This is a genomic window from Streptomyces sp. NPDC001832, assembly GCF_040297265.1.
Classification (GTDB): Bacteria; Actinomycetota; Actinomycetes; order Streptomycetales; family Streptomycetaceae; genus Streptomyces.
Window position 1 is genome coordinate 115,013 of the sequence record NZ_JBEOYU010000006.1, and the last position, 56,637, is coordinate 171,649.

Genomic DNA, 56,637 nt, shown 5'->3' on the forward strand with positions numbered 1-56,637 from the left:
GCGAGCGCATCGTCACCATCGAGGACTCCGCCGAGCTCCAGCTCCAGCAGAGCCATGTCATCCGGCTGGAGTCCCGTCCGGCGAACGTCGAGGGGAAGGGCCAGATCACCATCCGTGACCTGGTCCGCAACTCCCTGCGTATGCGCCCCGACCGCATCGTCGTCGGTGAGGTCCGTGGCGGCGAATCGCTTGACATGCTCCAGGCGATGTCGACCGGTCACGACGGCTCGCTGGCCACCGTCCACGCCAACAACGCCGAGGACGCGCTCATGCGTCTGCAGACCCTGGCCTCGATGTCCGAGATCAAGATCCCGTTCGAGGCACTGCACGACCAGATCAACAGCGCCGTCGACGTCATCGTCCAGCTCACCCGGCACGCCGACGGTTCCCGCAAGATCACCGAGATCGCCGTCCTCGACTCGCACGGCCGCGACCCGTACCGCATCGTGACCGTCGCCCGGTTCGATGCCCAGCCGATGGACGCCGAAGGGCGGATCAACGGCGAGTTCACGTACCTCCCGATCCCGCGCAAGATCGCCGATCGCCTCTACATGGCCAGCCAGCCCATCCCGCAGGCCTTCGGGGTCGCCGATTCCGCCGAACAGCTCGCCACCCGAGAGGCCAACTAGGTACCGTGCCATGACGAATCTCCCTCTTCTCACGATCGGCGTGACGCTGCTCGCCGGCGTCACAGGCGTCGCGGGCCTGCACGCCTACTCCGGCGGCAAGGCCGACCGGGACGCCCTGGTGGGCCGCCTCTCGCACACCGGTCACATCCCGGAGACCGGGCGCCACCGCCGGTTCCGCGGCCTCGACACCAGACTGCGCAAGACCGGCCTGGGCCGAAAGCTCGAACTGAAGCTGGCCGCCACCGGCCTCGACATCACCCCGGGCGAGTTCTTCGTCTACTCGCTCGCCGCCATGGCCGGCCTCTGGATGATCGCCTCGTCGATGCTCGCCAGCTTCTTCGGGCCCATTGCCGCACTCATCGGCCTCTGGGGCACCAACGCCTTCCTCAACTGGCAGCGGACCAAACGCACCGAACACTTCATCAACCAGCTCCCCGAACTCGCCCGCATCCTCGCCAACGCCACCCAGGCCGGCCTCGCGCTGCGTACGTCCATCGGAATGGCGGCCGACGAGATGGAGAACCCGGCCGGCGAGGAACTGGCCAGGGTCTCCCGCCGCCTCGCCGTCGGTGAATCCCTCGAAGACGCGATGAGTGAGCTCACCGACCGGCTGCCCTCCCGCGAACTCGTCGTCCTGGTGACCACCCTCGTCCTGTCCAACCGGGCCGGCGGTACGGTCGTCAGCTCCCTGCGCAACCTCACCGAGACGCTGGAGGAGCGCAAGGAGACCCGGCGTGAGGTCAAGACCCAGCTGTCCCAGGTGACGGTCACCGCCTACGCCGTCCCGATATTCGGCCTGGGCGCCATGCTCCTGATGAACGCGGTGATGCCCGGCGCACTCGACCGCATGACCGGCGCCTTCATCGGCCAGGTCGCGGTGGTCATCTCCATCGCCCTGTACGCGATCGGATTCATCGTGATCCGCCGCATGTCCCGGATCGACGTCTGATGGGCGGGGCGCACATGGGCCTGCTGCTCGCCGGCGTCATGGGTCTCGCGGTGTACGGAGTCTTCGCCGGTATCCGCATGTACCGGCGCGACGCGAAACTCCCCGGCGACCTCGCGATCGCCCTGGAGGTCGGCTCCACCCGCACCAGCGCAGTCGGCTCCGGCATCGACCGTCTCGGCATGCGCTGGGCTCCCGCGGTCCTGCGGATGATGGGCCCCAAGGCCGTCAACAAGAAGCGCCGCCAGATCGACCTGGCGGGCAACCCGGGCGGTCTGACCATCGACCGCTACGCCGCCCGCCGCGCCGTCTACGGCGGGCTCGGCGCGCTCGGCGCCTTCACGATGCTCATGCGCGGCCAGATCTTCTTCGCGCTGTTGCTGATCGCCTTCGGCCTCTTCTGGGTCGAGGTCGGCATCTGGTCGGCGGTCCGCATCCGCCGCGATCACATCGACCGGACACTCCCCGACTTCCTCGACGTCCTCGCCGTCGTCGTCTCGGCGGGCCTCGGCTTCCGCCAGGCGCTGGGCCGCGTCGCCGAGAAGTACGAAGGCCCCTGGGCCGACGAACTCCGCATCACCCTGCGTCAGATGGACATGGGCGTCAGCCGCCGCGAGGCATTCGAGCAACTGCGCAAGCGCAATGACTCGGAGCAGGTCGCGATGTTCGTGACCACACTCCAGCAGGGCGAGGAACTCGGTGCGCCGATCGTCGAGACGTTGATCCAGATCGCCAACGACATGCGGCGCACCGACGCCCAGAACGCCCGCCGGAAGGCCGCCAGGGCCGTCCCCAAGGCGACCTTCGCGGTTACCACGTTCCTGCTTCCCGGAACGCTGGTGCTGCTGACGGTCGGTTTCGTCTACGGAGCCAACATCGACTTCGGCTTCATCGCGGGCGGATGACGTGACCGAGGCGGACGGTGGGCAGGCGGGCGAAGGGAGGTGACAGGGGCATGTCGTTCCAAATCGGCGGTATTCAGTCCGGACTGAATGCTGAGGTGCGTCAGGCGATCGCCGATCCCGGTTCACGCCCGGCGTTCGCGATCCAGCTGAACGCGCTCCAGGCGATGTGCCGCCAGGTCTTCGGCTTCCGGCTCGCGATGATCGCCATAGCCACACCGTTCGCGATCGGCCACACCGCGAAGGGACTGGCCTCCTGGCTGATCGGCTCGGCCATCCTCGTCACCTTCATGGGCAGTTATCTCCTGTTCCGTGACTGGGAACGCTTCGGCCCCGTACTCCTGCGCCACCCCTGGCTGCTCGGCATAGACGCCTTCTTCGGCGCCCTGCTGCTGATCACCGCCGGCCCCGAGTCCACCCTCGCGTACGTCACCGTGTGCACCCCGCTGCTGGCGGGGCTCGTCTCCGGCTGGCGAGGTGCGGCGGTGTTCGCCGCACTTCAGATCGTCATCGTCCTCGGTGTGTACAGCACCGACCCGAAACTGCAGCCCGCCGACGCGACGGTATTCCTCCTCCCCGGCTTCTGCGTCATCGCCGGTGCCGTCGGAGTCACCCTGCGCAACTTGCTGCTCCGCTTCGGAACCGCCAGCCAGGCGCTCACCGAGACCAGGGCCCGTCTGGCCGTCAGCGAGGCCGTCGAGGCCGAACGCACCAGGCTCGCCCGAGAAATGCATGATTCCGTCGCAAAGACCCTGCACGGCCTGGCACTCGCCGCCGACGGATTGGCGGGCTCCTCCGACCGTATGGACCCGCTCACCGTCAAGCACCAGGCCGAGCTGGTCGCCCGCGCCGCCCGCCGGGCCGCCGCCGAATCCCGCGAACTCCTCTCCGACCTGCGCCGGGAGACCGGACTCGACGGCGGCGTAAACGTCGTACGCGAACTCCGCGCCCGAGCCGACGACTTCACCCGACGCCACGGCCTCACGGCCACATTCCGCCTGCTCAACGAGGCGCCGGTCCCGCACGTCCCGCTGGTGGTCGCGCGCCAGCTGCTCACCGTCGCCTCCGAAGCGATGGAGAACGCGCACCGCCACGCCCAACCCACCTACCTCGTCGTACTGGCAGGCGTGACGGGCGGTGTCCTGCGCGTCAGCGTGTACGACGACGGGCGCGGCCTGCCCGCAGGGACGACGCTCGACGACCTCCGGCACGCCGGTCACTTCGGCCTCGTCGGCATGGTCGAACGCGCCGCATCCATCGGCGCCCGCATCCGTATCGGAAAAGGCCAGGCGACCAAGGGAACCGAAGTACGCCTGGAACTGCCGATCGCCGCTCTCACCACCGCTCCAGACGTAAAGCAACTCAACTGAACAGCAACTCAACTGAACAGCAAACGAAGTGAACAGCTCCAAATCCACCCTCACCCCCCATAAAACCCTGAGAGGAGGTCGCAGATGCCGGACGACGTCTCCCGCGCGCCGGGTCAGAACTGGGCAGCACAGAACCACACCTCCCAGCACACGTCCTCGCACGTCATCCCGCTCAACTCGGAGCCCAGCTCCCATGCGTTCCCCGTCCCCCAGCAGTCCGCGGCATCCCAGTCCATGCCTCCCTTCCCCGCCGGACCGCCCACGCCCGTCCCCGGTGCGCTGCGGGTCGTCGTCGCCGACGACAACCCAGTGGTACGGGCCGGCCTGGGCGTCCTGCTCTCCGGCCGCGACGACATCGAAGTTGTCGCAGAGGCCGCAGACGGCCGCCAGGCCTACGACCTGGCCGTACAGCACCGCCCGGACGTCGTCCTGCTCGACGTCCGTATGCCCGGCGTCGACGGCATCTCCGCCCTGCCCCACCTCGTACAGGTCGCGCCGGTCATGATGCTGACCTACAGCCGAGAGAGCGAGATCGTCCACGAGGCGCTCCGCCTGGGCGCGGGCGGATACCTGGTCCATGGCGAGTTCACGGCCGACCAGTTGGTACAGGCCGTACGCGACACCAAGGACGGACGCGCCCACTTCACCGCCACCGCGGCCAACGCCCTCCTTGCTCATATGCGTCAGGGCCCCGGGCCACAGGGACGACCGCTTCCGGAGGGACTCGGCGCGGCACTGACCACGGGTGTTCCGTACGGGGGCCCCGGCTACGACGGCCGCGCCCCGAGTCCCGTTCAGCAACACAATGCGCCTGCACATGCACCCAAGCCCGAACCGGCCCCACCTGCGGCGCGAGCGGTCCGACCATCCCAGGGTCTTTCGCAACTGCAACCAGTTGTGGCACAGTCTTCACTGACTGGAGGGCCGGGCACAGCTCTCAACAGGCGGCAGTACCAGCTGAGTTCACGGGAGGCGGAGGTCATGGAGCTGATCGCGTCCGGCATGAGCAATCAGCAGATCGCCGCCACTTGCTTCATCAGCGAGAAGACGGTCAAGAACCACATCAACCGCATCTTCACCAAGCTGCACAGCACCAGCCGCAGCGAGGCCATCGCGCGCTGGCTCGGCACGGCCCCCGCGGCGGGGCAAGGGGTAAGCGGGGCCGGTGGTCATCGTGACTGAGCGGGGGAGTGGTAGCGGGATCGGGTCTGCAACCGTACGTGCGGGGCGTGGGACCCAACACGAACCGGCGGCAGAGACCCAACTGACGCTTTGGGCCCGGGAATGGGCCCTGGGACCCTCCGGCGAGCAGGGTGTCCGGCCGTATGTTTCTCATGTCGCCGGCGGCTCCGGCCAGGAGGAAGCCGGAACCGCGGGCGACACCCAAGAAACGTGCGAGTCGGCCGACTACTGGTCGGCCGAACCCGGAGGGGAATTTCATGTCGAACATCACCCTGAAGACCGCCGTTCGCGTCAACGGCTGGGCCAACACCGCGGTCAGTGCGATCCAGAAGCGCTACGAGGCCAAGGACCGCGGTCAGACGGCGTTCGAGTACCTGGGCATCATCCTGGTGGTCGTGGCGATCATCGGTGCGATCATGGCTACGGGTATCGGCGGCAACATCTCGGAGCGGATCGACGGCCTGGTGACCTCCATCACCGCGGGCACGTGATCGATCGCAGTCGCCGCGACGCAGGGCAGGCCTTCCCCATCTATGTAGTGATGGTGGCGGGCCTGCTCTTCCTCGTGTTCGCATTCTTTGCCGTCGGCAAGGCCTCGGCCTTGCGTAATGGGGCCCAGGGGGCGGCGGACGCCGCCGCACTGGCTGCCGCTCAACAGACTCGTGACGACTTCGGGAATCCGTTCCTCGCGTCGCTCCCCGGGAACATGCTGGAGCAGTTTCTTCAGACCCGCTTGGTTACCGGGTGTCCTGCGGCTCAGGGACTTGCCGCAGCGAATCAGGCTGACGTCGTCAGCCCCTGCAAGACAACACGTGCAGGCTATCGAGACCGGATCACGGTTGAGGTCGAGGGCCGTAAACCGGTGGACTCGTCGGTGATTCCCGGTACGGAGAGAAAGTTCGCCAAGGCCACGGCCACTGCCATTGTCGAGTTCCGTTGCCTCGGGTGGAAAGCCTTGGACTTCAACGACGACGGTGTCCAGGACTTGTACATCTTCCCGTGCAGGGGCGGAGAGATGCTCGAAATCGAGCCGAGCAATCCCCCGCCTTGGTCCGAGGTGAGCAAGACTCTCTACGACGTGCACCTGGTCGACAATTGACAGCGAACGACGAGTAAAGGAATCAGAACCCATGAGCATTCGGCGCTCCACCAAGTCCCGAAGGGCAGTGGCAGCCGTCTCGCTGGCGGCAGCAATGGCCCTGGCCGTCGTCGGTTGCGGCACCGATGACGGTGGCGGGAAGACCGATGGTGCCGGTCCGTCCCCCTCCTCCGCTCCGTCCACGCCCTCGGAAGAGGACAAGGGCGCAAAGCAGGAGGACACGGCTGCTGGCGAAAATGTGGACCCGAATGTGAAGCTCGCTCAGGTCAATGGCCGCGACGGGCTGACTCTTGTCGTCAATGAGGTAAAGCGGGACAGTGGCGGGTTTGTTACCGTCAGTGGCGTGATCAAGAATGACGGGGACGATATTCGCAGTGGCGGCCAGTGGTCGGGCAGCGAGAAAAACATCGTGGCCCAGAATCCGAATTCTGTAGCAGGCGCCACGCTTGTGGACAAGGTCGGCAAGAAGCGTTACTACATTCTTCGGGACACGGAGGGGCGATGCCTCTGCACCACCGGGTTGACAGCGATTCAACCCGGAAAGTCGGTCTCTGTCTTCATGCAGTTCCCGGCACCACCGGCAACCACCACTGAAGTCGACTTCACGCTACCGACGTTCGCCACTGCCTCGCTGAAGATTTCTGGGTGATGGCCGACATGGAATGCGTTCGTACACGGCACAGGCAACGCCATGTCGCAGGGCGGGCCATCGCTGTAGCGGTACTGCTGGCCGGCAGTACCGTCTTCGGTGCGACGGCGGCTCTGGCTGAGGACGGCCCGAGCGTGCCGCCAGGCACCGAGTCGACATCGGTGCCCTCGGTCAAGCTCGACCCCATCGATTCCGACCTGAAGATGCCCGAAGGCGGCACGCTCGCCCCGGCCAAGGTTCTCGACATCGTCCAGGTGATCGAGGACGAGGGCGGCGAAGAGCGTCGCGAGGACAGTAACGCGAACATCAAGTTCGCGCTCCAGGCCGAAGTCCTCTTCGGTAAGGACAGCGCCAAGCTGAGCTCCGCAGCCAACGCGCGCATCGCAGCCATCGCCGCCGAGATCAAGAAGCAGAACGCCACCAAGGTGCGCGTCTTCGGCTTCACCGACAATCTTGGCTCCTCGGCCCACGGTGACGTGCTGTCGAAGCAGCGCGCCAATGCCGTGCAGTCGGTGCTGGTCAAGGAGCTGGGGTCGAACGTTACCTTCGATATCCGCGGATACGGCGAGCAGTACCCGATCGCCGACAACAGCACGGAAGAGGGCCGCAAGAAGAACCGCCGCGTGGAGGTCTCCTTCCCGCGCGGCACCTCTTCCTGAGGCCCCACACACACAGAGGCCCGGCACCGCGAGCGCATCGCGGTGCCGGGCCCTTGCTGTTACAGCAGGTGGTCGGCCTTGCCGGCCTTGATGTCGCGGATCATTTGCTGGAGTGCCTCGCGGCTGTCGGTAAGGTATCGATCTTCCTGGCCTCGGACAGCAATGAACCCGTTGCCTTCTGTGTCTGTGCCGAGCCTGAAGCAGTTGTTTCCTTCGCCGCAGTAAGGCTCTTCCCAGTTGATCTCGGACATGCTGAACTTCCTTAAAGTTGGCCAGAGATGGCGTGAATGAAGTCCCTGGAGGTGTCGGAGGGGATCGCTGCACTCTCCATCCAGTCCAGGTGTGCGCGGTATTTGGTCAGCTGCGCATCGGCGTGCATGAATTCGGGGCCGTGTCGGACACGCGCGGGTGCAATCGGGCGGACTCCGGCCTCCATGTTGGAGATCTCCGTCTGGTCGATACCCAGCAAGCCAGCGGAACGGCGTTCAGCGCGTCGATGACCGCGCTGACCGTGGCGCCCAACCCGGTCACGGCCGGTCTGGCAATCGGTACAGGTGTGGTGTACGCCGGCTGCCTGATCTGGGACAACCACGAGGCCATCGGCGACGGAATCGAGAAGGCCGCGGACTGGGTCGGCGACAAGGCCTCGGACATCGGGGACGGTATCGCCGACGGGGCGAAGAAGCTGGGCAGCGTCCTCAACTTGTTCGACTAGCGAGGGAAAGACATGCACACGACCATCAGCCCGTTCGCGCTCGCGTACTGGAAGGAGAAACAGCCCCACGGGCGCACGAAGTTCGGCTGGCAGGGCATTTCTCCGGAGCTCGGCGACATCCGCGTGGTGTGCCCGGCGGGTCGGGACATGCCGAATGTGATCGTCACGGATGTCTGCGGTGGTTTGATCCCCACGGCAACGTTCGAGACGCGCGGTGCGCACACGGACGTCGTGTCGATGCCGACCTTGAACCGCGCGACGCTTCGGGTGGGCGACGGGCTCGTGCGGATGAGCCGGAACCGGTGGGCGCCGACGCACCGGGGGCGCTCCCTGCACATGACGTATCTGGGCGACACGTACACGCTCACGGCGTTCAACCGCCGGGCGTACAAGCTGTCCCGGCAGCCCGACGCCGAAGACCCCGGTGTCGTCATCACCGTGCGGCAGTCGGGCCTAGGAAGCGACAGGAAGGTGACCGTGCAGGCGGCGGGCCGGGTCCTGCCCGCCGATGTCTCCCTCGCGGCTCTCTTTACCGGAGTCGACCGGTCCGTGCTCACGCGGCGCGGCGCCGTACGGGCGGGTGTTTCGAGGATCTTCAACTTCTGGGCCGAATCCCAGGCCTGAGTGTCTACCAAGTGAGTGTGTATGCCTTCGTTCGACATTTCCCGCTCCCGCTTCCGGCTGGCCGACGAGCATGTGACGTGCTCTCCGAGCTGGCGGCAGGGGGCGAGGTGCCCGACGAGTTCGCGGCGACCAGGAAGGAGCTGCTGGACTGCGGTCTGATCGATGAGGACGGGAAGCTGTCCCCTCTGCTGCTGCCGCTGATGAAGACGGTCCTCAACTCGGGGGTGGCCATCTCGTTGGAGGCCGCCGGCCGACAGGGCAAGCTGCACCACGGCATGCTCATCGGTGAGGAGCACGTCGTCGCGCACGAGGCGTGGCCGGGCGTGACCGAGGCCGAGTACTCCTGCGTCGAGCCTAAGAGGTCGCGCACATAGGTGGGGCGGCGTCGCGTGCCGATGGGCGGCGCCTGGCTGCGTTGTCGTCGGTCGACGACGCTCCTTCCCCAAGCTCTCAGCTGCGCTCGAGCAGGGGAGACCCCATCCGCCTTGCCCGGCTTGCCCCTCGCCCCGCTCCTTCCTCCACCCCACCTATGTGCGCGACCTCTAAGATGCTGGTCTGGAAGCTCGCCGACTGTTTCGTCAACCCTGGCGGGGCTGAGAGTCCTGGTCAGGAGGCCGCCTCATCTGGACGCTGAAAGTCATTCAGTGAGGGTGAGTGAACGAAGGTCGGCGTCCAGCATGCGGATCAATTCACCAACCCGTCCACCGCCACCCGGTGCCACTGGGAAGCGTTTGAGTACCTCAACGACGATTGGTGTCGCACGATGCACTGCTCGCTCAACGTGTTCGGCACCAATACTGGGATTGTGGCCGGCGACGAGTTCGGCTGCTCTGGCCGCGTGAGCGCCTGCTCCGAGAATGTGCTTTACCTGGGTGGCCTTGGCCAGCGGATGCAAATAGGCGGCGCCTGCCGCAGCCATCGCTGCCCGAGCTGCCTCGCACGCAGCCGCAGTGTCTGCGCTCTTGGCTGCCTTGAGGGCCGCCCACGCTGTGTCGCGCAGAGACTTCCCTCGCTCGCCACCCCGAGCGAACTCCCACGCGGCACCGATAGCGTCTCGAGGTCGCGAGTCGCCTGGCTGATCGGCCTCGAATACCTCGAGCACCACTTCCGCGCACGCCGCAGCGAACGCGGCGATCTCACGAAGGTCTTGCTTACTCAGAGCGATCTCGCTTGCTTCCCCTACCACAATTCCATCGTCGCCCATCGCGCTGGACAGAGGCGGCAGGGGGCTCCGGGCTGCTGAGCGTCGTCAGGGCCTCTTCGACCAGTGGTCGATGGTCTGGTTGTGCAGGTGGCATCTGCTGGTTGCCTGCGGGGTCTGCAGCCCCCCGGCAGTGTGCCGTCGGTCAGCTCAGCCGTGCGTTGGCGTAGAGGGCCATCGCATCGCGCTGGTAGGCAGCCAGTCCGTCGGCGATCCTGTCGAAGTTCGTTCGGAACCGAGGGTCGTCGACGTAGGTCTGGCCCAGTCCCTTGTACGCGGCCGCGCACGGGGTCCAGAACCGGCACACGCCCTGGTAGTGGGCGTCCACCTCGGCCTGCACCGCAGGATCGGCGACGGGTGTGGCGGCCACCATGAACTCCGCCATGCGGATCATCTGCGCCGTCGCCTCACGCTGCCACTGCTCCATACCCTCGGCGGTCATCCCTGCGATGGCTCGCTGGGACTGCTCCCACTGCTCCGGCCACCGCTCGCGCGTCTCCGCCTCGTGGCGGCCGGGCTCGAACCCCTCGAACAGGTTTTCCGGCCTGTTGATCTTTGCCATGTCGCTGTTGTCCTTGCCTTCCTCCAGTTCGGCGATGGTGCGGCCGACCGTGCGGGCGAGCGTCTCCAGCCGGTCGCGTTCCGCAAGCAGTCGTCGGTGGTGCTCGCGGAGCGCGTCCAGCTGATCTACCTGGCTGTCCAGGACCGTTTGGATCTCGCGCAGCCCCAGGTCCAGCTCCCGCATCAGCAGGATCTGCTGCAGCCGCAGCAGATCGGCCTCCTCGTAGTAGCGGTGCCCGTTGCTCCCGATCCACGCCGGTGGCAGCAGGCCGATCTCGTCGTAATGCCGCAGCGTCCGGGACGTCACGCCGGACATCCGGGCCACATCCGCGATCGACCAGGCCATTGCCCCGCCTCCCATCGCCGGGCCGGTCTCTCCGGCCCCACCGAAGACGGTAGAAGTTGACGTAGCGGAAACCGCAAGCCGGAACCGGCACCGGATTGCGGAAACACGGCTGCGGCCGTCCGAAGGCTCGACCCGCCGGACCTGACTGGGAACGCCGGGCCCGGTCTGCCGCTGTGGGTGTCCGGGGAGTGGAGTTCGCCGGAAGCGAGGTCAAGTCGCGTCCGAGAAGAGCCCATCGTTGACCCGAATGCGTCGGTCAAGTGGCAGGAACGGTGCGCTATCGCGTGAGCCGAACACCCGGCGGTATCCATGGCGTACCCGTGCTGAGCGCAGAGTCTGCTCGGCCGGACGCTACCGAAATGTCGATGACTCCGACTTCGCGTAGCGTGACGTTTGACTGCACAGGGTGGCCGAATGGGTGGATCGGGAGGCCGACAGCCTTGGTGGAAATCTATGAACCGGACGAGGCGAACCTGAGAGCGGACCTTGGGCCGACCGGCAAATGGGGGGCGGCGATGCCGTCGCGGCCCGCTCTCCCTTGACCTGCGGAGGTCGGACGTGAATCTCGGCTTGCACTACTGGAACTACTCGACACCGGCCGACCCCGCGCTCATCGCCCCGACGCTCGCGGAGTCGGTGCGGATCGCCGAACAGGCGGGCATCGCGTCGTTCACCGTGATGGATCACTACTTCCAGATGGAGACCGGGCAGACCGTCGCCGACGACCCGATGCTGGAGGGGTACACAACGCTCGGCTATGTCGCGGCGGTGAGCGAGCGCATGACGCTCGGCCTGATGGTCACGGGAGTGATGTACCGGCACCCCGGGCTGCTGGCGAAGATCGTCACCAGCCTCGATGTGCTGTCGCGCGGCAGGGCCAGGCTGGGTATCGGCGCCTCCTGGTACGAGCGGGAGCAGTACGGGCTCGGAGTGCCGGTGGTCCCGGTCGCCGAGCGGTTCGAGCGGCTGGAGGAGACGATCCTGATCTGCTTGCAGATGTGGAGCGACAACAACGGCCCGTTCCGCGGCCGTCATTACCAGCTCGCCGAGACGCTATGCGTGCCCGAGCCGATCGGCGAGCACCCGCCGATCATGATCGGCGGCGGGGGCGAGAAGAAGACCCTGCGCTTGGTCGCCCGGTACGCGGACGCCTGCAATCTGTTCGCCACCGGCCAGGAAGAAGTGGCCCACAAGCTCGATGTGCTGCGCGGCCACTGCATCGCGGAGGACCGCGACTACGACGCCATCGCGAAGACCGTGATGTACAACGGCCCGGTGCTGGACAGGCCGGACGCGTTCCTCGCGGATGCTGAGGCGTACGCGAGCCTGGGTATCAGCGAGATCCAGGTGCTGCCGGACCGGCACCCGGTCAGCTTCACCCACCAGGTAGCCGAGCACATCGTGCCCCGGATCGCGTTGATCGGTTAGTGCCGGACTGGGCGGGACGTCGGAGGGCTGGGTTGGTTCACCATTCACCACCCGGCGCCCCTGGCACCGCACCGCCCGATCAGGCGTATTGACCGCAGTGTGGTCGATGCGGGCGATGGGTGGGTTGCCGTGGGCCGGCGAGGCGTGGGCGGCGTGGCGCGGTCATCATGGGAGAGGAGGGCGATGGCGCGCCGCTGCACGGCTTTGGTCATCCGAAGGGGTGAGTATTGCCGGGTCCGCGCGCCCTGCGCCGGCTCGCCGGACCGGAGGGTGAGGGCTGCCTGTCCTACCCGGGATGCGGTCTGTCACGTCGGCCGGCCGGGAGTGCGGCGAGCGCTGTACGGAGCCCGCGGTGAGGTTGCGGCGGCGGGCGCCCAGGAGGTGCTGAGGGTCATATGGGTGTGCGACGTCTGTGGCATCACTTCCAGGAGCATCCAGCCGGCGGTGGCCTGGTGGCGATCCCGTTCGTGCTGATCGTGACGATCGCCGTGCTGGATACCTACACCGGGAGCAATGTCCAGCTGGGCCCACTGCTGGTCATCGCGCCCGCTCTGACCGCCTCCCTGGCCGGGCCATGGCTCACCGCTCTCGCCGGGGTCCTGGCAGTGGCGGCCCAGGTGCTCATCGTTGTCTTCCTCGGCGGACTGGCCACGCCCAACCGCATGGCGCAGATCATCGCGCTGACCGCGCTCTCCGCGTTGGTGGTTTTCATGCGGTTCATGCGGGAGCGGCGTGAACGGGCGCTGAGCCTGGCACGCTCTGTGGCGGAGACGGCTCAGCGGGTTCTGCTTCGGCCTCCGCCACGCCGGATCGGGTCGTTGCAGGTGGCATGGCTGTATATGTCCTCGGAGGACGAGGCCGAGATCGGGGGTGATCTGTTCGCGTTCGCCCGCGCCGCGCATGCCGCGACCCGGGTGGTCATCGGCGATGTCCGGGGCAAAGGACTGGCCGCCATCGGTGAGGCCTCGCTGGTGCTGGGGGCATTCCGTGAGGGCGCTCACCGGTATGCCACCCTCCCCGAGCTGGTAGGTGCCCTCGGAGACAGCGTCTCCCGGAACGTGGAGGACGTGACGGACACCGAGCACGACGCCGGCGAGCACTTCATCACCTGCCTCGTCCTGGAGATCCCCGACGACGCCCAGTCGGCGGCCGAGATGATCAATTGCGGGCATCCCCCGCCTCTGCTGGTGCGCGATCAGCAGGTCACGGCCCTGTACGCCCGGCAGCCCCTGCCTCCGCTGGGCGTGGTCGAACCATCCGTCGAGGACGACCACACCGACCCGTTCACCTTCACAGGCGGTGACATGCTCGTCCTCTACACCGACGGCGTCATCGAAGCCCGCTCGCCGTCCGGAGTGTTCTACCCGCTCGCCGAACGAGTCGCCTCCTTCCCCACCACCAACCCCGATACTCTGCTGCACCACATCCACCGCGATCTGCTCACCCACATCGGCGGCCACCCCGTCGACGACGCCGCACTCCTGATCATCGAATGCGCTCCCTCTCACCGGCCGCACCTCACGCCCCATCCCACCGACGGTCACCACCGGCACCACCCCGGCGGAGCCGGCACATAGATCAAGTTCGACGCCGGGGTCGGATTCCTGCCGGCGGACGACCAACGGCCAGTGTTCGACCGCATCACCATCACGGTCCGTACCCTGGGTACGTCCCGCAGGTGGTACGGGTTCTCCATCGATGCGAACACCGTGGGCACCTCGAAAATCTTGCCGCTAGACACCGGTGGTGCCGTCGACGATCTCCCGGATCACGTCGAGGTGGCCGTTGTGCCGCGCGGTCTCCTCGATCAGGTGTAGGACGATCCAGCGCAGATCGGGGTGTTGGCCGTCCCTGCGCGGGCGCTTGGCGGGAGTGTCCAGGTCGTGGGAGGCGACCAGTTCGCGATAGCGGGTGGTCCGTGCCTCGTACGCCTCCAGAACATCGGCGAGCGGCATGTCCACCGCGATACGCATCTCACGGTCGGGGTCCTCGTCCGTCCACGGCCCTTCGTCCTCGCCGCCGAGGAAGGCCACCTCGAACCAGTAGTACTCGACCCAGCTGAGGTGGTTGATCAGCCCGGAGACCGTCATCAGGGGGGAGCCGGGCAGCAGGGCCCGGCGGGCGTCTTCCGGTGAAATGCCCTCGCACTTCGCGCGTGCGGTGTCGCGGGCGTAGTCGAGGAAGGTGGCCAACTGGGTGCGCTCGTCCCATGCGGGAGGTGAATCGGTGCGTGTCATGGGGGTAAACGATCTGCGATCTGCGACCCCCTGTCCATCGCATTGTTCATTGGGGCCCGCCCCTGGGTCCGTGGGCCCAAGCCCGGGCGGGCGGGGCTGATTACGCTCGTACGCGACCGAACCGTGAGCCACCTGACCGGCGCCCGACACGAGCGCCTGTCAGGCGTGCCCACGCGCACCTGGATCTGCACGCTCCACCACTTCTTGGGGTGATGTGTTGATGAGCAACGGTTTCTTCTACTCGTACCACCTCGGCTGGAGCCGACCGGATGCCGAGTCGCTCTTCGGCGATCTCGACGCGGCGGGGCTGCGGCTCAGTCACCCCGTAACGAGGCGGGTCACACTCCTCGGCCCGGGGCCGGATCCGTGGGGCACTCCTTCGTGGGTGACCAGGGAGCAACTCGTACTCCTGGCCGGCCTGCAACGGATCGACAAGGTCGACTTCCTGCTGTGGGTGAACGGCGGAACCGACGTGCGCGCGCGTATCCGGCGGATGGGGGACGGAGTCGTCGCGCTCGAATTCGGATTCGGGCGGCTGACGTGGGACGAGCAGGAGGTGGCTGCGCGGGCGATCAGGGAGGCGATAGGGCGGGCTTCCGTGCTCTGTATCGGCTTTGTGGTCGACCGGGAGGGCGCCTCCGCGGCGACCGACTGGAGCGGTGTCGTCATCAACGGCACGACTTTCTTCGATAGTTGGCCCGACACGCTCGCCGTACGGCATGAAATCGCCGCGATGCAGCCGCAGTTGTCCGGAGTGGCATCGTTCGACGAGTCGCCGTGGATGCTGTTCGGGAGCGAGGTCCCCAGCCGGTAGCGGCGGCGGCTCCCTGGCCTTTTCGATTCTGCAACTCAGGCCGGATTCTGCGACTTTGAGCCTTGTATTGGGCCCTGAGGCCCATGCTCGAAGGGTGCCGATGTGGTCGGATGCGTGGAGTGGCTGAACTGTGGCCGCACACCGGCAAGTTGGGGGACTCGTCGTGTCTGGCATAGGCGGATTTGCGGTTTCGGGTGGCGCCGGTGGAGGCGCTGCTGTGACTCAGCAGGGCAGGCAGTCGCTGCCGCGCCGGTTGCAGGCGGTGCTGATCCTCGTCCGGGTCCTCTTCGCGGCCGCGGTCCTGGGCGGCGCCGGTGTGCTGACGGTGGCGTCGGCGGTCAATGAGGTCGACGGCCAGTTGCTCGGGCTGCTGCTGTACGCGGCGCTGCCGAGCGTGACCGCGTTCGTGCTCTCGCTGTATCTGCGGACCGGCGGCATCTGGATCTGGCGTGGACTCCTGGCCGTGCACGTCTGGCTCACCCTCGGTGCGCTGGCGACCCTCGGCCAGGAGGGCGGCGGGCGAGGCGTGACGCAGCTGGTGATGCCCGTAGCCGTCGTCGTCCTGCTGTTCCGGCCGAGCTCGCGCGACTGGTTCGAGCTTCCCCTCGAACAGCGGCTGCCGCACCGGCGGTTCAGAGTCGCGCGGATGATCAAGTGGCGCCGCGACGACGACGGTCAGACCGCGATGGAATACCTGGGCATGGTCCTGGTGGTCGTGGCCCTCATCGGCGGACTCGTCGTCACGGGGATCGGCGCCCAGCTGACCGGTGAGATGCGGAACGCGATCTGCCAGCTGACCGGGAGTGCGTGCCCTGCGCCCGGCGGCGATGTGGTGGCGGGGGACGGGAAGAAACCCGCGGGTACGAAGACCGGAGGTACCGAGTCCGGAGGTACCGAGTCCGGGGGTACCGAGTCCGGGGGGTCCGGGCCAGGAGGCTCCGGCGCGGCCGGTGGTTCCAACGCGGCCGGTGGTTCCAACGCGGCCGGTGGTTCCAACGCGGCCGGTGGCTCCAACGCCGTCGGCGGCACCGGCTCCGGCAGCTCCGGCGGAGGCGACACCGCCACCCAGGTCGATGACGGTGGCGACGACGTGGACACCTCCGGCGAGCCGGACGGTGACGACGACGTGGACGACAGCGGTAGCAGCGGCGACGGCGGCGACGAGAAGCCCGGCGAGAGCTGCACCTCCGGCGTCGGCGCGTTCTTCTTCTGCGCCGCACACCAGACCGGCGGCTTCTTCGAGGGCCTGATCGGTGACGGGCTGTGGGGCGACATCACCGGCACGTTCGACACGATCATCCACCCCGTCGAGGCGTGGAACGGCCTGACGGACTACGGCAAGAGCCTCGGCGACAAGTGGAGCCAGGACTCCCAGGGCGCCGGGGACAAGTGGTCCAAGGGCGACTACCTCGGCGCGGTCTGGGACTGGACCAAGGCGTCCGGCGGCACCGGGGTGAAGGTCCTGGACGACATGTTCATCGGCGACGACGTCCGCGACATGTGGAAGAAGGGCGACGAGGGCCAGGCGATCGGCACCGGCCTGTGGAACATCGGCTCGCTGTTCATCCCCGGCTACGGCGAGGCCAAGCTCGTCGGCAAGTTCGGAAAGCTGGGCAAGCTCGGGAAACTCGGCAAGCTCGGCGAAGTTGCCGAGAAGGCGTCCCAGGCTGCGGCCAAGGCGAAGAAGGCTGCCAAGGCGGGCGATGTCGCGGGCGCCGAGAAGGCCGCGAAGGAAGCGCAGCAGCACGCCGACGACGTAGCCGAGCAGGCCGGCCTCAAGGGCTGCACCGTCGGCATGGGCGGCCGCGTACGAGTTCCGTATGCCGGTGATGAAACGGGCTCGGGCCTGCCGGGCATGGGCCTGCCGGGATCCGGCACCGGAGTCCTGGCCGCGGCGCGCACCGCGGTACCGGTCGGGCTGCTGGCCAAGGGCGGCTGCGACGAGGTCGATCCGGAGAAGAAGGCGGCCGCCGACGAGGCCCAGAGGCTGGCCGACGAGGCGAAGAAGGCGGCTGACGCGGCCAAGCGACGGCAGAACCTGGAGCGTGCTCAGAACGAACCGAAGCCGCCCTGGTACAAGGACCTGAAGGACCCGCCGGCCGGGGCCAAGGACGGCGGGGAGGGCAACTGGCAGGAAATCAAGCCGGGCGTCTGGAACTACCCGACCGAAATGGGTGCCCGCTACCAGGAGCAGATCTCCAAGGTGGGCCGCGGAAAGGAGTACCGGGTTGCGCTGGACAAGCTCACAGGGAAGCCGGTCGATTTCGACGGCTGGGACGCCTCGCGCGGCACCTACCTGGAGGCGAAGTACGGGTACAAGGGCAAGGACTTCTACAACGCCGAGACCGGCGAGCTCACCCCGAAGGTCGCGGATCGCTGGGCGGATCAAGCCACCCGGCAAGTGGACGCGGCGCGTGGGAAGCCGGTCGAATGGCACCTGTCCGATCCGGACGTCGCGGAGGCGGCCAGGGAAATGTTCGAGTCCCGAGGCATCAACGTTAAGGTGATTCACACGCCTGGGGATGTGACGGGCTGAGTGCGGGCGGCCGGAGGACCGGGCAAGCGGAACGGGAAGCAAGGCTGAAGGGAAAGCCGTGTTGTACGTCGTGGCCAACGGCCTGTGGGGTGTCCGCGAGGAGAGCACATCGGCGATTGCCGAACGCTGGCTCACTACCTTGAACGGGCTCAAGAGCATTGACCCTCCGACGTTCGACGGGTGGCACGAGGCGGAGGACGGGGTTGCTTCGGACCCCGTCCTGGAACCCTCGCCCGACTCACTGACCGCCTACATCGAGCGGAAGAACGTAGCACCGGACATCGGCGTGATCGGAATTACGTCCTCGCTCTGGGCGCAGAACCCGGGGACGCCGCGTGTGACCGTGGCCGTTCACGCAGGTGGCACTTCCCAGTGGGTCACGAACTCCCTCGCGGTCACCTTCCGCTCCCGCGAGGTGAAGGAGTCGGCAGAGGTGATCCGGCGCACCCCTGAGATGCTCCGCGTCATCGCCGAGGCCTGGGACATCGATGCCGGCCAGGTGTACAACAAGTCCGAGTACCGGGCCGTGTCCGATGAGTTCGACCTCGAGAATTCCCATCCCCGATGCGGCCGGGCGGTCTACCTCTCCGCCGGGCGGGCGGCGTCGGCACCCACAGGGCTCGACGGCACGTACACCCGTACCGCGGCCGGCGGTCTGGTCATCGACCTCACCCGGGGCGGTACGGCCGTGCCGAGCGTCGAGGCGATCGTCGAGGCCAACAGGGAACTGCGAGCGGCCGGGGCGCTGAAGCCGATTCCGGAGCCGTACGACCGGGACAAGTTCTGACGCCTGCAGGCCTCACGCCTGCACGCCTCACGACGCGCGCCTGCACGACGTGCGCCCGCACGCCTCACGCCCGTCAGAGCCATCCCCGCATCGCCGCGAACCCGACCAGCAGCCCCACCGCGAACACCCCCAGCACGACCGCGAACACCGCGGGCATCACCACCGGCCCCCACACCCCCGGGCCCGCCACCGTGGCGTGCTTCGACGGGGCCGCCGGATCGTAGCTGACCCGGACAGGCGCCCCGACCTCGAAGCCGAACGGTCCCGGGGCATGGTCGGTGAACTCGATGTCCCGGCCGTCGCGGGTACGGAACGCGAAGACGTACTCGGTGACGTAACTCCGGTCCATGCCCGGCCCCCGGTCGGCCGGCCGGCGGTCCGCGCACCGGCCTTCGGCGTGTTCGCCGTGCCGGACCAGCCGCAGCACCCGGTTCAGACGCAGCGCCGACCGGATGGCGAACGCGCCGAGGAACAGGCCGAACAGGAGCAGGAACGTGGCCGTGCCGCCAGGCAGGATCTGCATGAACAAGCGCCTCTGATCCGCTGCTCGACCGCTACTTGACCGTGATCGACTCGACGAACGCGTCGAGGTCCTGCCGGCTCAGCGAGCCCTTCACCGCATTGATCCGGACCGCGAACGGCACATCCTTCGAATCGACGCCCGCCACCACGACCCCCGTCATCTTGGTGCCCGGTGCCGGGGTCTGCTCCTTGCCGCTCGACGTGAACTCGTAGTCGATCCTGCGCGCCTCACGGGCGCTCTCCGCACCCGCCAGCCGCACGTCCGAGGTTTCCTTGCGGGTCGCCCCGAGACCGATACCGGCACCGGCCGCGGCCGCCGCCTCACCGGCGTTGTCCACGCCCGTGGCGAAGTCGAGCTGCACGGAGACCATGCCGGTGCGCAGCCCGCCCTCCTCCTTCAGCGCGACGGCGGCGTTGGCCTTGGCCCGGTCGGCAGCGGGCTGTTCCTTGTAGCCCTCTTTCTCGGGGTAGCCGACGGAGAGGCTCTTGGTGTCGAGCTTGCCCCAGCCCTCCGGGACCGCGGCGGCTTCGTCGCCGCAGCCGGTGAGCAGGGCGAGGCCGATGGCGGTGGCAGCAGCTGCTCCGATTGCCCGGGACATCTTCATCGTCGTCGTCATCGCCTATCGCCTCTTCGTCGTGCGTGGTTGTTGCGTGCCGGAGCCGTACCCCGTACGACTCCGGATGTGGCTACTTCGCGCAGTAGCTGTACGGAAGGTACGAGCGCTTGTCGCCCTGCGGAGCCCCGAGGAACTGCGCGTTGGTCAGTGTCTCCTTCTTGTGCTCCTCCGAGATGGAGAATCCGAGACTCATGCCGAGCGATATCTCGAAGCCGAACTCCTGGGCGTCCGTCGCACCGTGGTACTTCATGGTGCTCGACAGGCCGTCCTGGAACATCAGCTGGTCGAACGGGTCGGTTCCGCTGGGCTTCTGCTGCATCGAGTGGTCGCCGAACAGGTACTCGAACGGGGCGGTGTTGTTGCCGGAGCCGTCCAGCCACTGCTCGGCGATGGCCCGCTTGTCCTCGGTGGCCTGATCCGTGTCCTTGCCGAAGATGATCGAGTTCGTCACGACCTCGATGCCGGTCTCGCCGGAGGAGTCGGCGCCGCTGACCTTGCCGCCGCGCTTGTCGCCGTCCTTCTTGCCGTTGTCGCCCTTGACTTCACCCTTGTCGGACGTCGAGTCCTTCTCGACGGTCTGGGTCATGTCGATGCGGACGATCTTGCCGGTCTTCTGGTCGCGGGTGACGGTGATCGCCCCGGTCCGGTTGTCCTTCGAGGCGTCCGTGCCGCCGAGCGGACCGGCCGACCCGCCGACCTTGCCCTCCAGCTCGAGCTTGGCGGTGTACGTGTACGACTCGTTGCCGTTGACGTCGTCCTTGGTGATGGTCACCTCGGGGGAGAACTTGGCCTTGCCGCCGAGCTTGGCGCCGAGCTTGATCTCGTCGCCCGCGCTGATGGAGAGGCCGCCGTCCGCGTACACATTGAGGCCGACGGTCGAGTACGAGATCTTCTTGTCACCGATCTTCTTCTCGATGTCCTGCTTCTTTTCGGCCCACTTCATCCCCGAGTACCAGTTGCCGCCGTAGGCGCCGCTGTACTTGGTGGAGGCCTCCCAGATCTTCATTTCCGCGATGTCGTCCCGCATCTTCTGGGCGTCCTCCTCGCTCTTGAAGACCCAGGTGTCACCGTTGGTGATCTTGATGCCGCCGCCGACGTCCACATCGGCCTTGCCCAGCTTGCCGAGCTTGACGCCGGGGGTGCTGGCGGTGCCACCGGCCGAGGCGGCGTCCGTGAACGTCATGTAGACCAGCTTGTCGTTCTCGTCGACCTTGCCGTCCTCGTTCACGTCCGTGTTGGCCTGGCTGACCTTCTGCTGGAAGCCGTACTCGTTGCCCCACTCGAACCAGCCGATCTTGACCTTGTCGCCGGCGGTGTCGGAGATGCTGGAGACCTGGCACATCTTGGGCTCGTAGTCGGCGTCCGTCTTCGGCTTCGCGGTGGTGTCCCCGCCGCCGGTGGAGCAGCCGGCACCGCCGCCCAGAGAGCTGACCGCACAGAGGATGCGCTCCCCGATCTGCCCGCCGATACCCGCCGCGGCCATCGCACCGATCAGCGTGACGACGAGGACGACCACTCCGAGGTACTCCATGGCGGTGGCGCCGCTGTCCCGCCAGGAGTACGGCTGGTACGGCGCGGGCGACTCCTCTTCGCGGTCGTCCAGCAGCCGGTCGACGGCCAGTCCCGCGGCCGAACCGGTCACCAGCGAGACGATCGGCATCAACGTGCCCTCGAAGCCGATGAGATGCCAGGACACCGCGAATCCATAGGCGAGTGCGGCCAGTGGGATGCCCAGGGAGGCCAGCAACGTCAGCAGGCGGGAGGCGCGCTGCTCGTCGGGCAGGACACGGGCCGAGGCCAGGACCGTGAGCACGGTCGTGATGACGTTCGGTACGTGCAGCAGGGCGAGGCGCCAGCCGAAGGACGCGAGCCGCTCATCGGTGGCGAGCAGTTCGACGAGCCCGCGCGACACCAGATATCCGGCGGCGATGTAGACCAGGGCACCGGTGGCCCAACTACGGGTCAGCGCAAAGAACACGCCACTGCTCGTGCCTGAACCGCCACCCCCGTTCCCCGGTGGTATGTGGCCCGCGCCTCCGCTTCCCCAGCCCCCGCCACCAGTCACGGTTCTTCCTCTCCGACGCCCAAGTGCCATGCCTGTGCCCGTAGTTCTGCTTCGGGTGTGGGCGTGAGCGTACGGGTGTACGGGCCGGGTGGCCTGGGCCCTTGGCCCCAAAGTCGGGCCCAACGACGGACGCTGCCCGGCCCCGCCCGCGCGGGTGCGCAGGGGAGCCGGGCATCGGGGGAGAGAGGCGACGCGGGTCGGTCCGGGTCGTCCGCGAACGTCTCCGCACGTTGGGCGACTTTCGGCCTCCGGACCCGCAGCACGGCGAAGCCGACGACCCGACGCCGGCGACGCGACGGCCTTCTCGGCCCGGGCCGAGGCCGCAGCCCGGCGCCGCTGCCCGTCTCGCGGCACTAGCTGCGGAGATAAGCGGAGATAATCGACAACATGCCCGACGACGAACCGGCCGCTCAGGCCACCGCCCCCGCACCGCAGCTCGTGCGGCAGCGCAGCCTCCGAACGCGGCCGCAGCCGCAGCAGCACCCTGCCCGCAGCCGCCTCGCCACGGCCCTCGCGGCGGCAGCACCGGCCCTCGGGGCGTACGCGGCCGTGCGCCTGATCGGCCTCGTCGTCTTCGCCGCCGCCGCGTCCAACGCCGGCCAGAGCGCCTTCCACCTCCTTGCCGAGCGCTGGGACTCCGTCTGGTACCAGCGGATCGCCGAGAACGGCTACGGCTACACCGTCACCCTCCCGAACGGCGACGCCCACTCCGACCTGGCCTTCTTCCCCCTGCTGCCGGCTCTGGAACGCGGCATCGCCGAGCTGACCCCGCTCTCCCTCGCAGCCGCCGGACTGCTGGTCGCCTGGGTGGCCGCGCTCTTCGCCGCCTGGGGGATCTACGCCGTCGGGGCGCATCTGTACGGGCGCCGGACCGGCGTCGTGCTGACCGCGCTGTGGGGCGTGTACCCGACGGCGTTCGTGCAGTCGATGGCGTACACCGAAACACTGTTCACCGCGTTCGCCGCCTGGGCGCTGTATGCCGTGCTGACCCGGCGCTGGATCGTGGCGGGCGCCCTGTGCATACTCGCCGGGCTGACCAGGCCCTCCGCGGCCGCGCTCATCGCCGCCCTCGCGATCACCGCCGCGGTCACGCTCGTACGGGAGTACCGGGCCGGTCGGACGGACGGCATCGTCCGCCGCAATGCGCGGATGCTGACCGGTACCGCACTCGCGCCGCTGGGCTGGCTCGCGTACGTGTTGTTCGTCGCCGTACGGGAGGGCAGCCTGTTCGCGTACTTCGACGTCCAGGCGCAGTGGGGCAACAGCATCGACGGAGGCGTGGCGCTCGCCTCGTTCATCCTCGGGCTGCCGCTGCCCGCCGCGCTCGGGCTGAGCGCGGCGCTGGTGGGCCTGGGATGGGTGGTGTTCCTGTGCGTACGGCAGCGCCAGCCGCTTCCCGTACTCGCCTACAGCATCGCCATCGTCGTCACCGCGCTGATCGGCTCCGGGTACTTCGGGTCCAGGCCACGGCTGATCATGCCCGCGTTCCCACTGCTCCTCCCGCCCGCCGTCGCGTTGCTGCGGCTGCGCACCACGGCCCGCACGGTGACGGTCGTCGCCGTGCTCGCGGTGGCTTCGGCGGCCTACGGGGCGTGGACGCTGCTCGGCTCCGGCCCGCCGTGAGCGCGGGCCGCCTCTCAGCCCCGGCTCTGCCCGGTCTGGACGATCCGCACCCGCGCCCCCGGCCGCAGCCCCCACTTCTCCATCGCCCCGGCCTCCGACTCGATCACATGACGGGCCCGCAACCGGGGCATCCCGAGCCGGCCCGGCTTCATCGTGTGGACGGCGACCACGTTGAACTTCCGGTCCAGGTACGCCACATCGATGGTGAACCGCATCCGGAAGGTGTGCACACTCCCGCACGGGGTGATCAGCAGGGCGCCGTCGATCCCGTCCCGCCCGAGCAGCCCGCGGCTCCTGGTCCGGTACGTGGCCGCGATCCGCAGTGGTATCTCCGGCTCCTGCCCTCCTTGTGGATCGGTGACCGTCAACGTCCCATTCCCATTGCGCCATTGAGCCATGGCCAAGACGGTAGCGTCCGGTGACGGCCGCTGGGTCCGGAACGGTGCGAGTGGGCCCCAGGGCCCATGACCCGTGCCCGGCACCCGCCTAGGGTCTGCTCCGTGTACGTCATGCTGACAGTGCTCGCCGCACTCTGGGGCGCAGCGTCCGGACTGCTGGTCCCGCGCGCCGCCTACCGGTTCTCCGTCGAACCGGAGGACGCCTGGCGGGACACCTGCCCCGCGGGCCACGCCCTGACCGGGGCCGCCCGCGGCTGGCTCGGCTCCACCCGGTGCGTCATGTGTGCGGCGGCGGTGCCGGTCCCCACCGCTTCGGGCGCCGAGCCGGGAAACCGGAGCGACGGGGAACGCACCGCGCGGCCCGCGGCGCGCTACGCCCCCGGCGTCCTGATCCCCGTCGTCACCGCGCTCGCCTGTGCCGCCCTCGCGGCGGCCACCGGTCTCCGGCCCGAACTCGCCGTCTGGCTGCTGCTGGCCCCTGTCGGCGTCCTCCTCGCGACCATCGACCGCCGCGTGCACCGCCTGCCCGACCGGCTGACACTGCCCGCCGCGGCGGCGGTCACCGTCCTCCTGGGCGCTGCCTCGCTGCTCCCGGAGCACGGCGGATCCTGGCTGTCCGCCCTGCTCGGCGGTGCGGCCCTCGGCGCCTTCTACTTCCTGCTCTTCCTGATCAACCCGAACGGAATGGGCTTCGGAGACGTCAAACTCGCCCTGTCGCTGGGCGTGGCCCTCGGCTGGTACGGCTGGGCCGTGGTGTTCGCCGGTGGTTTCGCCGGGTTCCTGCTCGGTGCGTTGTACGGGTTCGGGCTGATGGTCCTGAAGCGGGCCGGGCGCAAGACCGGCATCCCGTTCGGACCGTTCATGATCACGGGCGCGTTGCTGGGCGTACTCCTCGGCGGACTGGCCGCCTGACCGCCATCCGGCCTGCCGTCCGCCCCGCCGTATTCCGGTCGCGCGGGCCACCACCCGGCTGACACCATCCCCGCATGCCAAGGACACGCGGAGAAGCAGCAGAACGCGCACGGTTCGACGCCCTCGTCGCAGAGGCCGCGGCCGTTTCCGTCGACGGCTGGGACTTCTCCTGGCTCGACGGCCGGGCCACCGAACAGCGCCCCTCCTGGGGCTACGCCCGCGCCATGGCGGACCGGATGGGACGGGCCGGGGCCGCGCTCGACATCCAGACCGGCGGTGGCGAGGTCCTCGCCTCCGTACCGAAACTGCCTCCGCTCACCGTCGCCACCGAGTCCTGGCCGCCGAACCTCGCCCGCGCCACCGCCCTCCTGCACCCGCGCGGCGCTGCCGTCGTCGCCGACGCGGACGAGCCACCGTGCCGTTCGGCGACAACGCCTTCGACCTGGTGGTCAGCCGGCATCCGGTGACCACCTGGTGGGCGGAGATCGCAAGGGTGCTCACCCCCGGGGGCACGTACTTCTCGCAGCAGGTCGGCACGGCCAGCGTCTTCGAACTCGTCGAGTACTTCCTCGGCCCGCAGCCGCTTGAGGTACGCGGCGCCCGCGACCCGGAGAAGGCGCGGGTCGAAGCCGAGGCGGCCGGGCTCGAAGTCGTCGATCTGCGGATGGAGACACTGCGTACCGAATTCTTCGACATCGGCGCCGTCGTCTACTTCCTGCGGAAAGTGATCTGGATGGTGCCGGGCTTCACCGTCGAGGAGTACCGGCCGAAACTGGCCGCGCTGCACCACCGGATCGAGACCGAGGGGCCGCTCGTGGCCCACACCACCCGATTCCTGATCGAAGCCCGCAAGACCGAGGCCCGCACACCGGAGTAGGCCGCGTGCCCCCTGCTTCCGCCCGAAGGATGCGACCCTGGGCGGTGAGCGCATGGGAGGGAGCCGGCCATGAGGGTGGGGAACGAAGAGGAAGCACCGCGTGTCCCGCGGCAGGGGAAGGCCGACTGGCTCAGAGGCGCACGGATCGTCGGAGTGCTTGGCGTCTTCTACCGGCCGGAGGGACGGATGGGAGAGCCGGAAGCCGTCGAATTCCTGCTGGCCGACGGCCAGTCGGTGCTCCTGACCTGCGCATCCGACTGGACCCTGCACGTCGGTCCCGGCGCCTGGCCGCGGCTGCCCGACTGGTGCGTGCCGTCGGGGCAGTGGGAGTTCGCCGCCGTGTCCAACCTGCCGCAGCCGCCCGACGGCGGCTGGACCGTCACCCGCACCGAGGAGCGCAGGGACGAGAAGGGCGAGGTGCGCGAGGCCGTCATCCGGTGCGAGGGCGGACGTTTCGTGGTCATCGGCGGCGACACCGTGTCGATCCGCTTCACCCACGGCCACCGGGGCGCACCGGCGAGAGGCTGATGCCCAGCCCGCCCCGCAGCCTCCGACGACGAGACGGCGCCCGGACGGGCCCGGTGAACCTCGGCATGGTCAACGGGGTGCGTCAACACCGAGGCCCATGGCTGCCCCCCCAAGGAACCCGCTGCGTGAAGCCGGTCGGCGGCCACTGAGAGGCCGCCTGATGCCGTGCTCTCACCGGAGTCCAGCGAATTCGGAGAGTAATTATTGAGTGGCGTGGCACGCAGCATCACTTACGAAGGGTTATGGTGGAAACCCCCCCTCGGGCCGGTCCGTAACCCCCCCCCACGGACCGGCCCGTTTTTTGTGGGCCCGCTGTGCGGGCCGCGTGGCGGCCGCGTGCCGACTGCGTACCGGCCCCGTGCAGGCCGCCCCGGTCAGCTCCGTCCGGCCCAGATGTTGGTGCCCGCGGTGTCCACGGCGAAGGTGTCGATCTCCTTCAACTCCTCGGCGGACAGCGGCGCCCCGGCCAGCGCCGCGACGTTCTCCTCCAGCTGCTTCACGCTCGAAGCGCCGATCAGCGCCGACGTCATACGGCTGTCCCGCAGCACCCAGTTGAGTGCCAGCTGGGCGAGTGACTGACCGCGCCGGTGGGCGATGTCGTTCAGCCCGTTCAGTCGGCGCAGCACCTCGTCGGAGAGCAGGCCCGGGTCCAGGGACTTGCCCTGGGTGGCGCGAGAGCCCTCCGGGATGCCTGTCAGGTACTTGTTCGTGAGCAGGCCCTGGGCGAGCGGCACGAAGGAGATGCAGCCCATGCCGGCCGTCTCCAGGGTGTCGAGCAGCCCGTCGTCCTCGATCCAGCGGTTGATCATCGAGTAGGACGGCTGATGGATCAGCGCCGGTACGCCCATCCCCTTGAGCAGCCGGGCCGCCTCGGCGGTCTGCTCCGCGCTGTACGAGGACACACCCGCGTACAGCGCCTTGCCCTGCTGTACGGCGGAGGCCAGCGCCCCCATCGTCTCCTCCAGCGGAGTGTCCGGGTCGAAGCGGTGGGAGTAGAAGATGTCGACGTAGTCGAGCCCCATCCGCTTCAGCGAGGCGTCGAGCGACGACAGCAGGTACTTGCGGGAGCCCCACTCACCGTACGGGCCCGGGTGCATGTCGTAGCCGGCCTTGGTGGAGATGATCAGCTCGTCCCGGTACGGGGCGAAGTCCTGCCGGAATATCTTGCCGAAGTTGAGCTCGGCGGAGCCGGGCGGCGGCCCGTAATTGTTGGCCAGATCGAAGTGGGTCACCCCGAGATCGAAGGCGCGGCGCAGGATCGCCCGCTGGGAGTCCAGCGTGCGGTCGTCGCCGAAGTTGTGCCAGAGGCCGAGGGAGACGGCCGGGAGCTTGAGCCCGCTGCGGCCGGTACGGCGGTACTCCATGGAGTCGTAACGCGAACCGGCTGCCCGGTAGAGGAGAGGAGAATCAGTCACGTTTCTCTCCTTATCACGGACTTGTGACAGGCCGGGTTGGGCCGGTGCGCCGCCTGCGCAGTAATGTGGCGGCCTCGGGGACTGCCACGGCGCGGCGGGGCGATAAAACGCTGCGGAGTAGTGCGGCGATCCCCAGAGGGACGACCCTGGGCCCCGGGCATTGGGGCGGGCGGGCCCGCACGAAACCGAGAGGTGAACTCAGTGAACTTGCGCGACCTGGTGTATGGGCTCTACGCGCGCCGGGTGGAGGCCCGCCTCGACCACACCCAGGTGCCCAAGCACATCGGCGTCATCCTCGACGGTAACCGACGCTGGGCGAAGGCCTCCGGCGGCACGGCCGCGCAAGGGCACCAGGCCGGTGCGGACAAGATCCAGGAGCTGCTCGGCTGGTGCAGTGAGACCGATGTGGAAGTCGTCACACTCTGGCTGCTCTCCACGGACAACTTCGACCGGCCCGAGTCCGAGCTGACACCGCTCCTCGGCATCATCGAGAACACCGTGCGCGACCTCGCGGCGGACGGGCGCTGGCGGGTCCACCACGTCGGCACGCTCGATCTGCTGCCCGCCCGCACCCAGACCGTCCTCAAGGAGGCCGAGCAGGCCACGGTCGGCATCGACGGGATACTGGTCAATGTGGCCGTCGGCTACGGCGGGCGCCAGGAGATCGCGGACGCGGTCCGCTCGCTGCTGCTGGACCACTCTGCCAAGGGGACGTCCTTCGAGGACCTGGCGGAGATCGTCTCCACCGACCTGATCTCCGAGCACCTCTACACCCGGGGCCAGCCCGACCCCGACCTGGTGATCCGCACAAGCGGCGAGCAGCGGCTCTCCGGCTTCATGCTCTGGCAGAGCGCGCACTCCGAGTACTACTTCTGTGAGGTCTTCTGGCCGGCCTTCCGCCGCGTCGACTTCCTGCGGGCCCTGCGCGACTACGCAGCCCGCCACCGCCGCTACGGCGGCTGACACCCGACAGGCTCTGAAAGGCTGCCGCCTCCTCACGGGGCTCCGCCCTCCGACAGGACCGCTCCCGGCGGCACCGGTTCCGCCGCGATCGCCGGACGGGCTTGAGAAGCAAGGACAGGGCCATTCGGGTGACGTGTTCGATCCCACGCACCCGGCGCACCACGTCACCCGCTCGCCCCAGGTGGGCATGGCTTCGCGTGTTCGAGGGAATACCCCTGACAGGTCGATGTCCGGTCACCAGCCAGGCGGACGTCGTGTCCAAGTGAGCGGCACAAAGTCCGCTCGCCCGGGAGGCCTCTTGCACACGAAGGACCGTACATACAGTGCGGCCGACGCGGAGGGCCGGCGCGCGGCCCGTGCATCGGGGCCGCAGCCCGGTCAGTCCTCTCCTATTGGGATGCTCCGCGACGCCGTCGCAACCCAACCTCATCCGAGGGGGTACGTCCTTCCGTGGTGACCAGCACAAAGCGCCGCATGCTCGACAGGCGCACCTACGTTCTCGACACCAGCGTCCTGCTGGCCGATCCGAACGCCATGGCCCGGTTCGACGAGCACGAAGTCGTGCTCCCGATCGTCGTGGTCACGGAACTGGAGGCCAAACGGCACCACCCGGAGCTGGGGTACTTCGCCCGGCAGGCCCTGCGCCTGCTGGACGACTTCCGGACCCGGTACGGCCAGCTGGATACCCCGATCCCGCTCGGGGATCTGGGCGGGACACTGCGCGTCGAACTCAACCATTCCGACCCCGGCGTGCTGCCCGTCGGCTACCGGTTGGGGGACAACGACTCACGGATCCTCGCGGTCGCGCGCAACCTCCAGGCCGAGGGGTACGACGTCACAGTCGTCTCCAAGGACCTGCCGCTGCGCATCAAGGCGTCCTCGGTCGGGCTTCTCGCCGAGGAGTACCGAGCCGAACTCGCGATCACCGACTCCGGCTGGACGGGGATGTCGGATATCTCCCTCGCCGCCGAGCAGGTGGACCTGCTCTACGGAGAGGAGACGCTGTACGTACCCGAAGCCGCCGAACTGCCCGTGCACACCGGACTGGTCCTCCAGTCCGAGCGCGGCAAGGCACTGGGCCGGGTCACCGCCGACGGCAATGTGCGCCTGGTGCGCGGTGACCGGGAGGTCTTCGGCATCCACGGCCGCAGCGCCGAGCAGCGCATCGCGCTCGACCTCCTCCTCGACCAGGAGGTCGGCATCGTGTCGCTGGGCGGCCGGGCCGGCACCGGCAAGTCGGCGCTGGCGCTCTGCGCCGGACTCGAAGCCGTCCTGGAGCGCAGGCAGCACCAGAAGGTGATGGTCTTCCGCCCGCTGTACGCGGTCGGCGGGCAGGAGCTGGGCTATCTCCCCGGCACCGAGGCCGAGAAGATGAGCCCCTGGGCGCAGGCCGTCTTCGACACGCTCTCGGCGGTCGCCGGACGCGAGGTGATCGAGGAGGTGCTGGGGCGCGGGATGTTGGAGATCCTGCCGCTCACCCACATCCGGGGCCGCTCGCTCCACGACGCCTTCGTGATCGTCGACGAGGCGCAGTCCCTCGAACGGAACGTCCTGCTGACCGTGTTGTCCCGGATCGGCGCGAATTCCCGGGTGGTGCTCACGCATGACGTGGCCCAGCGGGACAACCTCAGGGTCGGCCGGTACGACGGAGTCGTTGCCGTGGTCGAGAAACTGAAGGGCCATCCGCTCTTCGCGCATGTCACGCTCACCCGCTCCGAGCGTTCACAGATCGCCGCACTGGTGACCGAAATGCTGGAGGAAGGCCAGATCTGATACGGGATACGACAGTTGGTGCCGCCCGGCGAGCGAAGCAGCTTAGCCGGGCGGCACCGTGATGCGGTGGACTTTCGAAAAACATTTGCTCCAAACGGGGTGTGAGCTTTCACACGCAACGGAGAATTGCTTCCCGGTGTGCCGTTCCGGCAGAGTCTTGCTTCCGTCAGGCCCCGCATACGGCACACCCGCACCTCCAGAGGTGCCACGCACCACACAACTCAACAATCGCCGTCCGTATGCCGCCCGCGAGTACCACGCGGCACTTCCTCCGGGGAGTTGCCCACCGGGCCCGTGCCTCCCGTGACCCAAGCAGTAGGGAGGCCAGTGCCAGGGGCACGATTGCGTCCGCGAGGTCACCTAAGCGGGCGATGCTGGAAGGACACCGTGTGAGCCGGATCTCGGTCCGGGGGTTCGCCGTGGCGTCAGCCACTGCGGTCACCACCGTCGGCGCCGTCGTAGGCGTCGCCTCGGGCAGCTCTGCCGCTGCCGACGACAACAACTTCGAGGCGACCGCAGCCGACACGACGCTTCTCGCCGACATCCCTGCGGGCCAGCAGGCCCAGGTGCAGACCGCCTCGCTGACCCAGCAGGCCGATGCCCAGGCGTCCGCGGCCGACGCGGCGGCGAAGAAGTCCGTGGAGGAAGCGGCCCGTATCCAGGCCGCCAAGGACGCCCAGACGAAGAAGCAGGCGGCCGAGGCCAAGCTGGAGCAGGAGCGCCAGGAGAAGCAGGACAAGAAGGACGCGGCGGAGCGCGCCAGCCGTTCCGAGGTCCGCAGCGCCTCCACGTTCGCCACGAAGAGCTCGTACACCGTGGCCGAGGTACAGGCGATGGCGCGGCAGATGGTGCCCGCCGACCAGTTCCAGTGCTTCAGCAACATCGTGAACCACGAGTCGACGTGGAACTACCAGGCGAGTAACCCGTCCTCCGGTGCCTATGGCCTCGTTCAGGCGCTGCCCGGCTCGAAGATGGCCTCCGCCGGCGCCGACTGGCAGACCAACCCGGCCACACAGATCAAGTGGGGCCTCAGCTACATGGACGGCCGTTACGGCAGCCCGTGCGGTGCCTGGTCGTTCTGGCAGGCCAACCACTGGTACTAGAACCTCCTGAGGTTCCGGTCTGTCTCAACCCCTCGAAGCCCCTCTCCGTCCTGCGGTGAGGGGCTTCGCGCGTGTACGGTCGATCCGGCCGGTCCGGACGGCTCGGCGGGGGAGCAGTGGGGAGAGAGGGACGGGGGAGAAGCGTCGATCATGTCGAAACTTCCGTGGTGGCTCGGCCGGCTGGGCACCGAACTGACCGAACTGGGCGAGCGGCTGGAGCAGCGCAGGGCCGAGGCTGAGGGGGTTGAGGACGAGGGGGTTGCGGACGAGGTGGGCGAGGCCGCGCAGTTCGGGCCGCCGGAGGCCGCCGCCGTACCCGCCGCTGCCCTGCCTGACGGAGCCTTACCGGCCGATGCGGGCCGGCATGGCGCCGTGGCCGGCCGTGTGCCGCCGCCGCCCGCGTACGCCCCCTCCGTGACCGCCCGGCCCGATCCGGTCGCGGCGATCCCCTGGGGCATGCGGGTCGCGGCCGAGGCGGGCTGGCGGCTGCTCGTCCTGGCGGGCGCGCTCTGGGTGCTGATGCGGGTCATCAGCGCCGTACAGCTGGTGGTTCTGGCCTTCGTCGCCGCGCTGCTCGTCACCGCGATGCTCCAGCCGACCGTCGCCCGGCTGCGGCGGTACGGTCTGCCGCGCGGACTGGCCACCGCGGTCACCGCGATACTGGGCTTCGTCATCATCGGCCTGGTCGGCTGGTTCGTGGTCTGGCAGGTCATGGACAACATCGACACCCTCTCCGACCAGGTCCGAGCGGGTATCGAAGATCTGAAGAACTGGCTGCTCGACAGCCCATTCCACGTCACCGAGCAGCAGATCAACGACGTCGCGCAGAACCTCAGCGACACCATCGGCACCAATGTCGAGCAGATCACCTCCGCCGGACTGCAGGGCGTCACCGTGATGGTGGAGTTCCTCACCGGGATGCTGCTGGCGATGTTCTCGACGCTCTTCCTGCTGTACGACGGGAAGCGCATCTGGCAGTGGGTGCTGAAGCTGGTGCCCGCGCAGGCCCGGCCGGGTGTCGCGGGTGCCGGGCCGCGCGCCTGGCGGACGCTGACCGCCTATGTGCGGGGCACGGTCGTAGTGGCGCTGATCGACGCGATCTTCATCGGGCTCGGCATCTGGTTCCTCAACGTGCCGATGGCGGTGCCGCTCGCCGTCTTCATCTTCCTCTTCGCCTTCATCCCGCTGGTCGGCGCGGTGATCTCCGGCGCGCTCGCGGTGGTCGTCGCGCTGGTCACCGACGGCGTGTTCACCGCGTTGATGGTGCTGGCCGTGGTGCTCGCCGTGCAGCAGATCGAGGGCCACGTGCTGCAGCCGTTCATCCTTGGACGCGCGGTGCGGGTACATCCGCTCGCCGTCGTCCTCTCGGTCGCCGCGGGCGGCATGGTCGCGGGCATCGGCGGAGCGGTCGTCGCGGTGCCACTGGTCGCGGTCACCAATACGGTGGTCGGCTATCTGCGGTCGTACGGGCAGGAGGAAGCCCTGCGGCACGCGCCGTCCCCGCGCGGGGCGACCGCCGTCGACGTCGCCCCGACGCCCGCACCGGGAATGCCGCCCGAGGACGTTGGCTAGCCGACGGCAAGGGGACCGATTTTGACCGATTTTCGCCGTGAAAAGAAGAAGGGCCCCGGGGACGGTCGGTCGTCCTCGGGGCCCTTCTCGTACAAGGGGTACTGCTGGTCCTACTCGGCGAGCACGGCCTCGGCATCGAGGGTCACGCCGACCGCCTGGATCACCGAGGCGATCTTGACGGCTTCCTGAATGGTCTCACGGCTTACGCCGGCCTTGCGAAGCACCTGCTCGTGGGAGTCCAGGCACTGGCCGCAGCCGTTGATCGCGGAGACGGCGAGCGACCACAGTTCGAAGTCGATCTTCTCCACGCCGGGCTTGCCGATGACATTCATCCGCAGGCCCGCACGGAGCGTCCCGTACTCGGGGTCCGACAGCAGGTGCCGGGTCCGGTAGAAGACGTTGTTCATCGCCATGATGGCGGCGGCCGACTTCGCGGCGGTGTACGCCTCCGCGGAGAGGTTGGCCTTCGCCTCGGGCTCCAGCTCGCGCAGCACCTTCGGCGAGCGCGAGGCGATCGCGCAGGCGAGGACGGTGCCCCACAGCTGCTGCTGCGGCAGTTCGCTGTTCCCGATGACCGAACCGAGGTTCAGCTTCAGGTCCTTGGCGAAGTCCGGAACGGCGGCCTTCAGTTCGTCGAGTGCCATGTCGCTGTCAGCTCACTCGCCGGCGAGGAGTGCGACCGGGTCGAGGGTGTTCTCGCCCTTGGTCCAGTTGCACGGGCACAGCTCGTCGGTCTGCAGGGCGTCCAGGACCCGCAGGACCTCCTTGGGGTTACGGCCCACGGAACCGGCGGTCACCATCGTGAACTGGATCTCGTTGTTCTGGTCGACGATGAAGACGGCGCGCTGGGCGAAGCCGTCCTCGCTCTCGATGCCGAGGTCACGCATGAGCTCGTGCTTCGAGTCGGCCAGCATCGGGAAGGGCAGGTCGGTCAGGTCCGGGTGGTCCTTGCGCCAGGCGTGGTGCACGAACTCGGAGTCACCGGAGAAGCCGAGGATCTGCGCGTCACGGTCGGCGAACTCGTCGTTCAGCTTGCCGAAGGCGGCGATCTCGGTGGGGCACACGAAGGTGAAGTCCTTCGGCCACGCGAAGACGATCTTCCACTTGCCCTCGTAGGTCTTGTGGTTGATCTGCTCGAACTCCTTGCCGCTCTCCAGCGAAACACAAGCAGTCAGGTCGAACTCGGGGAACTTGTCGCCGACAGTGAGCACGCGCTCTCCTAGTACGTAGGAATTCCCCTTTGGGGGAGTTCCTGAGGGTTGGACGATCTCTACCTTGGCACAGAGTCCATTGATCAGTGAAATAGCTACACTCGGTCATGATGATCGGAGGTGCCTATCAGTGGCGCAGAAGAATCAGGGTAATCGCCCCAAACAGCCCAGCCTGTCGCAGCTGCGCGCCTTCGCGGCTGTCGCCGAGTATCTGCACTTCAGGGATGCGGCGGCAGCAATCGGGATGAGTCAGCCGGCACTGTCCGGAGCCGTGTCCGCGCTGGAGGAGGCGCTGGGTGTCCAGCTCATCGAGCGTACGACGCGCAAGGTGCTGCTCTCGCCGGCCGGGGAGCGGCTCGCGGTCCGGGCCCGGGTGGTGCTGGAGGCCGTGGGCGAGCTGATGGAGGAGGCCGAGGCGGTCCGGGCGCCGTTCACCGGGGTGCTCAGGCTCGGCGTGATACCGACCGTCGCGCCGTATCTGCTGCCGACCGTGCTGGGGCTGGTCCATGAGCGCTACCCGGAGTTGGCTCTCCAGGTGCACGAGGAGCAGACCTCCTCGCTGCTGGAGGGGCTGGCTGCGGGAAGGCTGGATCTGCTGCTGCTCGCCGTGCCGCTCGGGGTGCCGGGAGTGACCGAACTTCCGCTCTTCGACGAGGACTTCGTGCTGGTGATGGAGCGGGACCACTGGCTGGGTGGCCGCACCGACATTCCGCGCGAGGCCCTGCGCGAGCTGCCGCTGCTGCTGCTCGACGAGGGGCACTGCCTGCGCGACCAGGCCCTCGACATATGCAGGGAGGCGGGGCGTGCGGAGGGTGCGCCGGTCACCACGACCGCGGCCGGGCTCTCCACGCTGGTGCAGCTGGTCGCCGGCGGGCTCGGGGTGACGCTGCTGCCGCGTACCGCGGTGACGGTGGAGACCAGTCGCAACGACGCGCTGGCCACCGGGTATTTCGCGGAACCTGCGCCTTCGCGACGGGTGGCGCTGGGGATGCGGGCGGGGGCCGCGCGGCACGAGGAATTCGAGGAGTTCGCGGCGGCGCTCCGGGAGGCGATGAAGGCGCTGCCGGTACGGGTGACGGCGGGCGCTTAGGACGGGGGAGGGGCGCGGTCCTGCGGCAGGGTGCTCGGGTCGATCGCGCCGGCCGTCGCCACGATGTCCCAGTGGTCCCGGCCCATCGGATCGCGGCGGGCGAGAACGGTCGGCGTGTCGGCGGGCAGGGTCCACAGCTGCGACTTCTTGCTGGGCTCCGACCCCGCAGCGTAGTTGAGTTCGACCGCCTTGCCCTTGCGGGCCGTCTGGTCCACCCACTTGGCCATCTCCTTGTCCTCGGGGTGGACGACGAACGCGTCGCCTCCTTGCAGGAGCCGATCCGGGCGATCTCGCGCAGAGTCGCGCAGTCTCCGATGGTCAGCGAGGCGGGCCAGTGCACGGGCCACGGCGACGCGCTGGCCCTGGCCCGCCGGAGATCTCGCCGGGGCGCTTGGCACCGGCATCCTCGACCTCCAGGCGCTCCAGCCAGTGGCGGGCGGTGCGTTCGGCGTCCTTGCGCTTGGCGCCGCTCAGGCGGAGCGGCAGGGCGACGTTCTCCACGCAGGTCAACTCGGGGACGAGCTGGCCGAACTGGAAGACGAAGCCGAAATCGGTGCGGCGCAGCGCGGGCGTGGACCCGTATGACTTGTACAGGTTGTCGGCGCTGAGCAGGGAGCCGGCGGGGTCATGCGCCGACCTCCGCGGCGAGCCGGTCCAGCCGGGCGGCGGTCAGTTCCAGCCAGCGCAGATCGGCTTCCAGGTGGAAGAGCGCGTGGTCGCAGATCAGCTGATCGGCGAGGTCGCCCTTGCGCTTGCGGTCGGTGAGGATGCGCATGAGGCGCAGGTGCTCGGTGCGCTGGGTGTCCAGCAGGGCTTCGGCGCTGCGGCCGGTGAGCAGGGCCAGGACGACCTTCGTGTAGAGCGTCGACTGGAGGTAGGGCTCGGGCTTCTCCGGTTGTGTGAGCCACTCGCCGACATCGGTGATACCGGCCTGGGTGATGGCGTATCGCTTGCGCTCCGGGCCGTCCCCGCTCTCGATACCGTCGACCTCGACGAGGCCGTTCTTCAGGAGCCGGGACATGGTCGAGTAGACCTGCCCGTAATGCAGGGGGCGGTCGTGGCCGAACTTTTCGTCGAACGTGCGCTTGAGGTCGTAGCCGTGGCGGGGGCCGGACTCAAGGAGTCCGAGCAGAGTGTGGCCGATAGACATACGGGAACTATACATGGCGTGTATACATACGGTGTATACGTGCCCGAAGGTAAGGGCCGGGGCGAGGGTTCTTCCCTCGCCCCGGCCCATCCGGAACCGGTGCTGCGCCCCGTGGTCACACGGGGCCCGGGGGCTTCGGGGGGCGCCCCCGGCGGGGGATCGGGCGGGCCGTGCCCGGCAGGCGGCCGGCCTCCGCCAGCGCCCTGCGCAGCAGGAACTCGATCTGGGCGTTCGCGCTGCGCAGCTCGTCGGCGGCCCAGCGGACCAGCGCATAGTGCACCGAGGGATCCAGCCGCAGCAGTATCTGTTTGCGCTGTGGCGCCTGTCTGGGCCCGGGGGTTTCTTCGGTCACTGGTAAAGAGTGCCCGTATTGAGGACCGGCTGCGCCGCACGGTCGCCGCACAGCACCACCATCGGATTGCTGACCATGGCCGCTTTCCGCTCCGAGCGGTCTCGTGGTTGCGGACCTGGGTGGAGATCTTCCGCTTCTCCCGGTGCGACCAGGGTGGACACATCGTGCGGATTGCCTTGGGTGGGCATGGAATCCCCCGTTTCGAAAGACCTGCACCGACTGACCGGTACTATCAATGTGATTGCACATTACCGGGATTCGCAACCCTGAGCACCTCTCGGGAGTCTCCTCCTCAGAGGGCAGGTGCTCATTGTCACGTCCGGAAAAGGTCACATCGCTTGCTTTCTGTCCTTGCTGACGGTGTTAGCTGGCTGAGCTGATCTGGTCGAGCAGAAACAGGAGCAACACAGAGATGGGTCGAGCGGATGCGCGACGAGCCCAGCGGCGCGGGTCGCGGCGGGCCGCGAAGAGCGGCGGCATACGCAGACTCTTCACCTGGCGGAAGATGCTGGGCGCTTTCTTCGGGTTCTGCCTGCTGGGCATGGGCGCTTTCGCCGTGCTGTACATGGTGGTGGACGTGCCCGAGGCCAACGCCCAGGCCAAGCAGCAGAGCAATGTCTACAAGTACGCCGACGGCAGCCTGCTGGCCCGGACGGGCGAGGTCAACCGGGAGATCGTCGACATCTCCGAGGTGCCCAAGGACGTGCAGCACGCCTTCGTCGCCGCCGAGAACAAGACCTTCTACAAGGACCAGGGCGTCGACCTGAAGGGCACCACCCGGGCCCTCCTCAGCACCGTCACCGGCCAGGGCAAGCAGGGCGGCTCGACCATCACCCAGCAGTACGTCAAGAACTACTACCTGACGCAGGACCCGACGATCAGCCGCAAGCTCAAGGAACTGGTGATCTCCCTCAAGGTCGATCAGCAGATGGGGAAGGACGACATCCTCGCCGGGTACCTCAACACCGCGTACTACGGACGCGGAGCGAGCGGGATCCAGGCCGCGGCGCAGGCCTACTACGGGGTCGACGCCAAGGACCTCAACATCTCCCAGGGCGCCTACCTGGCCGCGACGCTCCAGGCCCCCAGCCAGTACGACTGGGCGACCGCGACGGACACCGGAAAGAAGCTCGTCAAGGATCGCTGGGCCTACACGCTCGACAACATGGTCGAGATGCACTGGCTCGACCAGGCCGAGCGCGACACCCTGAAGTTCCCCGTCCCGGACAAGCCCAAGCCCGCCCGCGGCATGGAGGGCCAGACCGGATACCTCGTCGACGCGGCCAACAAGGAGCTGGAGAAGCAGGGCGTCACGGAGACCATGCGGCAGGCCGGCGGCTGGACCTTCACCCTCAACATCGACAAGAAGCGACAGAAGCAGCTGGAGGAGTCGGTCGACCGGCAGCTGGAGTCCAAGCTCGACCGCGAGAACAACAAGGTCGACGCGACCGTCCAGGCGGGCGCCACCTCCGTCGACCCGAAGACCGGTGCCGTCGTCGCGCTCTACGGCGGCGAGGACTACATCAAGCACTACATCTCCAACGCCACCCGCCAGGACTACCAGCCGGCCTCCACCTTCAAGCCGCTGGTGTTCGCCTCCGCGCTGGAGAACGAGTCGAAGACCCAGGACGGCGATCTGATCGGCGCCAACACCATCTACGACGGCACCAGCAAGCGGCCGGTCGTGGGCAGCGACACCCCGTTCGCCCCGCAGAACGAGGACGACATCAGCTACGGCGACGTCACCGTGCAGGACGCGATGGACAAGTCGATCAACTCGGTGTTCGCGCAGATGGTCGTCGACGTCGGTCCCGCCGCGGTGAAGCAGACCGCGCTCGACCTCGGGCTGCCGGACAAGAACTTCCCCGAGCGCCCCGCGATCACGCTGGGCACGATGAACGCCTCGACGTGGGACATGGCGGGCGCGTACGCCACGCTCGACAACCACGGCAAGAAGGTCACCCCGTACATCGTGAAGTCCGCCGAGCACCGCGAGCGCACGGTCGAGCCGGTCGAGGGCATCGGCAGCCAGGTGATCAGCCGTAAGTCCGCCGACACCGTCACCTCCGTTCTGCAGCACGTCGTGGAGAACGGCTCCGGCCGGGCGGCCAGCAGCTCGGCCTACGAGGCGGCGGGCAAGACGGGCACCTCGGAGAACAACAAGGCCGCTCTGTTCGCGGGTTACACCCCGGAGCTCAGCACGGTCGTCGGACTGTTCGGAGAGTCGCCCGAGGACGGCGGCGGGCAGGTCAGCCTGACCGGTGCCGCCAACTCCGGCCGGGCCAACGGCGGCGGCTTCCCGGCGAAGATCTGGGCGGACTACACCCTCGGTGCGCTGAACGGCTCCGGCGCCGAGTTCGACCTGCAGGACGTCGAGAACGGCGAGGTCTCCCTGCCGGCCAGCCCGTCGATGAGCTCCTCGGCGACCCAGAGCCCCGACGCGTCCCCGTCCAGGCAGACGAGCCCGCCCGCGACGCAGAGCCCGAGCAGCTCGCCCAGCCAGTCGGCCACTCAGTCACCGGAAGAGTCGCCGAGCCAGTCGCCGGAGGAGTCGCCGAGCCAGTCCCCGGACCTGCCGGGCAACGGAGCGGACCCCGGGCGGCCGGGCAATGGCAACAACAGCGAGAAGAACCCGTCGAGCCAGTGAGCGTGGGAGAGGGCCGGTGCCGGTCGGCACCGCCCCTCTCCCGTGCGTCCGCGTACGACCGTGTCAGCCGCCGTTGACCTTCTTGGCGACCCGGTCGCCGAGGTCCTTGTCCACGTTGCGCCAGTACTGCAGCGAGCGCTCCAGGACCGGGGCGCTCACCCCGTCCAGCAGATGGCCGGAAATGTTCGATACCAGCCGGTCGCGCGCCGCGTCGTCCAGGACCTTGCGCACCATCGTGCCCGCCTGGCCCCAGTCGTCGTCCTCGCGGTGCAGCTTGTACGCCTCGTGCACCATTTCGCCCGCCGTGGCCCAGCCCGCCGGGTCGCCGAAGCGCTCGGTGTCCGCGGCCGGACCGCCGTACGAGTTCGGTGCGTAGACCGCTCCCGTACGTGTCGGCTCGTACCGCATCGGGCCGTCCTTCGCGTACGAGTTCCGGCCGAACCGCGGACGGTTCGGCGGCAGCTGTGCGTAGTTCGGGCCGATCCGGTACCGGTGGGTGTCCGGGTACGAGAAGAGCCGGCCGAGCAGCATCTTGTCGGGCGACGGACCGATGCCGGGCACCAGGTTCGACGGCTCGAAGGACGCCTGCTCGATGTGGACGAAGAAGTCCTCGGGGTTCTCGTTGAGCGTCATCCTGCCGACTTCGATCTCCGGGTAGTCGCCGTGCGGCCACACCTTCGTGAGGTCGAACGGGTTGAACCGGTAGTCCGGTGCGTCGTCGAACGGCATGATCTGGACGTACAGCGTCCAGCTCGGGTGGTCACCACGCTTGATCGACTCGAACAGGTCGCGGCGGTGGACGTCACCGTCGATGCCCGCGATCTCGTCGGCCTCGGCCTGAGCGTAGAAGTCGATGCCCTGGTCGGTCTTGAAGCGGTACTTGACCCAGAACCGCTCGCCGCCCGCGTTCACCCACATATAGGTGTGCGAGCTGTAGCCATTCATGTTGCGGTACGTTTTCGGGATGCCGCGGTCACCCATCAGCCAGGTGACCATGTGGGCGGACTCGGGGGAGAGCGTCCAGAAGTCCCACTGCATGTCGTGATCGCGCACCGCGCTGTCCGGGCGGCGCTTCTGCGAGCGGATGAAGTCCTGGAACTTCATGGGGTCGCGCACGAAGAAGATCGGCGTGTTGTTGCCGACCATGTCGTAGTTGCCGTGCTCCGTGTAGAACTTCAGGGCGAACCCACGGGGGTCGCGCCAGGTGTCGGGGGAGCCCTGTTCACCAGCGACCGTGGAGAAGCGGGCGAGCATGGCGGTCTGCTTGCCCGGTTGGAAGAGGTCGGCCTTGGTGAACTGGCTGACGTCGTTGGTCACCTTGAAAATGCCGTAGGCGCCGGAGCCCTTGGCGTGGACCACTCGCTCGGGAACCCGTTCACGGTTGAACTGGGCCATCTTCTCGATGAGGTAGTGGTCCTGGAGCAGAATCGGACCGTCGGATCCGACAGTGAGCGAGTGTTCATCGCTCTCCACCGGGATTCCGGCGTTGTTCGTGGTGTAGGGGGTGTTCCTGGTCTTCGATTCCTCGGGCACGAGCGTCCTCCCGTCGGTGGGGTTTCGGTCAGGTCGTCTCGTTCACGACTGAAGTCAACTCCGCCGACAGGAGGTCGGCAACATTTGGCTACCGTCCGTGCAGGGCTCTTGTCCGCACCGGTCCGGACGCCCTACTGGCCCCGGCCCGGACCCCCTACTGGCCCGGGGCCGGCATCTCGAACCAGACCACCTTGCCGGTTGAAAGACGCGTCGCCCCCCACCGTCTGGCCAGCCGGTTCACGAGGAACAGACCGCGGCCGCCCTCGTCCATGTCCCGGGCCCGGCGCTGCCGGGGCAGCTGCGGTGCGTCGTCGCCGACCTCGCAGCGCAGGATGTCGGTGCGCAGCAGCCGCAGAGTCACCGGCCGCTCCGCATAACGCACTGCGTTGGTCACCACCTCGCTGACCAGCAGCTCCACCGAGTCGGAGAGATCGTCGAGCCCCCAACGGCTCAGCGCTCGGCGGGCCAGCCTGCGGGCCTGCCCCGGAGCGGTCTCCTCCGGTTCCAGGTGCCAGTACGCGACATCACTGGGCGCGATCCCGTCGAACCGGGCGGCCAGCAGCGCGATGTCGTCGTCCCGGTCGCCGGGGCCGAGCATGTCGAGCACGTCGTCGCAGAGGGCCTCGAGCGGCGGCGAATGGTCCGGGCCGGTGAGCCGGGCGGTGGCGGCGAGCCGTTCGCGCAGCTGCTCGATCCCGGTCCAGACGTCCCGCAGCCGGGACTCCACCAGACCGTCGGTGTACAGCAGCAATGTGGCGCCCGCGGGTGCGTCCAGCTCGACGGCCTCGAAGTCCACACCGCCGACGCCGATCGGGGCGCCGGCCGGCACCCGCAGCACCTCCGCGCGGCCGCCCAGATGGAGCAGGACGGGCGGCGGATGCCCGGCGTTGGCGATGGTGATGCGGTGCGCGACGGGGTCGTAGACCGCGTACAGGCAGGTCGCCATGCGGTCGCTGCCGAGCCGCTGCGCCTGCTCGTCGAGGTGGTGCAGCACTTCCTGCGGCGGCAGGTCGAGCCCGGCGAGGGTCTGCGCGGTGGTGCGCAGCTGGCCCATGATCGCCGCGGACGTCATGGAGTGGCCCATGACGTCGCCCACGACCAGGGCGACCCGGCTCCCGGGCAGCGGGATCGCGTCGTACCAGTCGCCGCCGACCCGGGCTGTCTCTGCGGCCGGGAGATAACGGGAGGCGAGCCGGACGCCGGTCGGCTGCGGCAGCGAGTCGGGCAGCATGGTGCGCTGCAGCTCGTCGGCGATGTACGCCTCGCGGCCGTACAGCACGGCCTTGTCGATGCCGAGCGCTGTGTGCGTCGCCAGCTGGGCGGCGACCAGCAGGTCATTGGCCTCGAAGGGCGGCCGTTCGGTCCTGCGCAGGAAGACGGCGGCGCCGATCACCCGTCGCCGTCCGCGCAGCGGGGCGAGGATCGCACGGTGTCCGGTGGGTACGGTCCGTCTGCCGCCGAGCAGTTCGGGCAGCGCGGCGCGGGCCGCCGCTGAGTCCCCGAAGACCGGCCGGACACCGCGCAGCACCTCGGCGAGCGCGCCGCCCGAGCGGACCTCGCACAGCTCGGCCGCCGGAGGCAGATCGCCGTGCGGATCGACGGCGGGCAGCCGCAGCCGTTCGATCTCCGACGAGGTCTCGGTCTCCACCTCGTTCAGACGCAGCCGGTCCGACCGGCGCAGCCGCAGGACGAACGGGGAGACCGGCCGCTCGTCGCCGACCGGGAGCGGGTCGCGAAGGTAGACCAGTATGGCGTCGGAGAACGTCGGCACGCTGGCCCGGCACAGGCCCAGCACGATCTCGTCCAGGTCTATGCCGCGGGCGATCCGCCGGGTGGCGGCCCCCACGAAACGCAGCCGGTCGCCCTCTCGGCGGACCGCTGCCTGTGGGTCGAGTCCTGCGGGGCCGGGGTTGGCCGCCGTAGCCGCCGGATTCGCTCCTGCGCCCGGCGCCGTGGCCGGGCCGGGGATCGCGACGGCAGGGGAAGCAGTCGGCGCGGCATCCTGTTGCCGTGGCCGGGTGCGTTCCTGCGACCGGGCAGCGAGAGGCTGCCGGCCTTCGTGGGAGGTGGGATGCTCCGTCACGCGTGGGGTTCCGTCCGTCCGGGCCGGTTGTATGAGGCAATCACCTCTTGGGGCGCTACTGTGCCCCGGCAAGAGCGGCGATAACAACGGCTGTCACCGGATGCCCACGAACGAGGGGCCGAAACCTGATGCCCGCAGCACGGTTCGGACACAACGTTTCCGGCGACGGGGCGGGCGAAAGCGAGCACGTCTCCACCCCCTCGTAGTGGCTCATGCGACTCATACGGCTGATGCTGCTCATACAGCTCATGCAGTGCGTGGTGCTCGTGCGATGACTTGCGGTCAGGTCCGTTGCCGCGTCCGCCGGTTGGAGCGGAGCGGCGCTCCGGAGGGCGATCCTACGGTTGCCCCCCTGGGGTGCATCAAGGGTCTCACGACGGCATATGCGAGGGGGTACGGTCCCAGTCATCCGGGAGCGCGGGAACTCGCCAGCGCGGATCGGGCCGCCAGTCCTCCCAGCCGTCCCGGAACGGCGCGCCCCAGTCCCGGATCACCTCGACGGCCGCGAGGCCCGCCTCCCGTACCCGCTGCGCGGTCTGCGGGGCCATCAGACCGACCCGCTGCGCCTGGGCGAACTCGTCCTCGTCCCGCCAGACCCAGCTGCGGTCCGGGTAGACAGAGATGTCGAGAAAGTGATCCTCGGAGTCGATGCCGCCCGCCCAGCGGGTGCGCGGTTCCTCCAGGTTCACGTACCAACTGCGGAACTGCCAGCCTGGCTCCCAGAACAGCCAGACCGACCAGGGTTCACCAGGACGGGCGAGCTTCAGCACGCCGTTGCCCAGCCAGGGCGAGCGGGCAGTGGTGCGTGGGGCGGTGTAGCGGGTGGCGAGCGGCTCGTCGTGCACCTCGGTGCCGTTCGCCAGCACCGGCTTCACACACTCGGTGCCGGGGGCCACCCATACGGCGAGCAACTCGTCGGTGTCCTGCACAACGGTGACGGGGCGGCAGATGTGGACCAGGCCCTGGATGTGACCCGGCGCGGTGTCCTGCCGCAGCGTGCCGTTGCCGCGGTAGCGCCACAGGATCTGATCGCCCGGCGCCCAGTGCTCGGTGTGCTCCGTACCTGCCATGGGCAGATCCTAGTGTTCCTCCCGGCAGGACCCCGTCGCGCCGCCCGGCACACGCTCCCCCAAGGCCTCAAGGGGCAGAGGGCCCCTCTCCGCACACATCCAGATGGGAGGCGACCGGCGTGGCCTCGGGGTCCAGGACCGGACCGAGAAGTTCTCGTCCGCCGACCCGAGCAGTAGGTGTGCCCTCGCCGGTCTCGGCGGGCAACCACGGGGCTATTTCGACCGGTAGCAAGCTGATTCGACGGTGACCTCCAGGAGGTCTGGGGCGTTTCCGACTTCGCTCGCTCTGTGCAATCGTACGTCGACTGCGAATTCGCCCCCCTTGGACTCCGCGACGATCTGCGGGCTCTTGGCCTTGCTGCCGTCCACGCCGTCCCGGACGATCTTCCAGCCGTCTTTCGGGAGTTCGACCCGCAGGCGGTCCATGCCCTTTTGCATATCGGTAAAGGGGGCCTTGTAGATGCTCCAGGGGTGACGTGTGCGGTAGACCTTCTCGTCGGAGTCGTAGTCCGAGCAACGCGACGTCATTGCACCCGTTTCCGTTACTTTCCCCTTGACGTCGAGGATCTCGAGAATCCGGCTGGATGCCCTTTCGACGCCCGCTTTCACGGAATCACTGTCCTGTGTTTTCACCGCCGCCTCTTTTCCGTTCGAGCACGCCATCGCAAGCGCGCACGTCACGATAATGAACCCGAATTTCGAAAATCGCCTATTCAAGTTGCACCTTGTCGTATTGGCCGGCGATGACGGCTGCCTGATTGCGTATGCTGAGAGAGTTGTCGTCGAAGAATCCGGTATGTCCGCCGGAGTCGCTCTCCATGATGTTTCCGCCGAAGGATTCGTCGGTAGGGATGGCCCCGTTGTCACCGAGCCCCATCAGTCGCCCGCCCTGCCGGACCACCTGATCGTCCCGGGGGGCGCCCATCGCCCACACATGGTCGGCCCCGACACCCAGGTCCACCGCGTGATCCGCCTGGACACCGGGACTGCCCGCAAACACGAAGTCGTTGGCGGCCTCAGAGTCATTCCAACTCCCCGACTGTGCTGCGACACCGACCACCGTGCTGCCGTAGCTGTGCCCGATGACAGTGGTGTGCGCGCGAGGGTCGTCGGCAGCCTGCTGCGCAGCTCCGTTCCCCCGCAGGAAGTCGTAGAGTTGCGGGCCGCCCTCGTCCGCGTATTGCCCGCGTGTCGCCTCCGGGACGATGCTGTCCGGCGCGTTGTAGTCGAGCCACGTGATGGTGGAGACGTTCTGGCCGGGAGTGAGGCGGTGACTCTCGGCCCACAGCCGTTCGCCACGGCCGAGGTCTCCATGAGTGCCCCCATCGCCGCCGATGGATTCTATTCCTGCGAACGTACCGGGGACGTAGACGCCTACGTGATCGGCTTTGTCTGGATTCCCGTTGGCGAGGATGACCTTTCCGTCCCCGAGACCGGTGGGATCGAAGCCGAGCAGGTACGCCTCGGGAAGGCCGCCTTTTCCTGTGCGGTCGAAGCGGTCCTGGATGGCGTTCATTCCCTTCATGACGCCCTCCAACCTGGCCTTCTTGTCCCCGTACTTGTCCTGCCACTCCCGCCATTCCGGGGTGAAAGCGGCAACAGGGTAGCTGCCGTTGGGGCTGTACTTGGCCGGCTCTTTCGGAATGGCGTCCAGCTCCAGCTGGTATCCCGCCTTCGTCTCGTTCAGAACCATTCGGTTCGCCTCGTCGCGAACGTCTGACGGGAGGCCGTTCATCGATCCGATGGAATTCGGATGGACGGCCAGATAGTCGGCCCGCTGCTCCGAGGTGAGATTCTTCCACCACTCCGCGTTCTCCTCGGGCGTGGCTTCCTTCGGCGGGGCCTTGATGCTGTCCAGGTAAGGGTCGGCAGCCCTGAGTACCCCACCCCGGTCGGACTTCACGTCCACCTGATCCCGGTCCGAGACCACGAGGTCGTCGTCGGCCTTGAGCGCGCGGAGCTTCGGCGCCCACTCAGCGTCTGCGTCAGTGGCTTCCTTCAAGGCGTCTGCTACCCGGTTGGCACAGTCGAGGGCCGCGCCATAGTGAGGATTCGGGTGGATGTTCACCGCTTGGCGCTCCAGGGCGCCGGACGTCGGGCTGCCCCCGGCGCTACCGGTCACTGTGCCGCCCTCGGCATCCTTTTCCGCGCCCGGCATCCTGCCCGCCGGGAAGCTGACCGAACCGTCTGTGTTCACCGTGCAGTGGTTCGCCCGCGCATCCTCAAGCGCTGCGCCCAGCTTGCGCTTGGCCACTGCCATATCGAATGCGAAACCGATCAGCGCGGTGCTCACCAGCCTGCACTCGGTCTGCATGTAGTGGAAGTTCTTCGATAACTCGGCCAGCTCCCGAAGGGCGGCCTTCGCCGCCGCGCCCTCGAGTTGGTTACGAATCCCCGCGGTGATCTGATTGTCGATGGCGTCCTTGGCCGCATTGGCCATCTCGTTCGTTGCTCGATACGCGTCCGCGGCGCTCTCGAACGCCGACGGCTTGAACGCTTTCAGCATCGCAAGATCCATGAGTCGGGATCACTTCTCCTTCGACTGGCCGCCGACGGCCCGGGTGTCCGTGTACTCGGCCTTGATCGCGTCCAGCTCAGTCTTCAACGACTCATCGGTCTTCGACAGGTCATGCCCTGCAGACTCAAGCAGCCCACCGAGGGACTTGCAGCGCTCGCGCACATTCTTTACGTACTCGCTCCAGGAGGTGTACAGCTCCTTTTGTGCCGCCGCGCTCTGGCAACCGGCTGCGTTGCCCAGCCCCGTCTGCCCGTCTTCAAGTCTCGTCAGCGCGGGGCCGATCGGCTCAGCGAGACCCTTGGTGCCCTCGCCCGCCTTGACCCATGCCCTCTTGTCCGACTTCAGGTCGGCCGAGACGCCGCCCCCGGAATCGGCCGGATACTGGTTCAACTGCATCTGCGCCGAACGTGTTGCTGCATCGGCCTTGAGCTGCTCCCACTCGTCCCATGCCATCAGCGCATCCTCCCCGATTCCCCGTAGCCCTGGTCCCGAGTCCCGGAAAGCCCGAGGGCCCGACTCGCGCCATGATTCCTGGACTGCCAAACGAAAACAAACGCGCATGCATCGCGCGTCGTCGGCGATCAATGCCTTGGTGTCTGCGACCCGAGCTACGGACGTCTCGGTGAGCTCCGCCCAGCGGTTGGTGCTGGACATCCTCCTACGCGAATCGGTATCGGTTCATCGGACCCCGATCCGCCGGGCAGGCCCTTGGAGGTGCTGCGGCGCGGCGGCTGCGACACATGTCACGGGCGGGTCATACGCAACACGTCCAGCGCCTCGTCGAGCTGTTCCACCGTGAGATCGCCGCGCTCGACATATCCCGAGTCCAGCACCACCTCGCGGATCGTCCTGCGCTCGGCCAGGGACTTCTTGGCCACCTTCGCCGCCTCCTCGTAACCGATGTACTTGTTCAGCGGGGTGACGACGGACGGCGAGGACTCCGCGTACTCCCTGGCCTGCTCCACGTTCGCGGTGATCCCGTCGACCGTACGGTCCGCGAGCAGCCGGGAGACATTGGCCATGAGCCGCACCGACTCCAGCAGATTTTTCGCAATGACCGGAAGCATCACATTCAGTTCGAAATTGCCCGCCGCGCCGGCAACGGCGACCGTCTGGTCGTTCCCCATCACCTGGGCCGCGACCATCAGGACGGCCTCGGGAATGACCGGGTTCACCTTCCCCGGCATGATCGACGAGCCCGGTTGGAGGTCGGGAAGGCTGATCTCGGCCAGACCGGTGCGCGGCCCGGACGCCATCCATCGCAGATCGTTGGAGATCTTGGTGAGCGAGACGGCGACGGTACGGAGCTGGCCGGACGTCTCCACGAGCCCGTCCCGCGCGCCCTGCGCCTCGAAGTGGTCCCTGGCCTCGGTGAGCGGCAGCCCGGTGGTGCGGGCGACCTCGGCGATGACTGCGGCGGAGAAGCCGGGCGGGGTGTTGATGCCGGTGCCGACGGCCGTGCCGCCCAGCGGCAGCTCGGCGAGGCGGGGGAGGGAGGCGCGCAGCCGCTCGGTGCCGTACCGGATCTGCGCCGCGTAGCCGCCGAACTCCTGGCCCAGAGTGACGGGTGTGGCGTCCATCAGATGCGTACGCCCCGACTTCACGACCGTCGCGAACTCGGCGGACTTGCGCTCCAGGGCGGCAGCCAGATGGTCCAGCGCCGGGATCAGCTCGCCGGTGACGGCCGCGGTCGCGGCGATGTGGATGGAGGACGGGAAGACGTCGTTGGACGACTGCGACGCGTTGACGTGGTCGTTGGGGTGGACCTCGCGGCCCAGCCGCTCGGTGGCGAGGGTGGCCACGACCTCATTGGTGTTCATGTTGGACGAGGTGCCGGACCCGGTCTGGAACACATCGATCGGGAAGTGTGCGTCCCAGCGCCCCTCTGCGACCTCCTCGGCGGCCTCCTGGATCGCCAGGGCGATGTCCGGGTCGAGCACCTTCAGCTCGGCGTTCACCTTGGCGGCGGCCGCCTTGATCCGGGCCAGGGCCTCGATGTGGGCCCGCTCCAGGCGCTGGCCGGAGACCGGGAAGTTCTCCACCGCGCGCTGCGTCTGGGCCCGCCATCTGGCGTCTGCGGGCACCCTCACCTCGCCCATTGAATCGTGCTCGATGCGGAAATCCGAACCGCCCGCGGGGGTCTGTCCAGGGGCCTGCGCGTCGTCCATGGGGTATAACCTCCTGAAAAAGTTGAGCACTTGTCTCGTTCTGTGTATTCCCAAGTCGCCTACCGGCCAGTAAATACCGGGGTGCTGCATTTCCCGGGGGACGACCCCCGTACCCCCATGCAGCAACCCGGGGAGGCGCAATGAGGCGCACCAGGCACAGACTTCGCTGTACGGTCGCGGCCGCCGCGGCCATGGCGGCGGCATTGGGCGGCATGGCCGCCGCCGCAGGACCGGCGGGCGCGGCAGACCGGTCCGGTTCCACCACTACCGCATCCACCCCCCTGTCGCCCGAGCTGGAGGCCATCCGCGCCGCCGAAGCCACCCAGCTGTACGGCGACTCGGCCGAGCGCCCGCTCGCCGACCGCAAGACGGGGCTGATCTCGCTCGGCGACAGCGAGATCTCCGGCGAGGGCGTCGGCACGTACGAGGCAGGCACCAACGGCCCCGACAACTGGTGTCACCGCTCGTCCGAATCCGCCATCCACCGCACCGGCATCCCGGCCGACGTCACGTACAACGTTTCCTGCTCCGGCGCGTACACCGGCAACATCGTGATCGGCGGATCGAAGCAGTACGCCGACGAACTCGTGCAGAGCGACAACCTCGCCATCAAGGCCCGCAACACCCGCATCAAGATGATCGTGCTGGTCGCCGGCGCCAATGACGACCTTCAGTTCGGCCCGGTCATGACGGACTGCGTCCAGCGCTGGGTGCTCTCCCAGGGCACCTGCCAGCCGAAGTACGAGGGCGGCTGGCAGGCGCGCGTCGACGGACTCGTCCCCAAGGTCGAGCAGACGGTGCGCGATCTGAAGAGCGTCATGTCCGATGCCGGATACAACAGCAGTGACTACAAGCTCGTGGTCATGGGCTACCCGAGCCCGATCGGCCCGGACTTCTACGACAACCCGAACTTCCCCGGCAAGCTTCCCGGTGGCTGCGCCGGATACGACTCCGACGCAGCCTGGGGCCGTAATGTCGCGGTCCCCGCCTTCGAGCGCGGCATGCGCAAGGTGGCCGCCGACACCGGAGCCGTCTACCTCGACAACTCCCGGCTCTTCCACGGCCACGAGGTCTGCAGCGAGGACACCTGGGCCCGCGGCCTCTACATCGACCTGGCGCACTTCCCGCCGGACTCCAACTCCGTCCGGCAGTCCTACCACCCGAACGCGCGCGGCCACGCCGCCTTCGCCTCCTGCCTGACCCAGATCTACAACTCGTCCCTGCGTGAGGCGAGCTGCGCAGACCCGGCGAGCACGGGGCAGCCGGTGCTTCAGCCCGCCGCGTGGGACGACGTCTTCAAGCCCCTGAAGAACGAGGCCACGGGTACCTGCGTGGACGTCCCCGCCTCGGTGACCCGCAACGGCACGCAGATCGCCGGCTGGGACTGCCACGGCGGCCGCAACCAGGGCTGGTGGTACGACTCCGGTACGAAGAGCATTCATGCGGAGCTGAGCCACGACCGGTGCCTCGACGTGCCCGGCGGCGATTACAAGGCAGGCGCCGCGCTCGTCGTGTGGAACTGCTCGGGCGCGGCCAACCAGCAGTTCGTCAAGCAGTCGGGCACCCTGCGCCCGGCGGCTTCGACCGGGCTGTGCCTGACGCTCGCGGCGGCCAAGGACCCGCTGAGGCTGCAGAGCTGCGACGGCAGCGCGAAGCAGCGGTTCGCGTAGCTCTTTCCCGGAGAAAGGGGTGGGGCGGCCTCGGCCACCCCACCCCACCCCGGCCCGGGTGTCAGCCGGATGTCACGAACGCGCCCAGGACGGCAGCCAGATGACCGGGGTCCTCGGCCCCGCACAGCTCGCGCGCCGAGTGCATGGACAGCCCCGGCACCCCCACGTCGACCGTCGAGACACCCAGCCGGGCCGCGGTGAGCGGGCCGATCGACGTGCCGCACGGCATCGCGTTGTTGGAGACGAACGGCTGCCACGGCGCACCCGCCCGCTCGCACGCCGCCGCGAACACCGCCATGCCGGTGCTGTCGGTGGCGTACCGCTGATTGACGTTGACCTTGACCGCGGGGCCGCCGTTGGGCAGCGGATGGTGTCCCGGATCGTGCCGTTCCGCGTAGTTGGGGTGCACCGCGTGCGCCATGTCGGCGGAGATGCAGAAGGCGCCGGACAGGGCGCGGGAGAAGTCCTCGGAGCTGCCGCCGCGCGCGGTGACCGAACGGCCGAGTACCCGTTCCAGCATGGGGCTCTGCGCGCCCGTCTCCGAACCGCTGCCGACCTCCTCGTGGTCGAAGGCCGCCAGGACGGGGATGCACGAGGGGGCGTCGGCCGCGGTCGCTGCATCCGCCAGGGCTGTGACGCCCGCATGCACCGACACCAGGTTGTCCAGCCGCGCGGACACCACGAACTCCCGGTCCACGCCGAGATATCCGGGCGGCTGGATGTCGTGGAGCATCAGATCCCAGCCGAGGACGTCGTCGCGGTCCACCTCCGCGGCCGCCGCGACCCGGCGCAGCAGCGCGCCCTCCTCGGGCGCCCCGAGCGCCCACAGCGGGGCGAGATGCCGCTGCCGGTCGAGGGCGAGCCCCTCATTGACCGTACGGTCCAGATGGATGGCCAACTGGGGCACCCGCAAAAGCGGTTCGTCGATCTGGACCAGCCGGGGCTCGACCCCGCCGCCGGGGCCGCGTAGCGCGAGCCGCCCCGAGATGCCCAGATCGCGGTCGAGCCAGGTGTTCAGCGGAACGCCGCCGTAGATCTCCACGGCGATCTGCCGCCAGCCCGCGGAACCGGTGTCGGGGGTGGGTTTCACCCGCAGATTCGGGGAGTCCGTGTGCGTGCCGACGATCCGGAAGGGGGTGTGCGCGGGGGCGCCCTCGGGGACGTACCAGGCGATCAGGGCACCGCCGCGGGCGACGAAGCTGCCACCGGTCGTGCCCGTCCAGTCGTCCGTGCCACGCAGTTCACGGAAGCCGGCCTTCTCCAGGCGCTGGGCGGCGCTCGCCACCGCGTGGTACGGAGAAGGGCTGGCCCTGATGAAGGACAGCAGGTCGTCGGCGTGGCTGCGGTGGGGAAGCGGCGTCATACGGCGTCCGCCTTTCCGGTGTTCGACGGTGAGGGTGGGGTGGGTGGACCCGCGCCGAGCCGCTGGACGCGGTGCGGTGCGGTATCCGGGGTGGCGGTTGTTGTCCGATTTCCCGAGGACGGTCTGCCGGTGTTGAAGGACTGCTTCCGGGTTCTCCGGGACTGCTTCCCGACTCCCCAGGAAGGCCTCCCGATGCCCCGGGTCGGCGGAGCACTTCAACATCCGACAACCCACCGCAGCCGCCCCGCACGGCGCAAGTCCGCGCCGCGGCCCGCTGCGTGAAAGCGGCGGTGCCGGACCGGCCGCCCCGGCACCAGGGTGCGAGGCGGCCTGGGGCGCGCATGGGGCCCGGGCCGGGGGCGTCCGGGAAGCTACCGCAAAGGGTCGGGGCACGCGGCCGCCGTTCTTGGACGCCGCCCGCGCCCGCCGGCCCCGCACGGGTGCGCCTCAAAATTGGCTGAATTCCGTCGTACGCGAAACCCTCACCGCACCTGCCCTTCGCGATCGGCACCGGAGCGCGGCGCGGGACACGGTCTCGCCTCCGCGGGTGCGGAGGGTTTCCGAGCAACTGGGCAGCGACAGCCGCACCCAACTCGGCCACCTGGTCGCGCCGTCGGGCTTGCTGGGGGTGAGAACGGCCACGGGGGCACTCCGGCCGGTGGAATGCGGCCGGGGTGCCCCCGCGGGGCTGTACGTGTCGTGCCTCGGTACGCCTCAGAGGCCACCCGACAGCCTCTCAGCCCATCAGGCGAGACCCGGACCCCGCACCGGAATGCTGGTGAACGTCGGTGCCGGGGCGGGCTCGCTGAAGAAGTCGTTGCCCTTGTCGTCGACGACGATGAACGCGGGGAAATCCTCGACCTCGATCTTCCAGACCGCTTCCATGCCGAGCTCCTCGTACTCGACGACCTCAACCTTCTTGATGCAGTCCTGCGCGAGGCGCGCAGCCGGTCCGCCGATCGAGCCGAGGTAGAAACCGCCGTGCGCGTCGCACGCGTCAGTGACCTGCTTGGACCGGTTGCCCTTGGCCAGCATCACCTTGGAGCCGCCCGCCGCCTGGAACTGCGCGACATAGCTGTCCATACGGCCGGCCGTCGTCGGGCCGAAGGAGCCGGAGGCGTACCCCTCGGGCGTCTTCGCCGGGCCCGCGTAGTAGACCGGGTGGTCCTTCAGATACTGCGGCATCTCCTCGCCCGCGTCCAGCCGCTCCTTGATCTTGGCGTGCGCGATGTCGCGGGCCACGACCAGCGGTCCGGTCAGCGAGAGCCGGGTCTTGACCGGGTACTTGGTCAGCTCGGCGAGGATCTCGTCCATCGGCCGGTTCAGGTCGATCCTGACGACGTCACCCGCCTCGTCGAGGTGCTCGTCCGTGGTGTCCGGCAGGAAGCGCGCCGGGTCCTTCTCCAGCTGCTCCAGGAAGACACCCTCGGCGGTGATCTTCGCGGTGGCCTGGCGGTCCGCCGAGCAGGACACGGCGATCGCGACGGGCAGCGAGGCGCCGTGGCGGGGGAGGCGGACGACCCGCACGTCGTGGCAGAAGTACTTGCCACCGAACTGGGCGCCGATGCCGATCTTCTGCGTCAGCTCGAAGACCTTCTCCTCCAGTTCCTTGTCACGGAAGCCGTGACCGGTGGGGGAGCCCTCGGCGGGCAGCTCGTCCAAGTAGTGCGCGGAGGCGTACTTCGCGGTCTTCAGCGCGAACTCGGCCGACGTACCGCCGACGACGATCGCCAGGTGGTACGGCGGGCAGGCGGCCGTACCCAGCGAACGGATCTTCTCCTCCAGGAACTTCATCATGGAGGCCTCGTTCAGCACGGCCTTCGTCTCCTGGAAGAGGAACGACTTGTTGGCTGAGCCGCCGCCCTTTGCCATGAAGAGGAATTTGTAAGCGCCGCCGTCGGTGGCGTACAGCTCGATCTGCGCGGGCAGATTCGAGCCGGTGTTCTTCTCCTCCCACATGGTGAGCGGAGCCATCTGCGAATAGCGCAGGTTGAGCTTGGTGTACGCGTCGAAGATGCCGTGCGACAGGGCCTCTTCGTCACCGCCCTCGGTGAGTACGTTCTGCCCGCGCTTGCCCATGACGATCGCCGTGCCGGTGTCCTGGCACATCGGCAGGACGCCCGCGGCAGCGATGTTCGCGTTCTTCAGCAGGTCGAGCGCGACGAACTTGTCGTTGGACGACGCCTCGGGGTCGTCCACGATCCGCCGCAGCTGCGCCAGGTGGGCGGGGCGCAGGTAGTGCGAGATGTCGTGCATGGCCTCGGCGGCCAGAGCACGCAGCGCCTCCGGGGCGACCTTGAGGAACGTACGACCGTCGGCCTCGAAGGTGGAGACACCCTCGGCGGTCACCAGACGATACGGCGTGGTGTCCTCTCCCAGGGGGAGCAGATCGGAGTACGCAAACTCTGGCATTACGGCCATTCCTCACTCGGCAGACGGCGGCTGGCCTCCCTTGGGCAGCGCACCCACCAGGGTAGAGCGCCGCGCGGACACCGAAGCTGTGAGGTAAGGCTCAGTTCGGCATCCGCGCGGGGGCGACACGGCGAGGTCTAGTCGCGATCTATCGCGTCTGGGTACGCTGGGTCGGTGGACCTCGAAAAGCACCCCCAGCAGCCCGTAGTTCCGGCGGAGCCGACCGGTATCCGCGCCTCCGACGCGGACCGCGACCGGATCGCGGACATCCTGCGCGAGGCCATGGCCGAGGGCCGGCTCACCGCCGAGGAACACGCCGAGCGGGTCGATGCGGTCTACCGGGCCAAGACCATCGGTGAACTGGAGCCGCTGGTACGGGATCTGCCCGCCCCCGGGGGCGCCTCCCGCTCGATCGCCGAGCCCGGCACGTACGGCCACCAGAGCCCCACGGGTCCGGCCCAGAACCTGGTGGCGATCTTCAGCAGTTCCACCCGCAAGGGCCGTTGGCGGGTCGGTGGCCGTACGAACGCCTTCGCGCTCTTCGGCAGCGTGGAGATCGATCTGACCGAGGCGCTTTTCGGCCAGAGGCTCACGGTGATCAATGCGACCGCCATCTTCGGAAGTGTCGAGATCAAGGTCCCCGAGAACATCTCGCTGCGCGGCAGCGGCACGGGCGTCTTCGGTAATTTCGAAGTCGCCACACTGGAATCCGCGGACCCCGAAGCGCCAGTGGTGGTCGTCAACGGCTATTCGGTGTTCGGCAGCGTCGAGGCGAAGCCCAAGCGAGGGAAGTTCATCGCGGATCTTCAGGACCGGCTGCGCAAATACCTCTAAGGGCTGCCCTCCCGCGGACTCTTCCGAGCCGCTCTGAACTCCTTCGAAAACAAGCCATATGCCTGACCGGCCGCAATCCGCGGCCCGGAACCAAGCGCCACTCAGTGCATAGGCGCGCGCACAGCGGGTAGGGAGTGCTGCATCGTCTCTCGCTCGCGAAGCCGTCGTCAGGAGTGGACCGTGCTGCAACTGCCGCATCAGCCCCTGCAGGTCGCCGCCGGCCTTCCCCGGCGCACCCCCGCGCGGGAGGACCAGGCCGGCCCCTGGCACTCGGAGGCGGTGTGCCGCCGGGACGAAGCCGGACTGTTCTTCGCCCCGTCGAAGGAGCCGACTGCTGCCAGACTCGCGCGCGAGGAGTCCGCGAAGCGGGTCTGCGCGCGCTGCCCGGTGATGGTCGAATGCCAGGAACACGCCCTCATACAGCCGGAGCCTTACGGGGTGTGGGGCGGCCTCACCGCCGCCGAACGCCGCGTGGTGCTCGCCCGTCGCAGACGGCGCGAGATGGAGCTCAAGGCGTCATCCGCATCCTCCGCCGCGACGGGCCGCATAGCCGCGGCGGGCTGACCGTCACCGTCCCGTGGGGTGCCTGGGGGCCTGTTCCGGGCCGGGGCTCCCGCGTCGGTCCGTACACGCGAAGAGGCGCCCCCACCGCACACGGGGGCGCCTCTTCGTGTTCTGCTCCCCGGACCGCGGGGAAGGGACCTACTTCGCGCGGTCGAAGTCGATCGCGCTGTAGGCACGCAGCTTCGACAGCCGGTGGGTCGAGTCGATCTTCCGGATGGTGCCGGACTTGGACCGCATGACGATCGACTCGGTGGTCGCCGTCTCCGCGCGGTACCGCACGCCGCGCATCAGCTCACCGTCCGTGATGCCGGTCGCGACGAAGAACACGTTGTCGCCGCTGACCAGGTCGTCGGTGGACAGGACCCGGTCCAGGTCGTGCCCGGCGTCCAGCGCGCGCTGCCGCTCGGCCTCGTCCTTCGGCCAGAGCTTGCCCTGGATGACGCCGCCGAGGCACTTTATGGCGCAGGCCGAGATGATGCCCTCGGGGGTGCCGCCGATGCCCATCAGCAGGTCGACGCCGGTCCCTTCGCGGGCGGCCATGATCGAGCCGGCGACATCGCCGTCGGAGATGAACTTGATCCTGGCGCCGGTCTCCCGGATCTCCTTGACGATCCCGTCGTGGCGGGGGCGGTCGAGGACGACGACGGTGACGTCCTCGGGCGCGGAGTTCTTCGCCTTCGCGACACGGCGGATGTTCACCGAGACGGGCGCATTGATGTCGACGAAGTCGGCAGCCTCGGGGCCGGTGACCAGCTTGTCCATGTAGAAGACCGCGGACGGGTCGAACATGGCACCGCGGTCGGCGGCGGCCAGCACGGCGATCGCGTTCGGCATGCCCTTGGCGTTCAGGGTCGTACCGTCGATCGGGTCCACGGCGATGTCGACCTCGGGACCAGTGCCGTCACCGACGCGCTCGCCG

At 68.4% G+C, this 56,637-nt stretch carries 53 protein-coding genes and 3 pseudogenes (2 of these 56 only partly in view); 30 read left to right on the top strand and 26 right to left on the bottom strand.

Annotated elements, in window-relative coordinates; translation table 11 throughout:
• The 9 genes from ABT115_RS07530 to ABT115_RS07570 all read left to right on the top strand — a co-directional run.
• A protein-coding gene (locus tag ABT115_RS07530; protein ID WP_351785081.1) for a TadA family conjugal transfer-associated ATPase crosses the window boundary here: on the top strand, window positions 1–629 show its final stretch. 709 nt of this gene lie to the left of the window's left edge; only the last 629 of its 1,338 coding nucleotides appear in the window; the start codon falls outside the window, past its left edge; it ends in the stop codon at window positions 627–629.
• Between the two features lie 10 nt (window positions 630–639).
• The gene (locus ABT115_RS07535; protein WP_351785083.1) at window positions 640–1,578 is read left to right on the top strand and encodes a type II secretion system F family protein; all 939 of its coding nucleotides are present in this window, start codon (window positions 640–642) and stop codon (window positions 1,576–1,578) included.
• Between the two features lie 14 nt (window positions 1,579–1,592).
• Window positions 1,593–2,480 carry a DUF5936 domain-containing protein gene (locus ABT115_RS07540; RefSeq protein WP_351785278.1) on the top strand — a complete coding sequence of 296 codons (888 nt, stop codon included), beginning with the start codon at window positions 1,593–1,595 and terminating at the stop codon, window positions 2,478–2,480.
• A 50-nt stretch (window positions 2,481–2,530) separates the two neighbouring features.
• Window positions 2,531–3,847 (top strand): sensor histidine kinase, encoded by a 1,317-nt coding sequence (locus ABT115_RS07545; RefSeq protein ID WP_351785086.1) that lies wholly within the window; start codon window positions 2,531–2,533, stop codon window positions 3,845–3,847.
• A gap of 84 nt (window positions 3,848–3,931) precedes the next feature.
• Window positions 3,932–5,029, top strand: a complete 1,098-nt coding sequence (locus ABT115_RS07550) for a response regulator (protein ID WP_351785089.1) — start codon at window positions 3,932–3,934, stop codon at window positions 5,027–5,029.
• A 257-nt stretch (window positions 5,030–5,286) separates the two neighbouring features.
• On the top strand, window positions 5,287–5,520 hold the full coding sequence (locus ABT115_RS07555; RefSeq protein ID WP_351785092.1) for a hypothetical protein: 234 nt from the start codon (window positions 5,287–5,289) through the stop codon (window positions 5,518–5,520).
• Window positions 5,517–6,128, top strand: a complete 612-nt coding sequence (locus ABT115_RS07560; RefSeq protein ID WP_351785095.1) for a pilus assembly protein TadG-related protein — start codon at window positions 5,517–5,519, stop codon at window positions 6,126–6,128. Before ABT115_RS07555 ends, ABT115_RS07560 begins: the two co-directional genes overlap by 4 nt.
• A 31-nt stretch (window positions 6,129–6,159) precedes the next feature.
• A complete protein-coding gene (locus ABT115_RS07565; protein WP_351785098.1) occupies window positions 6,160–6,777 on the top strand; it encodes a hypothetical protein in 618 nt (205 codons plus the stop codon).
• Between the two features lie 8 nt (window positions 6,778–6,785).
• A complete protein-coding gene (locus ABT115_RS07570; protein WP_351785281.1) occupies window positions 6,786–7,436 on the top strand; it encodes an OmpA family protein in 651 nt (216 codons plus the stop codon).
• A 59-nt stretch (window positions 7,437–7,495) separates the two neighbouring features.
• On the opposite strand, the gene ABT115_RS07575 is transcribed toward ABT115_RS07570, so the two are convergent.
• Window positions 7,496–7,687: a hypothetical protein gene (locus ABT115_RS07575; RefSeq protein ID WP_351785101.1), complete on the bottom strand. Its 192-nt coding sequence runs from the start codon at window positions 7,685–7,687 to the stop codon at window positions 7,496–7,498.
• Between the two features lie 221 nt (window positions 7,688–7,908).
• Between ABT115_RS07575 and ABT115_RS07580 the strand changes: the two are divergent.
• From ABT115_RS07580 to ABT115_RS07590, 3 genes and pseudogenes are all read left to right on the top strand, one after another.
• A pseudogene (locus ABT115_RS07580) lies at window positions 7,909–8,151 on the top strand (hypothetical protein); the annotation flags it as partial.
• Between the two features lie 12 nt (window positions 8,152–8,163).
• On the top strand, window positions 8,164–8,775 hold the full coding sequence (locus ABT115_RS07585; protein ID WP_351785104.1) for a hypothetical protein: 612 nt from the start codon (window positions 8,164–8,166) through the stop codon (window positions 8,773–8,775).
• A 77-nt stretch (window positions 8,776–8,852) separates the two neighbouring features.
• Entirely contained in the window at window positions 8,853–9,149 is a 297-nt protein-coding gene (locus ABT115_RS07590; RefSeq protein WP_351785107.1) for a hypothetical protein, read from the top strand.
• Between the two features lie 263 nt (window positions 9,150–9,412).
• On the opposite strand, the gene ABT115_RS07595 is transcribed toward ABT115_RS07590, so the two are convergent.
• Window positions 9,413–9,979, bottom strand: coding sequence for a putative immunity protein (locus ABT115_RS07595; RefSeq protein WP_351785110.1), 567 nt, complete (start codon window positions 9,977–9,979; stop codon window positions 9,413–9,415).
• Between the two features lie 142 nt (window positions 9,980–10,121).
• Window positions 10,122–10,883, bottom strand: coding sequence for a MerR family transcriptional regulator (locus tag ABT115_RS07600; RefSeq protein ID WP_351785112.1), 762 nt, complete (start codon window positions 10,881–10,883; stop codon window positions 10,122–10,124).
• Window positions 10,884–11,441: 558 nt separating this feature from the next.
• On the opposite strand from ABT115_RS07600, the gene ABT115_RS07605 reads away from it, so the two are divergent.
• Together ABT115_RS07605 and ABT115_RS07610 are read left to right on the top strand one after the other, a co-directional pair.
• Window positions 11,442–12,311, top strand: coding sequence for an LLM class F420-dependent oxidoreductase (locus ABT115_RS07605; protein ID WP_502969042.1), 870 nt, complete (start codon window positions 11,442–11,444; stop codon window positions 12,309–12,311).
• 395 nt (window positions 12,312–12,706) lie between these two features.
• The gene (locus ABT115_RS07610; RefSeq protein ID WP_351785115.1) at window positions 12,707–13,888 is read left to right on the top strand and encodes a PP2C family protein-serine/threonine phosphatase; all 1,182 of its coding nucleotides are present in this window, start codon (window positions 12,707–12,709) and stop codon (window positions 13,886–13,888) included.
• Window positions 13,889–14,044: 156 nt separating this feature from the next.
• Here ABT115_RS07610 and ABT115_RS07615 read toward each other — a convergent pair whose 3' ends face one another.
• Window positions 14,045–14,548 carry a DinB family protein gene (locus ABT115_RS07615; RefSeq protein ID WP_351785118.1) on the bottom strand — a complete coding sequence of 168 codons (504 nt, stop codon included), beginning with the start codon at window positions 14,546–14,548 and terminating at the stop codon, window positions 14,045–14,047.
• A 220-nt stretch (window positions 14,549–14,768) separates the two neighbouring features.
• Between ABT115_RS07615 and ABT115_RS07620 the strand changes: the two genes are divergently transcribed.
• From ABT115_RS07620 to ABT115_RS07630, 3 genes are all read left to right on the top strand, one after another.
• Window positions 14,769–15,362 (top strand): hypothetical protein, encoded by a 594-nt coding sequence (locus ABT115_RS07620; RefSeq protein WP_351785121.1) that lies wholly within the window; start codon window positions 14,769–14,771, stop codon window positions 15,360–15,362.
• Between the two features lie 217 nt (window positions 15,363–15,579).
• Window positions 15,580–17,898: a Tox-REase-5 domain-containing protein gene (locus ABT115_RS07625; protein ID WP_351785123.1), complete on the top strand. Its 2,319-nt coding sequence runs from the start codon at window positions 15,580–15,582 to the stop codon at window positions 17,896–17,898.
• 58 nt (window positions 17,899–17,956) lie between these two features.
• On the top strand, window positions 17,957–18,685 hold the full coding sequence (locus ABT115_RS07630) for an Imm52 family immunity protein (protein ID WP_351785124.1): 729 nt from the start codon (window positions 17,957–17,959) through the stop codon (window positions 18,683–18,685).
• A gap of 73 nt (window positions 18,686–18,758) precedes the next feature.
• On the opposite strand, the gene ABT115_RS07635 is transcribed toward ABT115_RS07630, so the two are convergent.
• The 3 genes from ABT115_RS07635 to ABT115_RS07645 form a co-directional block, all read right to left on the bottom strand.
• On the bottom strand, window positions 18,759–19,208 hold the full coding sequence (locus ABT115_RS07635; RefSeq protein WP_351785127.1) for a DUF3592 domain-containing protein: 450 nt from the start codon (window positions 19,206–19,208) through the stop codon (window positions 18,759–18,761).
• Between the two features lie 31 nt (window positions 19,209–19,239).
• On the bottom strand, window positions 19,240–19,824 hold the full coding sequence (locus ABT115_RS07640) for a hypothetical protein (RefSeq protein WP_351785130.1): 585 nt from the start codon (window positions 19,822–19,824) through the stop codon (window positions 19,240–19,242).
• A gap of 70 nt (window positions 19,825–19,894) precedes the next feature.
• Complete coding sequence (locus ABT115_RS07645; RefSeq protein WP_351785132.1) at window positions 19,895–21,889, bottom strand: hypothetical protein; 1,995 nt, start codon at window positions 21,887–21,889, stop codon at window positions 19,895–19,897.
• Between the two features lie 387 nt (window positions 21,890–22,276).
• Between ABT115_RS07645 and ABT115_RS07650 the strand changes: the two genes are divergently transcribed.
• A complete protein-coding gene (locus tag ABT115_RS07650; protein ID WP_351785135.1) occupies window positions 22,277–23,512 on the top strand; it encodes a putative hexosyltransferase in 1,236 nt (411 codons plus the stop codon).
• Window positions 23,513–23,526: 14 nt separating this feature from the next.
• On the opposite strand, the gene ABT115_RS07655 is transcribed toward ABT115_RS07650, so the two are convergent.
• Complete coding sequence (locus ABT115_RS07655) at window positions 23,527–23,910, bottom strand: DUF192 domain-containing protein (RefSeq protein ID WP_351785138.1); 384 nt, start codon at window positions 23,908–23,910, stop codon at window positions 23,527–23,529.
• Window positions 23,911–24,021: 111 nt separating this feature from the next.
• On the opposite strand from ABT115_RS07655, the gene ABT115_RS07660 reads away from it, so the two are divergent.
• From ABT115_RS07660 to ABT115_RS07670, 3 genes are all read left to right on the top strand, one after another.
• Window positions 24,022–24,822 (top strand): prepilin peptidase, encoded by an 801-nt coding sequence (locus tag ABT115_RS07660; RefSeq protein WP_351785287.1) that lies wholly within the window; start codon window positions 24,022–24,024, stop codon window positions 24,820–24,822.
• Between the two features lie 334 nt (window positions 24,823–25,156).
• On the top strand, window positions 25,157–25,699 hold the full coding sequence (locus ABT115_RS07665; protein WP_351785290.1) for a methyltransferase domain-containing protein: 543 nt from the start codon (window positions 25,157–25,159) through the stop codon (window positions 25,697–25,699).
• 69 nt (window positions 25,700–25,768) lie between these two features.
• Entirely contained in the window at window positions 25,769–26,227 is a 459-nt protein-coding gene (locus ABT115_RS07670; protein ID WP_351785140.1) for a hypothetical protein, read from the top strand.
• A gap of 374 nt (window positions 26,228–26,601) precedes the next feature.
• Here the strand turns inward: ABT115_RS07670 and mgrA are convergent, their stop codons facing one another.
• Complete coding sequence (gene mgrA, locus ABT115_RS07675) at window positions 26,602–27,642, bottom strand: L-glyceraldehyde 3-phosphate reductase (protein WP_351785142.1); 1,041 nt, start codon at window positions 27,640–27,642, stop codon at window positions 26,602–26,604.
• 201 nt (window positions 27,643–27,843) lie between these two features.
• Here mgrA and ABT115_RS07680 point away from each other — a divergent pair, with 201 nt between their 5' ends.
• The 4 genes from ABT115_RS07680 (at window position 27,844) to ABT115_RS07695 (ending at window position 33,053) form a co-directional block, all read left to right on the top strand.
• Window positions 27,844–28,605, top strand: a complete 762-nt coding sequence (locus ABT115_RS07680; protein ID WP_351785145.1) for an isoprenyl transferase — start codon at window positions 27,844–27,846, stop codon at window positions 28,603–28,605.
• A gap of 450 nt (window positions 28,606–29,055) precedes the next feature.
• Window positions 29,056–30,378 (top strand): RNA 5'-3' helicase PhoH2, encoded by a 1,323-nt coding sequence (gene phoH2 / locus ABT115_RS07685; protein ID WP_351785148.1) that lies wholly within the window; start codon window positions 29,056–29,058, stop codon window positions 30,376–30,378.
• 389 nt (window positions 30,379–30,767) lie between these two features.
• Window positions 30,768–31,481: an aggregation-promoting factor C-terminal-like domain-containing protein gene (locus tag ABT115_RS07690; protein ID WP_351785150.1), complete on the top strand. Its 714-nt coding sequence runs from the start codon at window positions 30,768–30,770 to the stop codon at window positions 31,479–31,481.
• Between the two features lie 150 nt (window positions 31,482–31,631).
• On the top strand, window positions 31,632–33,053 hold the full coding sequence (locus tag ABT115_RS07695) for an AI-2E family transporter (protein ID WP_351785151.1): 1,422 nt from the start codon (window positions 31,632–31,634) through the stop codon (window positions 33,051–33,053).
• A gap of 110 nt (window positions 33,054–33,163) precedes the next feature.
• Here ABT115_RS07695 and ABT115_RS07700 read toward each other — a convergent pair whose 3' ends face one another.
• Together ABT115_RS07700 and ABT115_RS07705 are read right to left on the bottom strand one after the other, a co-directional pair.
• Entirely contained in the window at window positions 33,164–33,697 is a 534-nt protein-coding gene (locus tag ABT115_RS07700) for an alkyl hydroperoxide reductase (RefSeq protein WP_351785153.1), read from the bottom strand.
• 12 nt (window positions 33,698–33,709) lie between these two features.
• The gene (locus ABT115_RS07705; protein WP_351785155.1) at window positions 33,710–34,264 is read right to left on the bottom strand and encodes a peroxiredoxin; all 555 of its coding nucleotides are present in this window, start codon (window positions 34,262–34,264) and stop codon (window positions 33,710–33,712) included.
• A 130-nt stretch (window positions 34,265–34,394) separates the two neighbouring features.
• Here ABT115_RS07705 and ABT115_RS07710 point away from each other — a divergent pair, with 130 nt between their 5' ends.
• Window positions 34,395–35,354: a hydrogen peroxide-inducible genes activator gene (locus tag ABT115_RS07710; RefSeq protein ID WP_351785157.1), complete on the top strand. Its 960-nt coding sequence runs from the start codon at window positions 34,395–34,397 to the stop codon at window positions 35,352–35,354.
• Here the strand turns inward: ABT115_RS07710 and ABT115_RS07715 are convergent.
• The 5 genes and pseudogenes from ABT115_RS07715 to ABT115_RS07735 all read right to left on the bottom strand — a co-directional run.
• A complete protein-coding gene (locus ABT115_RS07715) occupies window positions 35,351–35,581 on the bottom strand; it encodes a hypothetical protein (RefSeq protein WP_502969046.1) in 231 nt (76 codons plus the stop codon). The genes ABT115_RS07710 and ABT115_RS07715 overlap by 4 nt on opposite strands.
• A 102-nt stretch (window positions 35,582–35,683) precedes the next feature.
• Window positions 35,684–35,966 (bottom strand): annotated as a pseudogene (locus tag ABT115_RS07720) (ATP-binding cassette domain-containing protein); the annotation flags it as partial.
• 13 nt (window positions 35,967–35,979) lie between these two features.
• Complete coding sequence (locus tag ABT115_RS07725; protein ID WP_351785160.1) at window positions 35,980–36,504, bottom strand: PadR family transcriptional regulator; 525 nt, start codon at window positions 36,502–36,504, stop codon at window positions 35,980–35,982.
• 115 nt (window positions 36,505–36,619) lie between these two features.
• Window positions 36,620–36,856 carry a type II toxin-antitoxin system antitoxin gene (locus tag ABT115_RS07730; RefSeq protein ID WP_351785163.1) on the bottom strand — a complete coding sequence of 79 codons (237 nt, stop codon included), beginning with the start codon at window positions 36,854–36,856 and terminating at the stop codon, window positions 36,620–36,622.
• A pseudogene (locus ABT115_RS07735) lies at window positions 36,853–36,951 on the bottom strand (SPFH domain-containing protein); the annotation flags it as partial. The gene ABT115_RS07730 and the pseudogene ABT115_RS07735, both read right to left, overlap by 4 nt.
• Window positions 36,952–37,268: 317 nt before the next feature.
• Here ABT115_RS07735 and ABT115_RS07740 point away from each other — a divergent pair.
• Window positions 37,269–39,503, top strand: coding sequence for a transglycosylase domain-containing protein (locus tag ABT115_RS07740; protein WP_351785166.1), 2,235 nt, complete (start codon window positions 37,269–37,271; stop codon window positions 39,501–39,503).
• Between the two features lie 63 nt (window positions 39,504–39,566).
• Here the strand turns inward: ABT115_RS07740 and ABT115_RS07745 are convergent, their stop codons facing one another.
• The 7 genes from ABT115_RS07745 to ABT115_RS07775 all read right to left on the bottom strand — a co-directional run bounded on the left by ABT115_RS07745 (window position 39,567) and on the right by ABT115_RS07775 (window position 48,875).
• The gene (locus tag ABT115_RS07745) at window positions 39,567–41,036 is read right to left on the bottom strand and encodes a catalase (RefSeq protein WP_351785169.1); all 1,470 of its coding nucleotides are present in this window, start codon (window positions 41,034–41,036) and stop codon (window positions 39,567–39,569) included.
• A 154-nt stretch (window positions 41,037–41,190) separates the two neighbouring features.
• Window positions 41,191–43,119 (bottom strand): SpoIIE family protein phosphatase, encoded by a 1,929-nt coding sequence (locus ABT115_RS07750; RefSeq protein WP_351785171.1) that lies wholly within the window; start codon window positions 43,117–43,119, stop codon window positions 41,191–41,193.
• A gap of 371 nt (window positions 43,120–43,490) precedes the next feature.
• Window positions 43,491–44,189 carry a cytidylyl-2-hydroxypropylphosphonate hydrolase gene (gene fomD / locus ABT115_RS07755; protein WP_351785174.1) on the bottom strand — a complete coding sequence of 233 codons (699 nt, stop codon included), beginning with the start codon at window positions 44,187–44,189 and terminating at the stop codon, window positions 43,491–43,493.
• A 213-nt stretch (window positions 44,190–44,402) separates the two neighbouring features.
• Entirely contained in the window at window positions 44,403–44,822 is a 420-nt protein-coding gene (locus ABT115_RS07760; RefSeq protein ID WP_351785176.1) for a hypothetical protein, read from the bottom strand.
• Window positions 44,823–44,898: 76 nt separating this feature from the next.
• Complete coding sequence (locus ABT115_RS07765; protein WP_351785179.1) at window positions 44,899–46,707, bottom strand: alpha/beta hydrolase; 1,809 nt, start codon at window positions 46,705–46,707, stop codon at window positions 44,899–44,901.
• A 9-nt stretch (window positions 46,708–46,716) separates the two neighbouring features.
• A complete protein-coding gene (locus tag ABT115_RS07770) occupies window positions 46,717–47,160 on the bottom strand; it encodes a hypothetical protein (protein ID WP_351785181.1) in 444 nt (147 codons plus the stop codon).
• A 290-nt stretch (window positions 47,161–47,450) separates the two neighbouring features.
• On the bottom strand, window positions 47,451–48,875 hold the full coding sequence (locus ABT115_RS07775; RefSeq protein ID WP_351785183.1) for a class II fumarate hydratase: 1,425 nt from the start codon (window positions 48,873–48,875) through the stop codon (window positions 47,451–47,453).
• 140 nt (window positions 48,876–49,015) lie between these two features.
• Here ABT115_RS07775 and ABT115_RS07780 point away from each other — a divergent pair, with 140 nt between their 5' ends.
• Window positions 49,016–50,545: a ricin-type beta-trefoil lectin domain protein gene (locus ABT115_RS07780; protein ID WP_351785186.1), complete on the top strand. Its 1,530-nt coding sequence runs from the start codon at window positions 49,016–49,018 to the stop codon at window positions 50,543–50,545.
• Between the two features lie 61 nt (window positions 50,546–50,606).
• Here ABT115_RS07780 and ABT115_RS07785 read toward each other — a convergent pair whose 3' ends face one another.
• The gene (locus ABT115_RS07785; RefSeq protein ID WP_351785188.1) at window positions 50,607–51,908 is read right to left on the bottom strand and encodes a M18 family aminopeptidase; all 1,302 of its coding nucleotides are present in this window, start codon (window positions 51,906–51,908) and stop codon (window positions 50,607–50,609) included.
• Between the two features lie 744 nt (window positions 51,909–52,652).
• The gene (locus ABT115_RS07790; RefSeq protein ID WP_351785190.1) at window positions 52,653–54,320 is read right to left on the bottom strand and encodes a fumarate hydratase; all 1,668 of its coding nucleotides are present in this window, start codon (window positions 54,318–54,320) and stop codon (window positions 52,653–52,655) included.
• A 174-nt stretch (window positions 54,321–54,494) separates the two neighbouring features.
• Here ABT115_RS07790 and ABT115_RS07795 point away from each other — a divergent pair, with 174 nt between their 5' ends.
• Both ABT115_RS07795 and ABT115_RS07800 read left to right on the top strand, forming a co-directional pair.
• Window positions 54,495–55,154, top strand: coding sequence for a DUF1707 SHOCT-like domain-containing protein (locus tag ABT115_RS07795; RefSeq protein ID WP_351785192.1), 660 nt, complete (start codon window positions 54,495–54,497; stop codon window positions 55,152–55,154).
• 180 nt (window positions 55,155–55,334) lie between these two features.
• Complete coding sequence (locus tag ABT115_RS07800; RefSeq protein WP_351785195.1) at window positions 55,335–55,718, top strand: WhiB family transcriptional regulator; 384 nt, start codon at window positions 55,335–55,337, stop codon at window positions 55,716–55,718.
• A 138-nt stretch (window positions 55,719–55,856) separates the two neighbouring features.
• Here the strand turns inward: ABT115_RS07800 and glpX are convergent, their stop codons facing one another.
• Window positions 55,857–56,637 carry the 3' portion of a class II fructose-bisphosphatase gene (gene glpX / locus ABT115_RS07805; protein ID WP_351785198.1) on the bottom strand. Its footprint extends 251 nt past the window's final position, so 781 of the gene's 1,032 nt are visible here — the last part of the coding sequence; the start codon falls outside the window, past its right edge — the gene reads right to left on this strand; its stop codon occupies window positions 55,857–55,859.

Excerpts from the sequence above, each read along its gene's own strand:
- ABT115_RS07555 (WP_351785092.1), top strand. The coding sequence starts at position 5,287 with ATGTCGAACATCACCCTGAAGACCGCCGTTCGCGTCAACGGCTGGGCC.
- ABT115_RS07780 (WP_351785186.1), top strand. The coding sequence starts at position 49,016 with ATGAGGCGCACCAGGCACAGACTTCGCTGTACGGTCGCGGCCGCCGCG.
- ABT115_RS07565 (WP_351785098.1), top strand. The coding sequence starts at position 6,160 with ATGAGCATTCGGCGCTCCACCAAGTCCCGAAGGGCAGTGGCAGCCGTC.
- ABT115_RS07775 (WP_351785183.1), bottom strand. The coding sequence starts at position 48,875 with ATGGACGACGCGCAGGCCCCTGGACAGACCCCCGCGGGCGGTTCGGAT.
- ABT115_RS07585 (WP_351785104.1), top strand. The coding sequence starts at position 8,164 with ATGCACACGACCATCAGCCCGTTCGCGCTCGCGTACTGGAAGGAGAAA.
- ABT115_RS07635 (WP_351785127.1), bottom strand. The coding sequence starts at position 19,208 with ATGCAGATCCTGCCTGGCGGCACGGCCACGTTCCTGCTCCTGTTCGGC.
- ABT115_RS07650 (WP_351785135.1), top strand. The coding sequence starts at position 22,277 with ATGCCCGACGACGAACCGGCCGCTCAGGCCACCGCCCCCGCACCGCAG.
- ABT115_RS07545 (WP_351785086.1), top strand. The coding sequence starts at position 2,531 with ATGTCGTTCCAAATCGGCGGTATTCAGTCCGGACTGAATGCTGAGGTG.
- ABT115_RS07655 (WP_351785138.1), bottom strand. The coding sequence starts at position 23,910 with ATGGCTCAATGGCGCAATGGGAATGGGACGTTGACGGTCACCGATCCA.
- ABT115_RS07615 (WP_351785118.1), bottom strand. The coding sequence starts at position 14,548 with ATGACACGCACCGATTCACCTCCCGCATGGGACGAGCGCACCCAGTTG.
- ABT115_RS07740 (WP_351785166.1), top strand. The coding sequence starts at position 37,269 with ATGGGTCGAGCGGATGCGCGACGAGCCCAGCGGCGCGGGTCGCGGCGG.
- ABT115_RS07770 (WP_351785181.1), bottom strand. The coding sequence starts at position 47,160 with ATGGCATGGGACGAGTGGGAGCAGCTCAAGGCCGATGCAGCAACACGT.
- ABT115_RS07725 (WP_351785160.1), bottom strand. The coding sequence starts at position 36,504 with ATGTCTATCGGCCACACTCTGCTCGGACTCCTTGAGTCCGGCCCCCGC.
- ABT115_RS07695 (WP_351785151.1), top strand. The coding sequence starts at position 31,632 with ATGTCGAAACTTCCGTGGTGGCTCGGCCGGCTGGGCACCGAACTGACC.
- ABT115_RS07570 (WP_351785281.1), top strand. The coding sequence starts at position 6,786 with ATGGAATGCGTTCGTACACGGCACAGGCAACGCCATGTCGCAGGGCGG.
- ABT115_RS07660 (WP_351785287.1), top strand. The coding sequence starts at position 24,022 with ATGCTGACAGTGCTCGCCGCACTCTGGGGCGCAGCGTCCGGACTGCTG.
- ABT115_RS07620 (WP_351785121.1), top strand. The coding sequence starts at position 14,769 with ATGAGCAACGGTTTCTTCTACTCGTACCACCTCGGCTGGAGCCGACCG.
- ABT115_RS07575 (WP_351785101.1), bottom strand. The coding sequence starts at position 7,687 with ATGTCCGAGATCAACTGGGAAGAGCCTTACTGCGGCGAAGGAAACAAC.
- ABT115_RS07600 (WP_351785112.1), bottom strand. The coding sequence starts at position 10,883 with ATGGCCTGGTCGATCGCGGATGTGGCCCGGATGTCCGGCGTGACGTCC.
- ABT115_RS07610 (WP_351785115.1), top strand. The coding sequence starts at position 12,707 with ATGGGTGTGCGACGTCTGTGGCATCACTTCCAGGAGCATCCAGCCGGC.
- ABT115_RS07700 (WP_351785153.1), bottom strand. The coding sequence starts at position 33,697 with ATGGCACTCGACGAACTGAAGGCCGCCGTTCCGGACTTCGCCAAGGAC.
- ABT115_RS07765 (WP_351785179.1), bottom strand. The coding sequence starts at position 46,707 with ATGGATCTTGCGATGCTGAAAGCGTTCAAGCCGTCGGCGTTCGAGAGC.
- ABT115_RS07715 (WP_502969046.1), bottom strand. The coding sequence starts at position 35,581 with ATGGCCAAGTGGGTGGACCAGACGGCCCGCAAGGGCAAGGCGGTCGAA.
- ABT115_RS07790 (WP_351785190.1), bottom strand. The coding sequence starts at position 54,320 with ATGCCAGAGTTTGCGTACTCCGATCTGCTCCCCCTGGGAGAGGACACC.
- ABT115_RS07550 (WP_351785089.1), top strand. The coding sequence starts at position 3,932 with ATGCCGGACGACGTCTCCCGCGCGCCGGGTCAGAACTGGGCAGCACAG.
- ABT115_RS07535 (WP_351785083.1), top strand. The coding sequence starts at position 640 with ATGACGAATCTCCCTCTTCTCACGATCGGCGTGACGCTGCTCGCCGGC.
- ABT115_RS07595 (WP_351785110.1), bottom strand. The coding sequence starts at position 9,979 with ATGGGCGACGATGGAATTGTGGTAGGGGAAGCAAGCGAGATCGCTCTG.
- ABT115_RS07785 (WP_351785188.1), bottom strand. The coding sequence starts at position 51,908 with ATGACGCCGCTTCCCCACCGCAGCCACGCCGACGACCTGCTGTCCTTC.
- ABT115_RS07540 (WP_351785278.1), top strand. The coding sequence starts at position 1,593 with ATGGGCCTGCTGCTCGCCGGCGTCATGGGTCTCGCGGTGTACGGAGTC.
- ABT115_RS07670 (WP_351785140.1), top strand. The coding sequence starts at position 25,769 with ATGAGGGTGGGGAACGAAGAGGAAGCACCGCGTGTCCCGCGGCAGGGG.
- ABT115_RS07640 (WP_351785130.1), bottom strand. The coding sequence starts at position 19,824 with ATGACGACGACGATGAAGATGTCCCGGGCAATCGGAGCAGCTGCTGCC.
- fomD (WP_351785174.1), bottom strand. The coding sequence starts at position 44,189 with ATGGCAGGTACGGAGCACACCGAGCACTGGGCGCCGGGCGATCAGATC.